This is a genomic window from Branchiibius sp. NY16-3462-2, assembly GCF_001594145.1.
Taxonomy (GTDB): domain Bacteria; phylum Actinomycetota; class Actinomycetes; order Actinomycetales; family Dermatophilaceae; genus Branchiibius.
Window position 1 is genome coordinate 57,672 of record NZ_LVCF01000038.1, and the last position, 57,671, is coordinate 115,342.

49 protein-coding genes (2 of these 49 cut by a window edge) are annotated in these 57,671 nt (G+C 66.8%); 31 read left to right on the forward strand and 18 right to left on the reverse strand.

What is annotated here, in order from left to right:
* The 3 genes in view from AZH51_RS12095 to AZH51_RS12105 are tightly spaced (at most 6 nt apart) and all read right to left on the reverse strand, a layout consistent with a single transcriptional unit that may run on beyond the window.
* On the reverse strand, positions 1 to 1,304 hold the 5' portion of the coding sequence (locus AZH51_RS12095; RefSeq protein ID WP_291524628.1) for a DUF3488 and transglutaminase-like domain-containing protein. The gene continues 1,000 nt to the left of window position 1, outside the view; 1,304 of the gene's 2,304 nt are visible here — the first part of the coding sequence; its start codon is at positions 1,302 to 1,304; its stop codon lies beyond the left edge, outside the window.
* Entirely contained in the window at positions 1,301 to 2,539 is a 1,239-nt protein-coding gene (locus AZH51_RS12100; protein ID WP_291524630.1) for a DUF58 domain-containing protein, read from the reverse strand. The genes AZH51_RS12095 and AZH51_RS12100 overlap by 4 nt, the downstream gene beginning before the upstream one ends.
* A gap of 6 nt (positions 2,540 to 2,545) precedes the next feature.
* Complete coding sequence (locus AZH51_RS12105) at positions 2,546 to 3,502, reverse strand: MoxR family ATPase (RefSeq protein WP_291524999.1); 957 nt, start codon at positions 3,500 to 3,502, stop codon at positions 2,546 to 2,548.
* A 392-nt stretch (positions 3,503 to 3,894) separates the two neighbouring features.
* On the opposite strand from AZH51_RS12105, the gene mraZ reads away from it, so the two are divergent.
* From mraZ to murC, 10 genes are all read left to right on the forward strand, one after another.
* Positions 3,895 to 4,329, forward strand: coding sequence for a division/cell wall cluster transcriptional repressor MraZ (gene mraZ / locus AZH51_RS12110; protein WP_291524632.1), 435 nt, complete (start codon positions 3,895 to 3,897; stop codon positions 4,327 to 4,329).
* 148 nt (positions 4,330 to 4,477) lie between these two features.
* A complete protein-coding gene (rsmH, locus tag AZH51_RS12115) occupies positions 4,478 to 5,452 on the forward strand; it encodes a 16S rRNA (cytosine(1402)-N(4))-methyltransferase RsmH (RefSeq protein WP_291524634.1) in 975 nt (324 codons plus the stop codon).
* Positions 5,449 to 6,144, forward strand: coding sequence for a hypothetical protein (locus AZH51_RS12120; RefSeq protein WP_291524636.1), 696 nt, complete (start codon positions 5,449 to 5,451; stop codon positions 6,142 to 6,144). Before rsmH ends, AZH51_RS12120 begins: the two co-directional genes overlap by 4 nt.
* A 47-nt stretch (positions 6,145 to 6,191) precedes the next feature.
* Entirely contained in the window at positions 6,192 to 8,144 is a 1,953-nt protein-coding gene (locus AZH51_RS12125) for a penicillin-binding protein 2 (RefSeq protein WP_291524638.1), read from the forward strand.
* Positions 8,145 to 8,157: 13 nt separating this feature from the next.
* The gene (gene murF / locus AZH51_RS12130) at positions 8,158 to 9,561 is read left to right on the forward strand and encodes a UDP-N-acetylmuramoyl-tripeptide--D-alanyl-D-alanine ligase (RefSeq protein ID WP_291524640.1); all 1,404 of its coding nucleotides are present in this window, start codon (positions 8,158 to 8,160) and stop codon (positions 9,559 to 9,561) included.
* Positions 9,558 to 10,643: a phospho-N-acetylmuramoyl-pentapeptide-transferase gene (gene mraY / locus AZH51_RS12135; protein ID WP_291524642.1), complete on the forward strand. Its 1,086-nt coding sequence runs from the start codon at positions 9,558 to 9,560 to the stop codon at positions 10,641 to 10,643. Before murF ends, mraY begins: the two co-directional genes overlap by 4 nt.
* Positions 10,633 to 12,153, forward strand: a complete 1,521-nt coding sequence (murD, locus tag AZH51_RS12140) for a UDP-N-acetylmuramoyl-L-alanine--D-glutamate ligase (RefSeq protein ID WP_291524644.1) — start codon at positions 10,633 to 10,635, stop codon at positions 12,151 to 12,153. The genes mraY and murD overlap by 11 nt, the downstream gene beginning before the upstream one ends.
* Positions 12,150 to 13,403, forward strand: a complete 1,254-nt coding sequence (gene ftsW / locus AZH51_RS12145; protein ID WP_291524646.1) for a putative lipid II flippase FtsW — start codon at positions 12,150 to 12,152, stop codon at positions 13,401 to 13,403. Before murD ends, ftsW begins: the two co-directional genes overlap by 4 nt.
* Positions 13,400 to 14,512, forward strand: coding sequence for a glycosyltransferase (locus AZH51_RS12150; RefSeq protein ID WP_291524648.1), 1,113 nt, complete (start codon positions 13,400 to 13,402; stop codon positions 14,510 to 14,512). The genes ftsW and AZH51_RS12150 overlap by 4 nt, the downstream gene beginning before the upstream one ends.
* Positions 14,499 to 15,971, forward strand: a complete 1,473-nt coding sequence (gene murC, locus AZH51_RS12155) for a UDP-N-acetylmuramate--L-alanine ligase (RefSeq protein ID WP_291524651.1) — start codon at positions 14,499 to 14,501, stop codon at positions 15,969 to 15,971. The genes AZH51_RS12150 and murC overlap by 14 nt, the downstream gene beginning before the upstream one ends.
* Before the next feature lie 8 nt (positions 15,972 to 15,979).
* On the opposite strand, the gene AZH51_RS12160 is transcribed toward murC, so the two are convergent.
* Complete coding sequence (locus AZH51_RS12160) at positions 15,980 to 16,660, reverse strand: hypothetical protein (protein ID WP_291524652.1); 681 nt, start codon at positions 16,658 to 16,660, stop codon at positions 15,980 to 15,982.
* A 52-nt stretch (positions 16,661 to 16,712) separates the two neighbouring features.
* On the opposite strand from AZH51_RS12160, the gene AZH51_RS12165 reads away from it, so the two are divergent.
* From AZH51_RS12165 to AZH51_RS12235, 15 genes are all read left to right on the forward strand, one after another.
* Positions 16,713 to 17,321, forward strand: a complete 609-nt coding sequence (locus AZH51_RS12165; RefSeq protein ID WP_291524654.1) for a hypothetical protein — start codon at positions 16,713 to 16,715, stop codon at positions 17,319 to 17,321.
* A 265-nt stretch (positions 17,322 to 17,586) separates the two neighbouring features.
* Positions 17,587 to 18,756 (forward strand): cell division protein FtsZ, encoded by a 1,170-nt coding sequence (ftsZ, locus tag AZH51_RS12170; protein WP_291524656.1) that lies wholly within the window; start codon positions 17,587 to 17,589, stop codon positions 18,754 to 18,756.
* A 27-nt stretch (positions 18,757 to 18,783) separates the two neighbouring features.
* Complete coding sequence (locus tag AZH51_RS12175) at positions 18,784 to 19,521, forward strand: polyphenol oxidase family protein (protein ID WP_291524657.1); 738 nt, start codon at positions 18,784 to 18,786, stop codon at positions 19,519 to 19,521.
* Positions 19,518 to 20,228, forward strand: a complete 711-nt coding sequence (locus tag AZH51_RS12180) for a YggS family pyridoxal phosphate-dependent enzyme (RefSeq protein ID WP_291524659.1) — start codon at positions 19,518 to 19,520, stop codon at positions 20,226 to 20,228. The genes AZH51_RS12175 and AZH51_RS12180 overlap by 4 nt, the downstream gene beginning before the upstream one ends.
* Positions 20,229 to 20,270: 42 nt before the next feature.
* Positions 20,271 to 20,789 carry a cell division protein SepF gene (locus tag AZH51_RS12185; RefSeq protein WP_291524661.1) on the forward strand — a complete coding sequence of 173 codons (519 nt, stop codon included), beginning with the start codon at positions 20,271 to 20,273 and terminating at the stop codon, positions 20,787 to 20,789.
* 49 nt (positions 20,790 to 20,838) lie between these two features.
* A complete protein-coding gene (locus tag AZH51_RS12190) occupies positions 20,839 to 21,117 on the forward strand; it encodes a YggT family protein (RefSeq protein WP_109684261.1) in 279 nt (92 codons plus the stop codon).
* 137 nt (positions 21,118 to 21,254) lie between these two features.
* Complete coding sequence (locus AZH51_RS12195; RefSeq protein WP_291524663.1) at positions 21,255 to 22,193, forward strand: DivIVA domain-containing protein; 939 nt, start codon at positions 21,255 to 21,257, stop codon at positions 22,191 to 22,193.
* Between the two features lie 151 nt (positions 22,194 to 22,344).
* Positions 22,345 to 23,220 carry a TraR/DksA C4-type zinc finger protein gene (locus AZH51_RS12200; RefSeq protein ID WP_291524665.1) on the forward strand — a complete coding sequence of 292 codons (876 nt, stop codon included), beginning with the start codon at positions 22,345 to 22,347 and terminating at the stop codon, positions 23,218 to 23,220.
* On the forward strand, positions 23,193 to 23,753 hold the full coding sequence (gene lspA / locus AZH51_RS12205; protein WP_291524667.1) for a signal peptidase II: 561 nt from the start codon (positions 23,193 to 23,195) through the stop codon (positions 23,751 to 23,753). Before AZH51_RS12200 ends, lspA begins: the two co-directional genes overlap by 28 nt.
* A complete protein-coding gene (locus AZH51_RS12210; protein ID WP_291524669.1) occupies positions 23,750 to 24,685 on the forward strand; it encodes an RluA family pseudouridine synthase in 936 nt (311 codons plus the stop codon). The genes lspA and AZH51_RS12210 overlap by 4 nt, the downstream gene beginning before the upstream one ends.
* A 107-nt stretch (positions 24,686 to 24,792) precedes the next feature.
* Positions 24,793 to 28,350, forward strand: a complete 3,558-nt coding sequence (gene dnaE / locus AZH51_RS12215) for a DNA polymerase III subunit alpha (protein ID WP_291524670.1) — start codon at positions 24,793 to 24,795, stop codon at positions 28,348 to 28,350.
* Positions 28,351 to 28,534: 184 nt separating this feature from the next.
* Positions 28,535 to 29,809 (forward strand): ABC transporter substrate-binding protein, encoded by a 1,275-nt coding sequence (locus AZH51_RS12220; protein WP_291524672.1) that lies wholly within the window; start codon positions 28,535 to 28,537, stop codon positions 29,807 to 29,809.
* A 10-nt stretch (positions 29,810 to 29,819) separates the two neighbouring features.
* On the forward strand, positions 29,820 to 30,785 hold the full coding sequence (locus AZH51_RS12225; RefSeq protein ID WP_291524674.1) for a carbohydrate ABC transporter permease: 966 nt from the start codon (positions 29,820 to 29,822) through the stop codon (positions 30,783 to 30,785).
* Complete coding sequence (locus tag AZH51_RS12230; protein WP_291524676.1) at positions 30,785 to 31,639, forward strand: carbohydrate ABC transporter permease; 855 nt, start codon at positions 30,785 to 30,787, stop codon at positions 31,637 to 31,639. The genes AZH51_RS12225 and AZH51_RS12230 overlap by 1 nt, the downstream gene beginning before the upstream one ends.
* Positions 31,640 to 31,654: 15 nt before the next feature.
* Positions 31,655 to 33,754 carry a S9 family peptidase gene (locus AZH51_RS12235; RefSeq protein WP_291524678.1) on the forward strand — a complete coding sequence of 700 codons (2,100 nt, stop codon included), beginning with the start codon at positions 31,655 to 31,657 and terminating at the stop codon, positions 33,752 to 33,754.
* 22 nt (positions 33,755 to 33,776) lie between these two features.
* Here AZH51_RS12235 and AZH51_RS12240 read toward each other — a convergent pair whose 3' ends face one another.
* The 3 genes from AZH51_RS12240 to AZH51_RS12250 are packed head-to-tail and all read right to left on the reverse strand — an operon-like array spanning position 33,777 to position 35,008.
* The gene (locus AZH51_RS12240; protein WP_291524680.1) at positions 33,777 to 34,115 is read right to left on the reverse strand and encodes a DUF2200 domain-containing protein; all 339 of its coding nucleotides are present in this window, start codon (positions 34,113 to 34,115) and stop codon (positions 33,777 to 33,779) included.
* Positions 34,116 to 34,124: 9 nt separating this feature from the next.
* Positions 34,125 to 34,604: an HIT family protein gene (locus AZH51_RS12245; RefSeq protein WP_367188051.1), complete on the reverse strand. Its 480-nt coding sequence runs from the start codon at positions 34,602 to 34,604 to the stop codon at positions 34,125 to 34,127.
* A complete protein-coding gene (locus AZH51_RS12250) occupies positions 34,538 to 35,008 on the reverse strand; it encodes an SRPBCC family protein (RefSeq protein WP_291524682.1) in 471 nt (156 codons plus the stop codon). Before AZH51_RS12250 ends, AZH51_RS12245 begins: the two co-directional genes overlap by 67 nt.
* Before the next feature lie 53 nt (positions 35,009 to 35,061).
* Between AZH51_RS12250 and AZH51_RS12255 the strand changes: the two genes are divergently transcribed.
* Positions 35,062 to 35,757: a lysoplasmalogenase gene (locus AZH51_RS12255; protein WP_291524684.1), complete on the forward strand. Its 696-nt coding sequence runs from the start codon at positions 35,062 to 35,064 to the stop codon at positions 35,755 to 35,757.
* Between the two features lie 9 nt (positions 35,758 to 35,766).
* Here AZH51_RS12255 and AZH51_RS12260 read toward each other — a convergent pair whose 3' ends face one another.
* Positions 35,767 to 36,216 carry an oxidoreductase gene (locus tag AZH51_RS12260; protein WP_291524686.1) on the reverse strand — a complete coding sequence of 150 codons (450 nt, stop codon included), beginning with the start codon at positions 36,214 to 36,216 and terminating at the stop codon, positions 35,767 to 35,769.
* A 4-nt stretch (positions 36,217 to 36,220) separates the two neighbouring features.
* Positions 36,221 to 37,702, reverse strand: coding sequence for an MFS transporter (locus AZH51_RS12265; protein WP_291524688.1), 1,482 nt, complete (start codon positions 37,700 to 37,702; stop codon positions 36,221 to 36,223).
* Positions 37,703 to 37,771: 69 nt separating this feature from the next.
* Here AZH51_RS12265 and AZH51_RS12270 point away from each other — a divergent pair, with 69 nt between their 5' ends.
* Complete coding sequence (locus AZH51_RS12270; RefSeq protein WP_291524690.1) at positions 37,772 to 39,196, forward strand: aminotransferase class V-fold PLP-dependent enzyme; 1,425 nt, start codon at positions 37,772 to 37,774, stop codon at positions 39,194 to 39,196.
* A gap of 136 nt (positions 39,197 to 39,332) precedes the next feature.
* Entirely contained in the window at positions 39,333 to 40,205 is an 873-nt protein-coding gene (locus AZH51_RS12275; protein ID WP_291524692.1) for a DeoR/GlpR family DNA-binding transcription regulator, read from the forward strand.
* A gap of 9 nt (positions 40,206 to 40,214) precedes the next feature.
* Here the strand turns inward: AZH51_RS12275 and AZH51_RS12280 are convergent, their stop codons facing one another.
* Together AZH51_RS12280 and AZH51_RS12285 are read right to left on the reverse strand one after the other, a co-directional pair.
* A complete protein-coding gene (locus AZH51_RS12280; RefSeq protein ID WP_291524694.1) occupies positions 40,215 to 40,805 on the reverse strand; it encodes a TetR/AcrR family transcriptional regulator in 591 nt (196 codons plus the stop codon).
* Positions 40,806 to 41,025: 220 nt separating this feature from the next.
* The gene (locus tag AZH51_RS12285; protein WP_291524696.1) at positions 41,026 to 42,456 is read right to left on the reverse strand and encodes an HNH endonuclease signature motif containing protein; all 1,431 of its coding nucleotides are present in this window, start codon (positions 42,454 to 42,456) and stop codon (positions 41,026 to 41,028) included.
* A gap of 195 nt (positions 42,457 to 42,651) precedes the next feature.
* Between AZH51_RS12285 and AZH51_RS12290 the strand changes: the two genes are divergently transcribed.
* A complete protein-coding gene (locus tag AZH51_RS12290; protein WP_291524698.1) occupies positions 42,652 to 43,335 on the forward strand; it encodes a HEAT repeat domain-containing protein in 684 nt (227 codons plus the stop codon).
* Here AZH51_RS12290 and AZH51_RS12295 read toward each other — a convergent pair whose 3' ends face one another.
* From AZH51_RS12295 to glnA, 6 genes are all read right to left on the reverse strand, one after another.
* Positions 43,336 to 44,283 carry an SDR family oxidoreductase gene (locus tag AZH51_RS12295; RefSeq protein ID WP_291524700.1) on the reverse strand — a complete coding sequence of 316 codons (948 nt, stop codon included), beginning with the start codon at positions 44,281 to 44,283 and terminating at the stop codon, positions 43,336 to 43,338.
* Between the two features lie 77 nt (positions 44,284 to 44,360).
* The gene (locus AZH51_RS12300) at positions 44,361 to 47,744 is read right to left on the reverse strand and encodes a DEAD/DEAH box helicase family protein (RefSeq protein ID WP_291524702.1); all 3,384 of its coding nucleotides are present in this window, start codon (positions 47,742 to 47,744) and stop codon (positions 44,361 to 44,363) included.
* Between the two features lie 208 nt (positions 47,745 to 47,952).
* Positions 47,953 to 49,104 carry a restriction endonuclease subunit S gene (locus AZH51_RS12305; protein ID WP_291524704.1) on the reverse strand — a complete coding sequence of 384 codons (1,152 nt, stop codon included), beginning with the start codon at positions 49,102 to 49,104 and terminating at the stop codon, positions 47,953 to 47,955.
* Positions 49,101 to 50,570, reverse strand: a complete 1,470-nt coding sequence (locus AZH51_RS12310) for a class I SAM-dependent DNA methyltransferase (RefSeq protein ID WP_291524706.1) — start codon at positions 50,568 to 50,570, stop codon at positions 49,101 to 49,103. The genes AZH51_RS12305 and AZH51_RS12310 overlap by 4 nt, the downstream gene beginning before the upstream one ends.
* A 270-nt stretch (positions 50,571 to 50,840) precedes the next feature.
* Positions 50,841 to 53,753: a hypothetical protein gene (locus tag AZH51_RS12315; RefSeq protein ID WP_291524708.1), complete on the reverse strand. Its 2,913-nt coding sequence runs from the start codon at positions 53,751 to 53,753 to the stop codon at positions 50,841 to 50,843.
* A 1,016-nt stretch (positions 53,754 to 54,769) separates the two neighbouring features.
* Positions 54,770 to 56,194 carry a type I glutamate--ammonia ligase gene (gene glnA, locus AZH51_RS12320; RefSeq protein ID WP_291524710.1) on the reverse strand — a complete coding sequence of 475 codons (1,425 nt, stop codon included), beginning with the start codon at positions 56,192 to 56,194 and terminating at the stop codon, positions 54,770 to 54,772.
* A 222-nt stretch (positions 56,195 to 56,416) separates the two neighbouring features.
* Between glnA and AZH51_RS12325 the strand changes: the two genes are divergently transcribed.
* Positions 56,417 to 56,878 (forward strand): RDD family protein, encoded by a 462-nt coding sequence (locus AZH51_RS12325; protein ID WP_291524712.1) that lies wholly within the window; start codon positions 56,417 to 56,419, stop codon positions 56,876 to 56,878.
* Between the two features lie 24 nt (positions 56,879 to 56,902).
* Complete coding sequence (locus tag AZH51_RS12330) at positions 56,903 to 57,376, forward strand: DUF6790 family protein (protein ID WP_291524714.1); 474 nt, start codon at positions 56,903 to 56,905, stop codon at positions 57,374 to 57,376.
* A gap of 12 nt (positions 57,377 to 57,388) precedes the next feature.
* Here the strand turns inward: AZH51_RS12330 and AZH51_RS12335 are convergent, their stop codons facing one another.
* Positions 57,389 to 57,671, reverse strand: partial view of a glucose PTS transporter subunit IIA gene (locus AZH51_RS12335; protein WP_291524716.1) — the 3' portion only. The gene runs 1,790 nt beyond the window's last position; 283 of the gene's 2,073 nt are visible here — the last part of the coding sequence; its start codon lies beyond the right edge, outside the window; its stop codon occupies positions 57,389 to 57,391.

Here is a 57,671-nt window from a genome sequence, read left to right on the forward strand (position 1 = left end):
TTCGCTGTCTGCCATTGCGTGTCAGCCCGCAACGGCGCCAGCGCCTCGCGGACCGCGGACTGCGACGCCGGGTCGACCGCCAGCGCGGGCGCGGCCACCTCCGCATCCAGGCGCTGCTCGCCGCTGGGTTCCTGGCCGTCCTTCAGGACGCGGTAGATCAAGGAATAGTTCTTGACCGAACCGGTCGGCTGGACGCTCCCGGTGCGTTCGTCGAACAGCCAGATGTCCCGGCCCAGGTCGGCGGACCGCAGCGGGTACGGCGCGGCGAGCAACCCCGAGGCCAGAACACTGCCCGTGACCTTCATCGACCCCGTGGTGAACCGGCCGACGATGTCAGGCGCGCCCGGGACAGGTAGGACCGTGTTGCTGTCACTCACCACTGCCGATGCCACCCCTTGGTCCGGGACCCAGTGACCGTCGCTGTACGTGGAGGTGACCGTCACGCGCAACGGTGGGGTCACCAGCGATGACGTCGTGTAGGTCAGCACGGGGGAGGGGTTGGTGCTGTTGAGGTCGGCGCTCAGGTCCAGGTCAGTGGCGAATCCGATGGTGACCGGACCGTCGCCGGACCCGCGCGCCAGGCCCTGGGCGAAGAAGTGGGCCGAAGCATGCGGGATCACCATCGGCAGCAGGGCGGCGGCGACGATGACCGGTACGGCGATCAACCGGGCCGCGTGGCCATGTCCTGACAGCGGGGACTCCAGTGAGCGCGGTCGCAGGGCACGGGTCCGCACGGTCACGTCCCGCTGCAGGTCCTGGGCATGCTGGGTCGCCACCATGGTCAGCCAGAGCACGGCGAGCACCACGAAGTAGACCGGGTTCAGACCGACAGCGGTATTGGCTGCGGAGATCAGGAACGCCCCCAGCAGCGGTACCCCGGCCAGCACCGGGGCACGCAGAGTCGCCGCGCAGATGTCGGTGATCAGTGCGAATCCGGTGATCGCGAGGGCGATCAGGAAGCGCAGGCCGATGGTCGCCGGTGCGGGGGGAGCAGCGACCTGGACTGTGTGGATGCCGTCGTCGATCAGCGCGCGTGCTGAGTCGATGAGGATGCTGGGTGACAGCGTGTGGGGTAGGTACACCAGGACGATCGCGATGAGGGCGAGCAGTAACTGCAGGAGCGGAATCAGCGCCGCTGGTGTGCGCACTGCGCGCAGCACGATTCCGAGGACTGCGACGGCGATCACGAAACCGGCGATCGGCCAGATCCATGGCCCCAGTTCGATCAGTGACGTCAGCGGCCATGCCGCGACCAGCGTTGCCGCAGCCGCCAGCAACGCCTGCGCGGTCGCCGTACGCCTCACAGCGCACCCACCCGGATCAGCGACCGGCGGCTGACCTCCTGCCACGCCTCCAGCACCGAGGTGTTGGAGCGCACGACGCAGACCCGCCACCCGGCACCGGCCAGCGCGGCCCGCAGCAGCTGGGCGCTCGCGCCCGGGGCCGCGTCGGGATTTACGAACGTGGTGGTGTCGAGAATGAACGCGAGACCGGAGGCACCAGGCTGGCGCATCGCGGCGATGTCGTCGACCCGGTCCTCGGCGTCGGTGAGGATCGCGACCACGATGGCGCCGGCCCGCACCGCCTCCCGGGCGCGTAGGCGCACCTTGCGGAACGTCTCCCCATCACAGGTCATTGCGGTGGCCAATCGGCGCAGTTGGTCGCCCGGATCTCCCGGGGCGTCGACACTGAGGTCGGCCAGGGTCTCAGCCGTGGCCAGGTGCACCGAATAGTGCAACTCGGCCAGCCGGACCACGACGGAGGCTGCGCAGCTGACCGCCCATTCGAAGGAATCCTGCGGCGTCGTACCCCGGTGACCGTCGATGCGGGCGTCGAGCAGGACGAGAGCAGATTTCCGGCTGGGCCGATCCTCCTGGCGCACCATCAGCTCACCCCGGTGAGCAGTGGTCTTCCAATGCACTTTGCGCAGATCGTCACCCTGGTGATACGCCCGGATGCTGACGTCCTCGTCACCGTGCAAGGCCACCATCTGGGGAGTGTCGCCCTCGCTGCCGATGCCCGCACCGGGGGGTTGCGTGGTGCCCAACGGGGTGACGGTCGGCAGCACGATCAGCTCATCGATGCGCTCATCGGTGCTTCGCCGTCGGGTTAGTCCGAAGGGATCCTCGATGACGCGCGAGGCAGGTCCCAACCGGTGCGCGCCGCGCACGTTGCCCTGCACGACGTACTGCAACTGCTCGGCGTCGTGCGGGCCGATGGCCGGCAACACGAACTCCTGGGACTGACCCAGCCGGCCATCCACCTGCTCGCGGACCCGCGACACACCGCTGCGGCGGGCTGAGGTGTTCGCCGCGGTCACGGTCACCGTGGCGCGTTGGCCGCGGCCGATCGAGGCAGGTTGCACGCTGCGGGTGATCCGCAGGTCGCCCGCAGCCCGCCGGGCCAGGACCGTGGTCACGCCGAGCAGCAGGAGCAGCAGCAGCCCCAACCGGGTGATGTCGGTGTAGCCGAGCAGGATCCCGGACCCGGTCAGCGCACTACCGACCCCCAGCAGGGTCCAGGCACGGGCGGTGAGCACGACCGGTCAGCTGCGCAGGTCGCCGGCGGGCACAGCCACGCGCCGGCTGATCTCGTGCAGCACATCGGAGGTGCCGCGGTGCAGGTGCTGGTTGTCGCTGGACAACATCACGCGGTGCGCGAGGACGGGGACGAACAGCGCCTGGACGTCCTCGGGGATGACGTACTCGCGACCGTCCAGCGCAGCATTGGCGCGGGCTGCGCGCAACAGGTGCAGCGAGCCGCGCGGCGAGGCACCCAGCCGCAGGGCCGGTGTGCTGCGCGTCGCGGTCACCAGATCGACGATGTACTGCCGCAGGGCGGGGCTGGCGTGCACCTGCGCCACCCGGTCGATCGCTCGGGCGACCGTGGCGCCGTCGGTGACCGGCTGCAGGTCACCCAGCGGGTCGTGCTCGCCGTGCATGTCGAGCATCGTGGCCTCCGCGGCCGCCGTGGGGTAGCCCATCGAGATCCGGGCCATGAACCGGTCCCGTTGCGCTTCCGGCAGCGGGAAGGTGCCTTCCATCTCGATGGGGTTCTGGGTCGCCAGCACCATGAACGGCCGTTGCAAGTGATAGGTGCGGCCATCCACCGTGACCTGTTCCTCCTCCATGCACTCCAGCAGCGCGGACTGCGTCTTGGGGGAGGCGCGGTTGATCTCATCGCCGACGACCACGTTGGCGAAGATCGCACCGGGACGGAACTCGAATTCGTGGCTGTCCTGGTTGAAGACGCTGACGCCGGTGACATCGCTGGGCAGCAGGTCGGGAGTGAACTGGATCCGGCGCATCGGGCAGTCAATGGCCTTGGCCAACGACTTGGCCAGCATCGTCTTGCCGACCCCGGGTACGTCCTCGACCAGGAGGTGGCCGCGCGCGAGCAGGACGATCAGCGCGGTGCGGATGGCCTCGGGTTTGCCTTCGATGACCTGGCTGATCGCGCCGTGCAACGTCTCGCTGAGGGTCTGCAGCTCTTGCAGCGACATCGTCGAGGAGGGGGCGTCGGGACCCGGGTAGGGGTCGGTGCTGATCGAGCCGTGCTGGGTGGGGCTGGCTGACATACCCGAATCCTGCCATTTTCCTTCGCCGCTCGGGCGCTCCACTGCGCTCCACCACCGCACCAGGGGTGGGTGGCAGGTGGGTGGATCCGCGCGTTGTCCGCTGTCGATCACCCGATGGGCGGCTGCGGGCTGCTCATTTCCTCCACTGCATGCCACCGGCTGTGACCAGCAGAAACGCGGAAATACAGGGGTGTTTTGCAGCGGTTGAGGCAGACAAGGAGGAGCAGAGTGGAGTAAAGTGGAGCAAGCGGGAGCGAGTTGGTGAATGGTGGGCTCGAAACGGGTCCTCCCAGGCGGAAGCAGGAGGTGGACCCACGATGTTTCTCGGCACCCACCACCCGCGTCTGGATGAGAAGGGCCGGCTGTTCCTCCCCGCCAAATTCCGCGACAAGCTCGCCGGTGGTCTGGTCATGACCCGCGGCCAGGAGCGGTGCATCTACATCTTCACGACGGACAAGTTCGTGGACTTCACCGCTGGCTTGCAGTCCAGCCCCATCACCAACGCCGAAGCCCGCTCCTTCCAGCGGGTCATGCTCTCCGGCGCGACGGACGACATCCCCGACAAGCAGGGCCGGGTCACGGTGCCAGCGCTGCTGCGCCAGTACGCCGGCCTGGACCGGGAGTGCACGGTCATCGGCGTGGGCGACCGCGTCGAACTGTGGGACACCCAGCGCTGGGAGCAGTTCGTCGCCGGTGCCGAAGAGGACTTCGCCGCCCGCTCGGAGGAGGTGATCCCCGGAGGCCTCTTCTGATCGATCGCGCTGACCGGTGGTCTTCAGCTGCCCAGCGCGTTCCGACATCACTTCCCCGATGCCGGAACGAGCGACCCGGCGGCTGGGGACCAGCGACCAGCGCGAAGCACATCCCGACCGACCACACCCCTTGAAAGGAGCAGACCCGATGAGCAAAGAGACCGCCGACCGGCACGTGCCGGTCATGCGCGACCGCATCGTCGACCTGCTCGCACCCGCACTCGAGCGCCCGGGCGCCGTGTTCGTCGACGGGACGCTGGGCATGGGTGGGCACACCGAGGCCATCCTGCAGCGGCTGCCGCATGTCACGGCGTACGGCGTGGACCGCGACCCGCAGGCGCTCGACCTGGCCGGCGCCCGGCTGGCGTCCTTCGGGGACCGGTTCATCGGCGTACATGCGGTCTATGACCAGACCTTCACGGCCCTCGCCGACCTGGGCGTCGACGAAGTGGACGGCGTGCTGTTCGACCTCGGGGTCTCCTCACTGCAACTGGACGAAGCCGATCGCGGGTTCGCCTACGCCCAGGACGCCCCGTTGGACATGCGGATGGACCAGACCACGGGGGTCACCGCCGCCGACGTGCTGAACACCTACAGCGGCGCCGACCTCGAACGCATCCTGCGCGAGTACGGCGAGGAGCGCTTCGCCCGCCGGGTCGCCGTGGCCATCGTCCGCGAGCGCGAGAACGCTCCCTTCACGACCTCCGCCCGCCTCGTCGAGGTGCTGCGGGCGGCGATCCCGGCGGCATCGCAACGCACCGGCGGCCACCCCGGCAAGCGGACGTTCCAGGCGCTGCGTATCGAGGTCAACTCCGAACTGGACGTGTGGCGGGCCGCGCTGCCTGCGGCCATCGATCACCTGCGGGTCGAGGGCCGGATCGCGGTGCTGTCCTACCACTCCCTCGAGGACCGCATCACCAAACAGGCGCTCGCCGCCGGCGCCAGGAGCACCGCCCCTCCCGGCATCCCGATCGAACTGCCCGAGCAGGCGCCGTACCTGAAGTTGCTGACCCGGGGCGCCGAGACCCCGGGCGAGACCGAGATCGCACACAACCCGCGGGCCGCCTCGGCCCGGCTGCGCGCCGCAGCGCGTATCCGCACCACCGAAAGGACGTCCGCATGAGCCAGTTGAGCCTCGCCCCCACCCCTGCCCGCCGCCCGGCGAAATCCGCACGTACGGCGCTGCCGGCCGCTCGGCGTACCCCCAGTGGCACCCGTCCCGGCTCCGCGCCCGCTGCCAAGGGCGCTCGCCGCACCTCGGCGGTCGTGGCTCCGCCGCAGACCCGCGGTGTCGGCATCGGGTTCGTGATGATCTGCCTGCTGGCCATGGTCGGGGGTCTGGTGGCGTTGCTGCTGCTCAACACCCAGCGTGCGGAGCAGTCGTTCGCGCTCGACCGGTTGCAGGCGAAGTCGGCGTCGTTGGCGGCGACCCAGGAGTCGCTGGACGGACAGCTGGACGCGGTGTCCGCGCCGCAGCAACTGGCGCTGCAGGCACAGGCGCAGGGGATGGTTCCGGCCACCTCGATCCGGTTCGTCGACAGCAATGGCAAGACCGTCGGCGTGGCGAAGGGAAGCGCATCTGCGAACCGCTTTACGGTGGGAACGCTCCCGAGCACCCCGGCATCGACGGTGGCCGCCCTGGCCGCCAGCGCTGCCAGCGCGGGAGTGCAACTGCCGGCGCCGGCCCCCAAGCTGGCCGTGGTTCCGCCAGCACTGTCGAGCACGCCGTCCGCCACCCCGAAAGCCACCCAGCAACCCACCGCCAAGTCCACCCCGAGCGCCGCTCCCAAAGCCACGGCCACACCGACCAAGTGAGAAGGCGTGGCCAGCCACGCAACGTGCTTCCCAGCAGAAGGTGATCCGTGACTCCGTCGTCCCAGCCGCCGCGTAGTAAGACCCGCCCTGCGGGCGCTACGGTCAGGACCCCGCGTGCGGCGTCCGGTGCTGCGAAGGGCAACCCCCGGCCGCGTCGTGCGGCGGCCGCCCCGCCGCAGCAACCCGGGCGTACCAAGCCGGTCCGGCTGGGGATGGGCCACCCGCGGCGGCGGGCGCGCTTCCTGATGGTGGCGGTGCTGTTCGTGTTCAGTCTGCTGGCCGCACAGATGTTCCGGATCCAGGGGATCGACGCCGCCACCGTCTCCCAACAGGCATATGAGTCCCGGGTGGCGCGAGTGACCACCCCGGCAGCGCGGGGCAGCATCGTCAGCGACGACGGCACCCCCCTCGCGGTGACCGTCGAGCGGCGCAACGTCACAGCGGACGCGACAGCGACGGCGCAGTACGGCAACGACAACGGCAAGCGCACCGATGCCGCCCTGCAGCAGGCAGCCCAGAAGATCGCACCGATCGTCCAGGCCGACCCCAGCGCCCTCTTCGCGACTCTGGCCAAGGCGAATGCCGCCAACAATCAGTTCGTCTACCTGGTCAAGGACATCTCCCCGGCGCAGTGGAAGCAGATCAATGCGCTCGGCATTCCCGGGATCTACTCCGAGACCGTCATGAAACGCGAGTATCCCCAGGGCACCAGCGTGGCGCCGCTGGTGGGCTGGGTGAACGCCGACGGTGTCGGATCCGGCGGTGTGGAGGCGATGGAGAACTCGCAGCTGAACGGCACCCCCGGCGTGCACATCTTCGAGCGCGACGCCTTCGGTCAGCCGATCGCGACCGGGGAGTCCAAGGACACGCCCGCCAAGGCCGGCGAGTCGGTGAAGCTCACGATCGACAACGACCTGCAGTGGTACGCCTCCAATGCGATCGCCGCCGAAGTGAAGAAGTACAACGCGGACGACGGTTCGGTGGTCGTGCTCGACCTGAACGGCCACATCAAGGCGGCGGCGTCCTACCCGAGCTTCGATAACAACAACATCGGATCGGCCAAGGGCAACCTCAACTCACTGCCGTTCACCCTCGCCTACGAACCCGGCTCCACCAGCAAACTGGTGACCTTCTCCGCGCTGCTCCAGGAGGGCAAGACAACCCCGGCATCCCAGTTCACGGTTCCCAACCGGCTGCAACGGGCGGGCAAGACCCTGAAGGACTCACACGACCACGCCACGTTGTCCCTGACCTCCGCCGGGGTCATCGCCGAGTCCTCCAACATCGGGACAGTGCTCGCGGGCGAGCAGATGGACCCGGCCACGTTGTACTCCTATATGCAGAAGTTCGGCTACGGCACGAGCACCGGCGTGGGCTTCCCCGGGGAGAGCGGCGGTCTGCTGAAGAACTACGCCCAGTGGGACGACGCGCAGCGCTACACCGTCCTCTACGGCCAGGGGTTGTCGACCACCCTGCTGCAGCAGGCGTCGGTGGCCCAGACCATCGCTAACAAGGGGATGCGGACGCCGCTGTCGTTGATCGCGGGTACGAGCACCGACGGGCAGACCTGGACGGCTCCGCAGGATTCGCGTACACCCACCCGCGTCATTTCGGACCAGGTCGCACAGCAGATGACCACGATGATGGAAGGCGTGGTCGACGACAAGAACGGCACCGCGCCCGGGGCCAAGGTGGCCGGCTACAACGTTGCGGGAAAGACCGGCACGGCCGACCGCTACAGCGTGGTGGCACACGGCTACTCGGGCCACATCGCCTCGTTCATCGGTTTCGCACCCGCCGACAACCCCCAGTACATCGTCGCGGTCATGGTCGACAACCCCAAGTCCGGGTCGATCTTCGGTGGTGACATCGCGGCGCCGGTCTTCTCCCAGATCATTGGGTACGCGCTGCACCGTGGGGGCACTCCGTTGGACACCACCAAGCCGACCCTCTTCCCGACCACGTGGGATCACAAGACCGAGAACGACTCGGCCAACTGAACCGGTCCCCCCGATGATTCCCCTGTCCCTAGCCCAGATCGCGCACGCCATCGACGCCGAGCTCGTCGGACCCGGTGCCGGCGACGTGGTTGTCGACGGTCCGGTGGTGATCGACTCCCGGCTGGCTGCGCCTGGGTCGCTGTACGTCGCGCGCATCGGAGAGCACGCCGACGGCCACCAGTTCGCCCCCGCTGCGGCCGCTGCCGGTGCGGTCGCGGTGCTCGGTCTGCGGCCGATCGACGGCGTTCCCACGCTCGTGGTCGCCGACGTGCAGGACGCCTTCGCCCGGTTGGCCCGGTTCGTGATCGACCAACTCCCGGACCTGCGGATCATCGGGATCACCGGCAGTTCCGGCAAGACCTCGACCAAGGACCTCCTGGCCCAGGTGCTGGCGACCCAGGGCCCGACGGTGGCGCCGGTCGGGTCGTTCAACTCCGAGGTCGGCGTACCCCTCACGGTGTGCCGGGTAACTCCCGACACCAGGTATCTGGTCGCCGAGATGGGCGCCGACGGCGTCGGTCACATCGCCTACCTGACCAGGATCGCTCCTCCGAGCATCGGCATCGTGCTCAACGTCGGCACCGCGCACCTGGCCGGCTTCGGCAGCGTCGAGGCGATCGCCTCCACCAAGTCGGAGTTGGTCGCTGCCCTCCCAGCGGGCGGTCTGGCCATCCTCAACGCCGACGACGAGCGGGTGCGGGCGATGCAGTCGGTCACCGACGCCCGGGTTCTGCTCGTCGGCACCAGCGCCGACGCCGAGCTGCGCGCCAGCGATATCACCCTCGACGAGGCGGGCCGCCCGCACTTCCTCCTCCATGGATTCGCCGACGGTCCTGTGCCGATCGCCCTGAGCCTGGCCGGCGGGCACCAGGTGGGTAATGCACTGGCCGTCCTGGGTGCCGCCCGTGAGCTCGGCGTGCCGGCTGAGCAGGCGCTGGCCGCGGTGCAGCAGGCCGGACCGGTGAGCCGGTGGCGGATGGAGATCTTCGATCTGCCGGGCCGGAGGCGGGTGGTCAACGACGCTTACAACGCCAACCCCGACTCGATGGCTGCCGCTCTGCGTGCGGTGGCCGCCATGGCTGCGGGGTCGCAACGCCGCACGATTGCCGTCCTCGGTCAGATGCTGGAACTGGGCGATAGCTCACAGGCCGCCCACGAGCAGGTCGGGCGGTTGGCCGGCCAGGTGGGGATCGACGTACTGGTCGCGGTCGGTCCTGGTGCCGAGCCGATCGGTGCCGCGGCGCAGGACGCCGGAGTTTCGGTGCGTTTCGTTCCGGATGTCGATGCCGCGCACGACCTGGTGAGCGCCATGGTGGAAGATGGCGACGTCGTTCTGTTCAAATCGAGTAGGGATTCCGGCTTGCGTTATCTCGGGGATCGCATCATCACCGAAGCCGGAGGAGTGGTGCCGCAGTGAAGGCCGTCCTCATCGGTTCGCTGACCGCATTGCTGATCGGCCTCTTCGGTACCCGGGCCTTCATCGGTTTCCTGGTGAAGAAGGGCTACGGGCAGTTCATCCGCGATGACGGTCCGACCAGTCACCACACCAAGCGCGGAACCCCGACCATGGGCGGCGCGGTCATCATCGGCGCGACCCTCGTCGGGTACGCCGTGGCGCACCTGGCGACCCTCAGCGAGCCCAGTGTGTCCGGGCTCCTGGTCCTGGGTCTGATGGTCGGTCTGGGCGGCGTCGGCTTCGCCGATGACTGGACGAAGATCAGCAGGCACCGCTCGTTGGGTCTGAACACCTACCAGAAACTGGCCTGTCAGGTCGTCATCGCCACCGTGTTCGCCATCCTGGCGGTGAACTTCCCCGACGACGGCGGGCGTACCCCGGCCAGTTGGCACATCTCCTTCGTGCGCGACACCTGGGTCAACCTTGCCTTCGCGGGCACCGCCGTCGGTCTGATTCTGTTCATCATCTGGGCCAACCTGCTGGTGGCGGGTACCTCCAACGGGGTCAACCTCACCGACGGGTTGGACGGATTGGCAACGGGTGCCTGCGTCATGGTCTTCGGTGCCTACCTGCTGATCTGCATCTGGCAGTTCAACCAGAACTGCGAGTACGTCGAGACCACCAAGTGCTACAACGTCCGCGATCCCTACGACCTGGCCGTCATCGCCGGGTGCATCACGGCGGCGTGCTTCGGATTCCTGTGGTGGAACGCCGCTCCGGCCAAGATCTTCATGGGCGACACCGGTTCACTCGCGCTCGGCGGTGCTCTGGCCGGGTTGGCCATCACCACCCGCACCGAACTGCTGCTGGTGATCATCGCCGGCCTCTTCGTCATGGAGGCCCTCTCGGTGATCCTGCAGGTCGGCTCGTTCAAACTGCGCGGAGGGAAACGGGTCTTCCGGATGGCACCGATCCATCACCACTTCGAGTTACTCGGGTGGGCCGAGATCACGGTGACAGTCCGGTTCTGGATCATCGCCGGCCTGTGCGTCTCTGTCGGACTGGGGTTGTTCTACGCGGAGTGGGTCGTCGGTGCTGCCTGAGTCCGGTGAGCTGTGGCCGGTCGACCCGGCGTACGAGCCGTTGCAGGGTGCCCTCGGCCTGACCCATCGCGACGCCGACTGGTCGGGGTTGTCGGTGGCGGTGATGGGGCTGGGCGTCAGCGGTTTCGCGGCGGCCGACGCCCTGCTTGAGCGCGGCGCGGCCGTCACCGTGCTGTCCAGTTCCCGCACGCCACGCGAGGCCGAGCGCGCCCAGATCCTCGAAGTCCTCGGCGCCACCGTGCTGTTCGGCGCGGAGCACCAGCAGAGCCCGCCCCCGGGCACCAACCTGGTGGTCACCTCACCGGTCGTGCCGCCGACCCACCCGCTGATGGTCGCCGCCGACACGGCCGGGATTCCGATCTGGGGTGAGGTCGAACTCGCCTGGCGGATGCGCGCCCGCGAAGGCGCGGCGCCCTGGCTGACCGTGACCGGCACCAACGGCAAGACCACGACCGTGACGATGTTGGAGTCGATCCTGCGGGCGGCGGGTCTGCGCGCGGTAGCTGCCGGCAACGTGGGGCTGCCGATCCTCGAAGCGGTCCTGCACCCCGACCCCTACGACGTGATCGCAGTCGAACTGTCCAGCTTCCAGTTGTACTGGTCGCGATCCATCTCGCCCGTGGCGTCCGTGTGCCTGAATGTCGCGCCCGATCACATCGACTGGCACGGCTCGTTCGAGGAGTACGCCCGCTGCAAGGGCCGGGTCTACGAGCGCACCCAGGTGGCGTGCCTCTACAACGAGCAGGATCCGCTGACCCGCCAGCTGGTCGAGCAGGCCGAGGTCGTCGAAGGCGCCCGCGCGATCGGCTTCACGCTGGGCATCCCTGCCGTTTCGATGCTGGGGATCGTCGACGATGCCCTGGCCGATCGCGCCTTCGTCGAGGACCGCCGGCGCAACGCTGCCGAACTGGCCCGGTTCGCAGACCTTTCCGTGGCCGGGGAGGATCCTGCCCCGCACTACATCGCCAACGCCCTGGCCGCAGCGGGGCTGGCCCGGGCGTACGGCGTGGCGCCCGTGGCCGTGCGCGACGGCTTGCGCGACTACCGCCCCCAACCGCATCGCACCACGCACGTCGTGACCCACGACGGCGTCCGCTACATCGACGACTCCAAGGCCACCAACCCACAGGCCGCAGGCGCCGCTCTCGCGGCCTACGACCCGATCGTCTGGATCGCCGGCGGCCAATTGAAGGGCGCTGAGATCGACGACCTGGTGCGAGAGTCGGCGTCCCGGCTGCGCGCGGCGATCGTCCTGGGGATGGACCGGGAGCTGATCGTGGCCGCGTTGCAGCGACACGCACCGGATGTCCCACGGCTGGTCATCGATGACACCGACACTGGTGCCATGGATCAGGCGGTGACGATGGCCATCGAGGCCGCCCAACCGGGGGACACGGTGCTGTTGTCCCCGGCGGCCGCATCACTGGACATGTTCGAGAACTACGGCGCGCGCGGTGACGCGTTCGCCGCCGCGGTCCGCCGGGCACTGGGACTGGACGGCGACGCGTGACCGCTTCGACCGGCGCAGACCGCGCTGCACCGGCCGGGGGGTTTCGCAGGGCCGTCCGTGCTGCCTGGGAACGCCTTGAGTCGCCGGTCGCGCCCTACTACCTGATCCTGGGCGCCACGGTTCTCCTGACGGTCTTCGGCCTGGTGATGGTGTTGTCCGCATCAAGTGTGGAACTGCTCACCAGGGGCGGCTCGCCGTACTCGGCGTTCGTCAACCAAGCCGTCTTCGCCGCAGTGGGTGCTATCGGTGCGGTGGTGGCCAGTCAACTTCCGGTGGTCTGGTGGAAACGTCTGGCGTTCCCCATCTACGCGGTGGCTATCGTCCTGCTGGCTGCGGTCATGCAGTTCGGTGTGACCATCGGCGGCAACAAGAACTGGCTGAGTTTCGCCGGGATCACCCTGCAGCCATCGGAGTTGGCCAAGTTGGCCCTTGTCCTGGTCGGCGGCGCGGTCCTGACCCGGAAACGCCCGCTGATCGCGCAGGCCCGGCACGCCCTCATCCCGTATGTGTTTCCGTTGGCGTTGATCGCGATCGGCCTGGTCATGGCCGGTCAGGACCTCGGTACCACGCTGGTTCTGGGCCTGATCGTGGGCACGGCGCTGTTCGTCGCCGGGATGCGGCTGCGGGTCTTCGGTATCTTCGCCGCCATCGTCGCCACGCTCGCGGTGGTCGGTGTCGCCACCCGCGGCAGCCGGATGAGCCGGATCAACGCCTGGATGGGTAGTTGCAGCGACGTGCACGCGGACGGCTGTTGGCAAAAGGTGCACGGTCTCTACGCGATGGCCGACGGCGGTTGGTGGGGCGTGGGCCTGGGGGCATCACGGGAGAAGTGGTCCTGGCTACCCGAGGCACACAATGACTTCATCTTCGCGATCGTCGGCGAGGAACTCGGCCTGCCCGGCACGCTGGTCCTGCTGGCGCTGTACGTCGCGCTCGCCTTCGGCTGCTACCGCCTGATCGTGTTGTCCCGGGACAACTTCGTGCGGATCACGACCGCCGCGACGATGGTGTGGATCATCGGGCAGGCGGCCATCAACATCGGCTCGGTGACCGGCCTGCTGCCGATCATCGGGATCCCGCTGCCGCTGCTGTCCTCCGGAGGCTCCGCGCTGATCACCACGCTGATCGCTCTCGGAATGCTGCTGTCGTTCGCCCGCAACGAGCCACAGTGCAAACGGATGCTCGGGTCCCGGCCGAGCCTGCTGCGCAGCGCGATGGCCGTCCTGCCCGCGCGGGGGAACCGTTCGTGAATCACACCCCATCGGTCGTCCTCGCCGGCGGCGGGACGGCCGGGCACATCTCGCCGTTGCTCGCCACTGCCGAGGCGTTGCTGATCGCCCATCCCGATGCCCGCATTACCGTGCTGGGCAGTCACGGCGGGCTGGAGGAGCGCATCGTGCCCGCCGCCGGGTTCGACCTGCGGCTGATCCCCAAAGCGGCGTTCCCACGTCGACCCGACCTGGACGCCCTCAGGTTCCCCGTGCGCCTGCGCAGCGCCGTACGCACCACCCGTCAGCTGCTGCGTGAGGTGGACGCGGACGCGGTCGTCGGCTTCGGCGGCTTCGTCAGCCCGCCGGCGTTACTGGCGGCCCGCCGCGCGGGGGTGCCGATCGTCGTACACGAGGGCAACGCAATGCCCGGGATGGCCACCAAACTGGGCGCCCGGCTGACCGACCACGTCGCCACGACCTTCCGCGCGACGGATCTGCCGCACGCGACCCGCACCGGGATGCCGCTACGTCAACAGATCACCTCGGTGGATCGTGCCGCGTTGCGGCCCGAAGCGCTGGCCCATTACGGGCTCGACGGTGACCGCCCGACCGTGCTGGTGACCGGGGGATCGCTGGGCGCGAAGTCGATCAACGACGCTTTCGCCGGCGCGGTCGGTGACCTGCGCGCGGCCGGCATCCAGGTGCTGCACATCACCGGCCGGGGCAAGGAGTTCGACCCCGGGCCGGGTGCACCGGGCGACCCGGCCTATGTCGTCGTCCCGTACGCCGATCGCATGGAACTCGCGTACGCCGTGGCTGACCTGGTGGTCACCCGAGCAGGTGGCAACATGGTCTGCGAGGTCGGATCCCTCGGACTACCAGCGGTTTTCGTGCCACTGCCGCATGGCAACGGTGAGCAACGACTGAACGCCGCGGACGCTGTTGAGGCCGGCGCCGCCGTGCTCGTGCCGGACGATGAGTTCACAGCGCAGTGGATCGCAGCGAACCTGCCCGACCTGGTTCGCGACACCGACAGACTCGCGGCCATGTCGGAGGCAGCGGCCGGTCAGGGCCACCAACACGCGGCCGCCGCGCTGGTGGCCATCATCGACGATGCGATCGGAGAGCGCGCCCATGGTGTTCGGTAGGAACGACCGGTTCGACTTCACGGTTCCGTTGCCGCACCTGGCCGACGCCACCCACGTGCACTTCATCGCCATCGGTGGTTCCGGGATGGTCGGTATCGCGAAACTGTTCCTCGCCTACCGCCGCCCCGACGGTTCCTCGATCACGGTCACCGGGTCGGATCGCTCCGAATCCGAACGGGTTTCGGATGTTCGCGACCACGGCGCGACGGTCACCATCGGCCAGAGCGCGCAGACCGCACGAGACCTGCCGGGCGGTGCGTGGGTGGTGGTGTCGACAGCGATCCGGGAGGACAACCCCGAGTTGCAGGTGGCCCGCGAGCGCGGGCTGCTGGTCCTGCATCGCAGCCAGGCGATCGTCGTGGCGATGGACGGTCGTGACGCGGTCGCTGTGACCGGCACCAACGGCAAGACCACGACCAGTTCGATGGCCACCGTGGCGATGCGGGCATGCGGCCTTGACCCGTCGTTCATCACCGGCGCCGCGATCGGTGGCATCGGCGCGAGTTCGGGTGCAGGACAAGGCGATTGCTATGTCGCTGAGGTGGATGAGTCCGACGGTTCGTTCGTCGTCTACGACCCCAAGGTCGCCATCGTCACCAGCATCCGCGAGGACCACCTGGACTTCTGGGGCGACCTGGAGACGATGTTCGCCGGGTACGTCTCGTTCGCCGACACGATCCAGGACGGTGGACTGCTGGTTGCCTGTGCCGATGAGGTCGGCTCGGCCCGCCTGGCGCAGGTCGCCAGGGAGCGCGGCATCCGCACTGCGACGTACGGCCACGGGCCTGAAGCCGACCTTCAACTCACCGACGAGTCGCTGGGGCCGGAGGAGTGGGCGGCGACCGTGCGCTTCACCGACACGGGCGAGGAGCACCGGATGCGCGTGCAGATCCCCGGAGCCGTGAACCTGATGAACGCCGCGTCAGTGGTGCTCGCGCTGTCCGAGGGTCTCGGTGTCGCCCGCGACAAGGCCGTCTGGGCGGTCGGTGAATTCACCAGTGTCAAAAGACGTTTCGAGCTTCGGGGCACGCCGCGAGGTATCCGGGTCATCGACGACTACGCCCACAACGCCGACAAGGTCGCTGCGCTGGTGCAGACCGGCGTCGCAACCAGAGGCGACGGCAAGGTCATCGCCGTGTTCCAGCCGCACCTTTTCACGCGCACACAGCGGTTTGCCCAGGAGTTCGCCGACGCGATGGCACCCGCCGACGTGGCGATCGTGATGGACGTCGCGCCCTCCCGCGAGGACCCCATCCCAGGGGTGACCGGCGCCCTGATCGCCGACCGCATCACCGGCACGACCGTGGTCTATGCACCGACCGACGATGCGACCATCGAAGCCATCCTCGAGCACGCCGAGCCCGGGGATCTGGTGCTGCTTGCCGGATCCGGGTACGTCACCACGATCGTCCCGCGCATCGTCGCGTCCCTGGAGAGCCAGCGACTCGCGCCAGCCTGAGCACCGCGCTACCAGCGGGCCTGACGCCGCCAGTCGTCATCAGCGACGAGATAGCCGTCGGCGATCAGCGCAGCGGCCAACTCCTCACGGCTGCGCACCGGGATGCCGTTCTCGCGGTATTTGCGCCGGGTGGCAGCGATGTGCGCCTTGACGGTCGAGGGGGCCAGCCCCAGCGAGCGACCGATCGCTGTCGGAGTCAGGCCGCGTCGCGAAGCGTGCAGACCGGCCAGTTGGAGTTCGCGGTCGGTCAGCGCGGTTCCGGGCCGCGGCGTGACCGGACGGCCGTGCGGACGCACAGCGGTGACGGCGCAGATGTCGGTAACGATGTCCGGGAGGGGCTGGGCGGGCTCCAGCCAGGTGACGGCTCCTTCTGCGAGAGCACGGTCTCGCAGAGCGGGGGAGTACATCGTGCCCAGCACGATGACTCCGGAACGTACGCGCACGAGGCTGCGCACCTTCAGAGCCAGCGGAACGTGATCGTCGAGGTAGGCGTCGACGATCACCCACGAGGCGGCGAAGTCCCAGGTGCGCGCGAAGTCGGTCCACGAATACTTCGTGTCGATGGCCACGGCCGGGTCGAGGGCGCGCACGCCGTGGCGTAGTGCTTCGGCGACGATCGGGCTGCTGTGCAGGATGACCATCCGCCGGGTGCCTGACGCAGGTGGTGTCACCAACTCCTGCCCGCTCACATCGACCGAGAATAGTCGGCGTATCGTGTGGTGGGATGGGCCTGTGCCAGCGGTGCCCCGTCCAGGTGATGAGACGACTGCGGTCGCGATCGCTAGTCAGATCCCGATGCACTGCGATGTCCTACGCGATGCCCTGCAGCCGCTCCCGACGCAGGTCGTACGCCCGTCGGAGACAACGCGGGCGGCCGGGCAGGTCGTCGTCATCGACCGGCTGACCGACAGCTTCGAGGCGTACCTGGCTGCAGCGCTGGCCGACCGCCTGCCCGTTGTCGTCTGGGGTGGGTACCTGCACCCGACCGGTGTGCAGGAGTTGGTACGCCGCGGGGCAGGCGCCTACGTATCGGTGATCGGGTCGCGGGACCAGTTGGTCGACGCGGTCAGTGCAGTTCGGACCGGGATGAGCTGGTTGCCGGCCCTGCCGCACGAGACGTCGGAGGGCCTGACCGCGGGGGAGGCGCGGGCCCTGCGGGCCTACCTCGTGGACTATCCAGCGCAGAGTCGTCAGGAGGTAGCGCAGCGCTTGGGGATCAGCGAGTCGACGCTGAAGGCGCACCTGGCCAACGTCCGGGGGCGGCTGGATGAGTCCTGCGGATCACGCCTCAGCCTGCGCAGGGCGATGGTGGCCCGTGGCTGGCTGGATCTGCCGAACCATCTACCTTGACCTCGACTCGAGGCTTACTGTCGCGGCACCGAGCGTGCGCCTCGTAGGATCGGATGAACCACCCGGTTCCCGCCAGGATTCGCGGCTGCGGTGTGTCGTCCCGGCAAGGTCACCCTCGACCTCGCATGATGGTCGCGACATCCGGTAGCCCCGAACTCTGGGGTTCCACCGGATGCTCAGCCTCACCTCGTGCGTGATAAACCTGCACCACGCGTACGACTGCTTGTTTCGCACCACTGACGCCCCACCGAAAGGCACCCCGGCCGTGGCCAATCCGCAGAATTACCTCGCCGTCATCAAGGTCGTTGGCATTGGCGGCGGTGGTGTCAACGCGATCAACCGGATGATCGAAGTCGGCCTCAAGGGCGTGGAGTTCATCGCCATCAACACCGACGCCCAGGCGTTGCTGATGTGCGATGCCGACGTGAAGTTGGAAGTGGGTCGGGAGTTGACCCGTGGTCTGGGCGCCGGCGCCGATCCCGAGGTGGGCAAGAAGGCTGCGGAGGACCACGCCGAGGACATCGAGGACGTGCTGAAGGGCGCCGACATGGTGTTCGTGACCGCCGGCGAAGGTGGTGGCACCGGGACCGGTGGCGCGCCCGTCGTCGCGCGCATCGCGCGCGGGCTGGGCGCTCTGACGATCGGTGTCGTCACCCGCCCCTTCACCTTCGAAGGCCGCCGTCGCGCCAACCAGGCCGACACCGGTATCAGCGCGCTGCGCGAAGAGGTCGACACGCTCATCGTGATCCCCAACGACCGGCTGCTGTCGATCAGCGACCGCAACATCTCGATGCTCGACGCCTTCCACAGCGCCGACCAGGTGCTGCTGTCCGGTGTGCAGGGCATCACCGACCTGATCACCACCCCCGGCCTGATCAACCTCGACTTCGCCGACGTCAAGTCGGTCATGCAGGGCGCTGGATCGGCCCTGATGGGTATCGGGTCCGCCCGGGGCGACGACCGCGCGATCAAGGCCGCCGAGTTGGCGATCTCCTCGCCGCTGCTCGAAGCCAGCATCGATGGCGCGCAGGGCGTGCTGCTGTCCGTCCAGGGTGGTAGTGACCTGGGGTTGTTCGAGATCAACGAGGCGGCCCGGCTCGTGCAGGAAGCCGCCCACCCCGAGGCCAACATCATCTTCGGTGCGGTCATCGACGACGCCCTGGGCGACGAGGTGCGCGTCACCGTCATCGCGGCCGGGTTCGACGGTGGTGCGCCGCAGCGGCGCGCCGACGACCGGGCGCTCGGCCAGATCCAGAGCGCGTCGCGACCCCAGGAGCAGCCGACTGCCGCGCCGCAGGCCCCGGCCGCACCGGTCGAGCCCGGTAGCCAGGACAGCGCCCCGCCGAGCAGCGCCCCGGCTTCTGCCGTCGTGCCCCCGAACGAGGTCACCTTCGATGACCGGCCGGACCTGGACGTTCCCGACTTCCTGAAGTGACCGCGGCGCCCACCCCGGGCTGACAGCATGTTCTTCTGGTCCGAACAGTTCACCGGCCCGCAGGGTGTGGTCATCGACTGCTATTTCACCGATCGCGAGGGCGGCGTCAGCGACGGCGAGCTCGGCTCCTTGAATCTCAGCGGCGCCGTCGGCGACGACCCGGCCAACGTCGAGGTCAATCGCAGCCGGTTGGCTACTGCCGTGGGGGTCGACCGGTCGCGGTTGTTGTTGATGAGCAGTCGGCACAGCACGACCGTTGTGCCGGTCACCGATCGATCGCCGCAGGTGCCTGCGGACGGCATGGTCACGGCCAACCCGGGGTCGGCGCTGGTCGCCCTGGCTGCGGACTGTGTGCCGATCCTGTTGTTCGACGCCACCGCCGGCGTCGTCGCAGCGGTGCACGCGGGTCGGGTCGGGATGGCCGACGGGATCGTGGCCGAGGCGGTTGCAGCCCTTCGGCGCACCGGCGCCCGACAGATCGAGGCGGTGGTCGGTCCGGCCATCTGCGGGCGCTGCTACGAGGTCCCGCCCGACCTGCAGGAGTCCGTCGCGGGACGCTGGCCGGTCACCCGGTCGGTGACGTGGTGGGGGAGCGCGGCGATCGACGTACCCGCAGGTGTCGTCTGGCAGTTGGCACAGGAGGGCGTGCGCGTCCGATGGGTGCCCGGCTGCACCAAGGAGGACCCGAACCTGTTCTCCCATCGCCGCGCCCGTCCGGCGGGACGGGGCGCGGGCGTCATCGTGTTGCGGGAGAAGGCGGCATGAGCGACGCGCGTACCCAGCAACTGGCCGATCGTCTCGCGGCGGTCCGCGAACGGATCGGCGCTGCCTGCGCAGCGGCGCAGCGACCGGTCGATGACGTGCGTCTGGTGGTCGTGACCAAGTACTTCCCGGCAGCCGACGTGCAGCGACTGGCCGGGCTGGGCGTGGTCGACATCGGGGAGAGCCGCGACCAGGAAGCCGCGGCCAAACTGGCCGACCTTCCGGGCTCGGTGCGCGAGCACCTGCGGGTGCACTTCATCGGTCAGATCCAGTCCAACAAGGCCAGGCACATCGCGGCGTACGCCGATCTGGTCCAATCCGTGGACCGCACCAAGGTGCTGGCCCCGCTTGCGCGCGGCGCACTCGAACGGGGGCGGGTCCTGCCGGTGTTCCTGCAGGTCGATCTGGCGGGCGACGACGAGGGTCGCGGCGGCGTCCTACCGGCCCAGTTGCCCGCGCTGGCCGACGCCGCGGCGACGACCGAGGGCCTGGACCTGGTCGGTCTCATGGCGGTCGCGCCGTTGCACGCTGATCCCGCCGCCGCCTTTGAGCGCCTGGCCACCCTCTCGCAGCAGGTGCACGAGGACCACCCCGGTGCCACCTTGATTTCGGCCGGGATGAGCGGCGATCTGGAACAAGCGGTGGCGGCCGGAGCGACACACCTGCGTGTCGGGAGCGCAATCCTCGGGGATCGACCCGCGCGGCGGTAGCGTCCTACCCGAGAACGGCCGGGTCGAACGAGGGAGCAGTCAGTGAGCGGCGCTTTGCACAAGACGATGGTCTACCTGGGGTTGGCCGAGGCCGACACCCGCTACGACCCGGGTCATGAGACCGGCGGCGATTCGTACGCCGACGGTGGCTACGGTACGTACGACGACTACAGTGACACCGGTTACGCCGACGAGCACGCTGCGCCCGCGCCGGCCGCCGTCACGCCGATCACCAAGAACACCGCTGTCGCCACCCAAGCCAGGTTCGAGGCCAACGCAATGAGCCGCATCAACACGATCCACCCCCGCACGTACAACGAAGCCAAGGACATCGGCGAGTCGTTCCGCGCGGGCGTCCCGGTGATCATGAACCTCTCCGACATGGACGACACCGACGCCAAGCGTCTGGTGGACTTCGCCGCCGGTCTGGTGTTCGGTCTGCACGGCACGATCGAGCGGGTGACCGCCAAGGTCTTCTTGTTGTCGCCGGCTGGTGTCGAGGTCAGTTCCTCCCAGGCCGACGCCGCGGCAGCGGGCCGTGGCCTGTTCAACCAGAGCTGACTCCTGCCCGATGCCGTAACCGTGCGTCCCATGGCGCACAATGACTGCCATGACGACCGTCATCTCGGTGATCGCCCTCCTGCTCTACCTGTTCTTCATCGTGCTGCTCGGCCGCCTCGTTCTGGACTGGGTGCAGGTTTTCGCGCGTGACTGGCGCCCGCGGGGGCCTGTTCTGGTCGTCGCCGAGGGCATTTACACCATCACTGACCCGCCGCTGAAGTTCCTGCGCCGGCTGATCCCGCCGCTGCGGCTGGGCAATGTCCGCCTTGACCTAGCGTTCCTGGTGCTCGTTCTGGCCGTTTCGCTCCTGCTGTCGGTGTTGCGCTGAGCGCCGGTGGATCTTGTACCCGAGTGTGTGTACCCGGTTCGATCTTCTATGGTGTGCAGTGGACGACTCGCAAACTGTTGTTCGCACGGCCGGTTCAGGTCGTGACCCGGACAACCTGAGAGCACTGAGGTGAGCACATGGCGCTGACGCCTGAAGACGTGGTTAAGAAGGAGTTCACCAAGCCACGTGGATTCGGCGGTGGCAAGGGCTACGACGAGATCCAGGTCGACGATTTCCTCGATGAGATCGTGGTGGAACTACGGCGGCTGAACAGTGAGAACGAGCAGCTGAGCACCCAGCTCGAGGACTGCCGTCGCTCAAAGGGTCTGGCCGCACCGGTCGCAGCTCAGCAATCGCCGGCAGATGCCGATGTCACCGCTGAGGTACCCGTCGCTGCTGCGGCTACCACCGCAGATGCGGACCCGGCGATCGCCAAGAAGGCCAACGAGTACGAACAGCAGCTCAAGAAGCTGCAGGACGAGTTGGCCGGCGCCAAGGACGAGTTGGCCAAGACCCAGGCCCGCAAGCAGGAACTCGACCAGCAGATCGCGTCCTCGCAACAGGACCTGCACGCCGCCCAGCAGGAGGTCGAGCGCACCAAGCGCGCGGCGACCGAGCACGAGGCCGAGAGCGCGAAGCAGGCAGTCGCGTCGTCCTCCGTGGCTCCCGAGGCCGGCGCAGCCACGGTGATCGCCCTGGCGCAGAAGCTGCATGATCAGCACGTCGCCGAAGGCCAGGCGGCCCGCGACCAGCTGTTCAAGGAGGGCGAGGACAAGCACGCTTCGTTGCTCGCCGAGGGCACCCAGAAGCGGGACGAGTTGGTCAGCCAGGGTGAAGCGACCCGGGACCAGTTGGTCCGGGAGGCGACCGAGAAGTCGGATGCACTCGTGCAGGACGCCCAGCAGAAGAAGTCGGCGATTCTGACCGAACTGGAAAACGAGAAGGCCCGGTTGAGTGGGGACATCGAGGAGCTGAAGTCCTTCGAGAGCAACTACCGCAAGCAGTTGAAGGACTACATCACCGGCCAACTCGAGCAGCTGGAGAACACCGGAGTCGAGCAGCAACCGGCTTCCTGACGTCTTTGACCATTTGACGCCGATCACCCCCAGGGGTGATCGGCGTCAATTGTGTGCGCGTTTGTCCCGGTCCTGCGCCGGGTCTGCATTACTCTCTGTGCCAATTGCGCGCCCGATCTGCAGCGCGTCCTTCGAGATGAGGATCCTGGCAGTGAAGAAACCAGCAACGGCGACGACGGCGAGCACCGCTGGCCGATCCGCCACCCGTGGGCCCGCAACGGCCACCGCGAACGCGAAGAAGGCAACGACCGCTACCAAGACCGCCACCAAGACCGCCGGGAAGAAGGCCGCTGCACAGAAGGCGCCCAAGGCGTCAGCCACCAAAGCGTCAGCCACCAAGGCGCCAGCCACCAAGGCGCCAGCGCGCAAGGCCCCGGCAAAGCCGGCCGCGAAGTCCAGCACCGCCAAGACCGCAGCGGCCAAGAGCGTGGCCACCAAAAAGTCGGCTCCGGCGAAGTCAGCGGCCAAGAAGACGTCGGTCAGCACCGCGAAGACCGCGGCACCACCAGCGAAAGCGAACTCCAAGAAGGCGTCCACCAAGACGGCCCCTGCGAAGGCACCGGTCAAGAAGGGCGCAGCCAAGAAGGTGCCCGCCAAGACCTCTGCTGCCCACCAGGCAGCTCGTGAGGCTGCCGCCGCATTACTTGTCGGCGAGGACGAGTCGCCCTGGACACCGAGCGAGCTGGCCGGTGTGGCCGCCGAACTGCGGGCTGACGTCGAACGGCTCGAGGGTGAGGTCGCGCACTTCGAGCACGACTTCACGGATCTGATCCGGGGCGGCGGTGACGGTGCCGGCGATGACCAGGCGGACGTCGGCACGATGAACGTCGAGCGCGACCACGAGTTGTCCCTCGCCGACAACTCCCGGGCCATGCTCGAACAGTCCCGCCATGCCCTGGAACGGATCGCCGACGGGACTTACGGGATCTGTGAGAGTTGCGGTAAGGCCGTCGGCAAACTTCGACTACAGGCCTTCCCACGTGCGACCCTATGCATGGCATGCAAACAGAAGCAGGAACGCCGATAGGCGCACACGAGACCGAATCCACCCCTGCCCGGCGGCGCACCCTCGCGCTGCTGGTTCTGGTCGCCGTCGTCGGCTACGCCCTCGACCAGCTGACCAAGGCCTGGGCTCTACGCGCGCTGGAACCCGGCGAGCCCAAACAGGTTGTCGGGAATCTGCTGCAACTGGATCTGGTCCGCAACCCGGGAGCGGCGTTCTCGTTCGCGACCAACGCGACCTGGGTGCTGACGATCATCGCCATCGTGGTGATCGGGGTGGTCTGCTTCATCGCCCGACGGTTGCGCAGCTGGCCCTGGGCACTGGCGCTGGGGCTGTTGCTGGCCGGAGCGTTCGGTAATCTGACCGACCGGTTCGTGCGGCCACCCGGCGGCGGACAGGGACACGTCATCGACTTCCTGCGCCTGCCGCACTGGCCCGTCTTCAACGTGGCCGACATGTGCGTGGTCACCGCTGCGTGCCTGATCGCCCTCCTGGCCTTCCGCGGAGTCGGCATCGACGGCCAGCGGCAGCACGACGTACCTGACAATGCATCGTGAGTGAACTCAAGGCACTGCCCATCCCCGAGGGTCTGGAAGGGGAGCGGGTGGACGCCGCGATCGCCCGCCTGCTGGGCTTCTCCCGGACCCGTGCCGCCGAGCTCGCCGCGGGCGGCGCGGTCACTCTGGATCAACGGGCGGTCGGCAAGTCCGACCGGGTCAGCGCCGGCCAGTGGCTCGAGGTGAACATGCCGCAGGACTTCGGTCCGCGCAAGGCGACGGTGCGCCCGCAACTCATCGAGAACCTCGGCATCGTCTACGACGACAGCGAGATCGTCGTGGTGGACAAACCGGTCGGGGTGGCCGCTCACCCCAGTGTGGGCTGGGACGGCCCGGACGTCGTCAGCGGTCTGGCCGCCGCCGGCTACCGGATCTCCACCTCGGGCGCTCCGGAGCGCCAGGGCATCGTGCAGCGGCTCGACGTGGGCACCAGCGGGCTGATGGTCGTGGCCAAGAGCGAGCGGGCCTACACGGTCCTGAAGCAGGCGTTCCGGGACCGCACCGTCGACAAGACCTACCACGCGCTCGTGCAGGGCCTTCCGGACCCGGTCGAGGGCACGATCGAGGCGCCGATCGGTCGCCACCCCAACCACGACTACAAGTTCGCGGTCATGAACTCCGGGCGTCCGAGCACCACGCATTACGAGTTGCTGGAGGCATTTCCGGCCACGTCACTGCTCACGGTCCACCTGGAGACGGGGCGCACCCACCAGATCCGGGTCCACTTCAGCGCGCTGCACCGGCCCCTGGTCGGTGATCCGCTGTACGGCGCGGACCCGGGCCTGGCCAAGAAGCTGGGTCTGGAGCGGCAATGGCTGCACGCCGTCGAACTCGGGTTGACCCATCCCGGGTCGGGGGAGTGGATGACCTTCACCAGCCCCTACCCGGACGACCTGCAGCACGCCCTGGACATCCTGCGCGCCACCGACTGAGCGACTCAGCCTGAGCGACACTCCGACGAGGGCTACGACCTGCAGGGACGTACGCCGATCGCCGGCCCTGGCATCGACTGTCGGCGACCGGATCTAGAATCGTCCCGATGTCTTCAGATCCGGGTTTCGTCCACCTCCACGTCCACACCGAGTACTCCATGCTCGATGGCGCTGCGAAGGTGAAACCCCTTCTGGCAGAAGCAGAAAAGCTCGGGATGCCGGCGATCGCGATGTCCGATCACGGCAACATGTTCGGTGCCTATGACCTCTACACCGCGGCCAAAGGTGGGCCCGTCAAACCGATCCTGGGCATCGAGGCCTATCTGGCACCCAGCACCCGGCACTCGCGCAAACAGGAGTTCTGGGCGCGCGACGGCGCGCGCGGCGACGACGCGAGCGCCGAGGGCGGCAAGGACGTCTCCGGCGGTGGCCGCTACACGCACATGACGATGTGGGCCAAGGACAGCCAGGGCCTACGAAACCTGTTCCGGCTGAGCTCGCTGGCCAGCTACGAGGGCTACTACATGAAGCCCCGGATGGACCGGGAGCTGCTGTCGCAGTACGGCCAGGGCATCATCGCCACCACCGGCTGTCCCTCCGGTGAGGTGCAGACCCGGTTGCGACTGGGTCAGTTCGACGCGGCGCTGCAGGCGGCCGCTGACTATCAGGACATCTTCGGCAAGGAGAACTTCTTCCTGGAGCTGATGGACCACGGCCTGGACATCGAGCGTTCGGTGCGCTCCGGCCTGCTGGACATCGCGAAGCGGCTGGACCTGCCGCTGCTGGCCACCAACGACAGCCACTACATCACCAAGGACCAGGCCGACAGCCACGACGACCTGCTGTGCGTCGGGGTGGGCCGCAACAAGGACGACCCGCGCCGGTTCAAGTTCAACGGCGACGGTTACTACATCAAGACCGCCGCCGAGATGCGCGAGGTGTTCCGCGAGCTGCCCGAGGCGTGCGACAACACGCTGCGCGTCGCGGAGATGGTCGGCGACTACGACGAGGTCTTCACCTACGTCGACCGGATGCCGCAGTTCCCCGACGTGCCGGAGGGCCAGACCCAGGCGGCCTACCTGCGCGAGCAGATCGCGCTCGGCGTCAAGGACCGGTTCGGTGACGATGCGCCACCCGAGGTCTGGGACCGCATCGAGACCGAGATGGCCGTCATCGAGCCGATGGGCTTCAGCTCCTACTTCCTCGTGGTCGCCGACATCTGCAAGTACGCCCGCGACAACGGGGTGCCCCTGGGTCCGGGTCGTGGTTCGGCCGCCGGCTCGCTGGTGGCCTACCTGACCCGGATCATCGAGCTGGATCCGTTGGAGCACGGGCTGCTCTTCGAGCGGTTCCTCAACCCCGAACGCATCTCACCGCCGGACGTCGACCTCGACTTCGACGACCGGCAACGCGACAAGATGGTGCGCTACGTCACCGAGAAGTACGGCGCTGAATACACCGCCCAGGTCAACACGTTCAGCACCATCAAGGCCAAGGCCGCCGTCAAGGACGCGAACCGGATCCTCGGCTTCCCGTTCGCGCTCGGCGACAAGATCACCAAGGCCATGCCGCCGGACGTGCAGGGCAAGGGCGTCCCGCTGAAGGAGCTCTTCAACGCGGAGCATTCGCGGTACGCGGAGGGTGGTGACTTCCGGGCGCTGTATGCCGCCGAGCCGGAGGTCAAGAAGGTCGTCGACACCGCCATGGGTCTGGAGGGTCTGACCCGGGGGACCGGCGTGCACGCCGCCGCGGTCATCCTGTCCGCCGAACCGCTGCTGAACCTCATCCCGCTGCACCGCCGTGACAAGGACGGCACCATCATCACCGGCTTCTCCTACCCCCAGTGCGAGGAGATGGGCCTGGTCAAGATGGACTTCCTGGGGTTGCGCAACCTGGGCATCATCGACCAGGCGCTCAAGAACATCGAGGCCAACCGCGGCGAGCAGCTGACCACCGACAGCATTCCGCTGGATGACCCCACCACCTACCAACTGCTCGGCCGCGGCGACACCCTCGGGGTCTTCCAGCTGGACGGTGGCGGCATGCGCACGCTGCTCAAACAGATGGCGCCGACGGGTTTCGCGGACATCACCGCTGTGCTCGCGCTCTACCGACCCGGCCCGATGGCGGCCAACGCGCACACCGACTACGCCGACCGCAAGAACGGCCGCAAACCGATCCAGCCGATCCACCCGGAGCTCAAGGAGGCCCTGGATCCGATCCTCGGTGAGACCTACCACCTGCTGATCTACCAGGAGCAGATCATGGCGATCGCCCGCGAGCTCGCGGGTTACACGCTGGGTGGTGCGGACCTGCTGCGCCGGGCGATGGGTAAGAAGAAGCCGGAGATCCTGGCCAAGGAGTTCGACAACTTCTCCTCGGGGATGGCCGCGAACGGCTATTCGCCCAAGGCCACGCAGGCGCTGTGGGACGTCATGCTGCCGTTCGCCGGCTATGCGTTCAACAAATCGCACGCAGCCGGCTACGCGCTGGTGTCCTGCTGGACGGCCTACCTCAAGGCCAACTACCCGGCCGAGTACGCCGCTGCCCTGCTGACCTCCGTCCAGGACGACAAAACCAAGATGGCCACCTACCTGGCCGACACCCGCCAGCTGGGCATCAAGGTGCTCCCGCCGGACGTCAACGAGTCGATGGCCGACTTCGCGGCCGTTGGCGCGGACATCCGCTTCGGGTTGGCGGCGGTGCGCAACGTGGGCTCCTCGGTGGTGGAAGGGATCGTCGCCGCGCGCGAGGAGAAGGGCAAGTTCACCTCGTTCGAGGACTTCCTGCGCAAGGTGCCGGCCCAGGTCTGCAACAAGCGAACCGTCGAATCCCTCATCAAGGCAGGTGCGTTCGACGATCTGGGCCACCTGCGCCAGGGCCTGGTCCACGTCCACGAGACGTACGTCGATTCCCTGGTCGAGGAGAAACGTCACGAAGCCGTCGGGCAGGACTCGCTCTTCGGCGGGTTCGGCGACGACGAAGGCGTCCAGCTCGCAGCGCTGCCGCCGGTGCCGGAGATCGAGTGGGACAAGCAGACCCTGCTCGCCTTCGAGCGGGACATGCTGGGGCTGTACGTCTCCGACCACCCGCTCTTCGGTATCGAACGCATCCTGGCCAGCCATGCGGACGTCTCCATCGCCAAGCTGCACGGGGACGAAGCGCCCGACGACGGATCGATGGTGACGATCGCCGGGCTGATCACGGCGGTGCAGCTCAAGCGCAACAAACAGGGTGAGACCTGGGCGATCGCGACCGTTGAGGACCTCGAGGGTTCGATCGACGTGATGTTCTTCGCCAAGTCGTACATGACGGTGCAGACCATGCTGACCCCGGACACCGTGTGTGTCATCAAGGGCCGCCTGCGGTTCCGCGACGAAGAAGTGTCCGTGCACGCCCAGGACCTGAAGCTGCCCGAATTACGCACCGACGCCCGCGGTCCGGTCACCCTGGTGATGCCGCTGTCCCTGGCCAACGAGGGCACCGTGCAGCGGCTGCGATCCGTGCTGGGTGGTCATCCCGGTGCGACCGAGGTGCACCTGCGGCTGGTCCAACCGGGGCGGACCGTCACGATGAAACTGGACGACGAGTGGCGGGGGGCGACTTCGCCCGCGCTCTTCGGAGACCTGAAGGCGCTGCTGGGACCCAGTTGCGTCGCCGGCTGACGGGCGCGGGCGACAGGGGGGGTTCCTGCGCGTCTGCCGTGACGACACGCGGTGATGGTGGCAGGCTGGCCGGTGACCACCGCGTATCCACGGTGCGTTATGTTTTGCACAACATTTTGTTATCGACGTTTGCGTAGAGTCGCCGCGTGCTGGCGGTACGGAAGGTGGCGTAATGGTGTCCCCGATGGATTCTCGGCCGACCCGTAGGACGGTGCTGGGTGCGGCGGGAGCCGGGCTTGCCGGTCTGGCGTTGGCCGCCTGCGGTGGGAACACCGGCCGGCCGGCTGACAGCGGCTCGTCCGCCGGCGGAAAACCGACCCTGGCCCAGTGGTACCACCAGTACGGCGAGGATGGCACCGAGGCGGCCGCCAAACGATTCGCCGCCGCCTACCCGAATGCGACCGTGAACGTCACCTGGGTTCCGGGTGACTACGACAAGAAGGTCGCGGCCTCGCTGCTGACCAACGCCGGTCCCGACGTCTTCGAGGCGGGCAACGGGCCCAGCATCGACATGATCCTGGGCAACCAGGTGGTCGACCTCAGCGGCCTGCTGGGCGACGCGCGGTCGGACTACGCGCCGTGGTTGTTGGACCGGATGACCTACAAGGACAAGCTGTACGGCATCCCGCAGGACATCGACATGCAGTTGTTGGTCTACCGCAAGTCGATGCTCTCCAAAGCGGGGGTCGAACCCCCGAAGACGCTGGATGAATTAGTCACTGCCGCAGGCAAACTCACCACGGGCAAGGTGAAGGGCCTGTTCCTGGGCAACGACGGTGGTGCCGGTGTCGTCGGTGGCCCGGTGTTGTGGTCCAGCGGCCACGACTACCTGACCAGGGACAACAAGCCCGACTTCAACAACGCCGACGTCCAGTCCGCGCTGAGCACGCTGCACACTCTGTTCACCTCCGGTCACCTGCTGCTGGGCGCACCCTCGGACTGGTCGGAGCCCAACGCCATTGCGCAGGGTCTGACCGCGATGCAGTGGACCGGTCTGTGGACCCTGCCGGAGTTGACCAAGTCCCTCGGGGACGACTTCGGAGTCCTGCCGTTCCCCGCCGTTGGAGCCTCCGGCAAACAGTCGGTGCCCGTCGGTGCCTACGCCTCGGCGGTCAACGCCAAGTCCGCCCACGGCAGCGCGGCCAAGGACTTCGTGAAGTGGCTGTGGGTCGACCAGACCGACAAGCAGTTGGAATGGGCCCAGTCCTACGGCTTCCACATCCCCGCCCGGATCAGCCTGCAGGCCAAGGCGGACAAGCTCAAGACCGGCCCGGCGGCCGACGCCGTACGCTTCGCCACCGACTACGGCCACGTGCAGACGCCGCTGTTGTGGACACCCACCAGCGCGGCCGCGTTCAGCGACGCCATCGACAAGATCATCCGCTCGGGGGCCAACCCGGCCAGCACGCTCGCGGGTGTGGAGAGCACCGTCAACACCGAGTTGAAGCGTTTCGCTTGATCGCCGTGCGATGAGTACGACGCCCGCAGACGCAGCGGGTACCGCGGGGCTGCCACCCGCCGTACCCGCTCGTCGTCGCTTGTCCAGCAGTCCGCACCTGTGGTTCTGGATCTTCACCGGCCCGTTCATCGCCGGGTTGCTGATCTTCACCATCATCCCGATCATCTGGTCGATCTATCTGTCGTTCTTCGAGGCGCGCAACACGGTGACACCCAGTCACTTCGTGGGGTTGGAGAACTACACCCGGATGCTGTCCGATCCGGCGTTCCGCTCCAGCCTGCTGACCTTCGTGGTGTTCGCGGCGTTCATCGTGCCGACCACCTTCGCGCTGTCGCTGGGACTCGCGGTCCTGGTCAACAGCGTGCGGTTCGCGCAGGCGTTCTTCCGGTCGGTCTTCTTCCTGCCGATCGCTTGTTCCTACGTCGCGGCCGCGCTGATCTGGCGCAACTCGCTGTTCTCCGGGGTCAGTTCCGGTCTGGTCAACAGCATCCTGGGGCTCTTCGGCAAGGACCCCATCGCCTGGTTGTCGGTGGTGCAACCGCCCTGGTACTGGCTGGTCATCACGACCGTCCGGCTCTGGTTGCAGGTCGGTTTCTACATGGTGCTCTTTTTGGCCGCGTTGCAACGGATCCCGCGCAGCCAGTACGAAGCCGCCGCTCTCGATGGTGCCGTGGGCTGGAAGGCGTTCCGCTACATCACCTTCCCGCAGTTGCGCGCGACGTCCACGGCGGTTCTGATGCTGTTGCTGGTCAATGCGTTCCAGGCGTTCGATGAGTTCTACAACCTCATGGTCAACAGCTCGGGCACTTACCCGCCGTATGCCCGCCCACCGTTGGTCTACCTGTACAACATCGCCCTGGGCAGTGTGCAGGACTTCGGCAACGGCAGCGCCGGCGCGGTCATCCTGACGTTGATCATCGCGATCTTCGCCCTGGTCCAGGGCCGGCTCACCGGCCTGGGCCGGAGGGCGGACTGATGGCCGCGGTCGAAGGGGAGCGCAGCTCATCGCGCGCCGGGGTCACCGTGCGCTATTTCGTGCTGGTGGCGCTCGCACTGGTCTTCTTGGTGCCGTTCTACCTGATGGTGCGCAACGCGTTGTCCACCGATGCGCAGATCACCAACCCCGAGGGCTGGACCTGGTTCCCCAGCAATCCGCAATGGTCCAACCTGCGGGAGGTCTTCTCCGACTCCTCGGTGCCGCTGGGGCACAGCCTGCTGAACTCCGCGATCATCGCCGTCACCCAGACCGTGGTCGTTCTGGTCATCTCGGCCATGGCGGGATACGGATTGGCACGGGCCAAGGTCCGCTACGCCAACGCGGTGTTCTACCTCGTCCTGGGCACGCTGCTGATCCCCGCAGCGGTCACCTTCGTGCCGACCTTCGTCATGGTGTCCACGCTGGGCTGGGTCTCCACCTTGCGCGGCCTGATCGTGCCGGGCCTCTTCCAAGCCCTGGCGACCTTCCTCTTCCGGCAGCACTTCCTCGGCTTCCCCAAGGAGTTGGAGGAGGCCGCGATGATCGACGGCGCGGGACCATGGCGGACGTTCTGGCGGATCGTGATGCCGACCTCTGGCGGGATGCTCGCCGCGGTCGGCACCATCACCTTCATCGGCAGCTGGAACGCGTTCCTGTGGCCGCTGGTGATCGGTCAGGACCAGAACTCCTGGACCGTGCAGTTGTCGCTGTCGACCTATGTGACCGCACAGAGCGTGAACCTGCACGGCATGTTCATGGCCGCTCTGGTCTCGATGGTGCCGTTGCTGCTGATGTTCCTGTTCCTGCAGCGCTGGATCGTGGCAGGGGTGGAGCAGACCGGCATCAACGAGTAGACGTAAATTTGCCGGGTGAGCTACCCCGTTCTGCCGCCCTTTGCCGCTCGTCGTGACCGCATCCGCGAACACCACGGTGACCGGTTCGTCGACCCGTGGGCGTGGTTCGACCAGCGCGATGATCCTGAGGTCCTGGCGCACATCGACGCCGAGAACCAGTACACCGCAGCCCGCACCGCCCACCTGGCGTCCGCGCAGGAGACCCTGTTCGCCGAACTGAAATCCCATATCCGGGAGACCGACGTCAGCGTCCCGGTCCGTGCCGACAACTACTGGTATTACTCGCGCACCCGGCAAGGTGAGCAGTACGAGATCCACTGCCGATCGCCGTACGTCGAGGGGTCGGGTCGCCCGGACCCCGAAGGTGAGGTGCCCGGCGAGCAGGTGCTGCTCGACGTCAACGCCGAAGCCGCCGCGCACGACTTCTACGAGGTGGGCGGGTTGGAGGTCAGCGCCGATGAGCAGGTGCTGGCTATCCTCGCCGACACGACCGGGGACGAGCGCTACGACCTGCAGGTCCGGCGGATCAGCGACGGCACGGTGCTGGACGACTCAGTGCGCGGCGCGGTCTACGGACTGGCCTGGTCACGCGATGGCCGTTACCTGTTCTACACCCGGTGCGATGAGGCCTGGCGCACCCATCAGGTGTGGCGCCACGAAATCGGAAAGCCCACGGACACAGACCAATTGGTGCTGCAGGAGGACGATAAGGCGTTCGACCTGGGGATCGAGACCAGCCGGGACGAGCAGTGGCTGCTGATCGGCGCGGGCTCGAAAACCACGACCGAGTTCCGGCTGCTCGACCTGAACTCGCCGCTCGCGGAGCCGACGCTGATCGAGCCGCGGTCCCAAGGCGTGGAGTACGTCCCGGAGGTCGACGATGACCGGGTGCTGATCGTGCACAACCTCGACCGCGCGGACTTCGACCTCGCGGTGGCGCCGCTGGCCGAGCCGGGACGCGACAACTGGCAACCGGTCCTGCGTGGCACTGGCACGGAGCGGATCGCCGCCGCGCACGCCTTCGCCTCCGTCGTCGCGGTGTCGATGCGCCGCGACGGGCTGCCCGCGGTGCGCGTGCTGCCCAAGGTGGGCGACGGGTTCGGCGCCCCCATTGATCTCCCTGTCGACAGCGAACTGACCAGTGTGAGGGTGGGTTCCAACCCGATGTATGACGCGGGCGCCCTGCAGGTCAGTGCCACCTCGTTCCTACAGCCGCGCACGATCAGCGACTTCGACCCGGCGACGGGAGCGTTGGAGATCCTGCGGCAGCGGCCGGTGCCCCATTTCGACTCATCGCAGTACGCCGAGCAGCGGCTCTGGGTGACCGCGCGCGACGGAGCGTCGGTGCCGGTGTCGATCCTGCACCGCCGCGATCTGCGCCCGGACGGCAGCAATCCCGGCTATCTCTACGGTTACGGCGCCTACGAGCACCCGACGGATCCGGCGGTGCGGGTGTCCTGGTTGCCACTGCTGGAACGTGGGGTCGTCGTGGCCGTCGCCCACGTCCGCGGTGGCGGTGAACTCGGTCGCGCCTGGTACGAAGGCGGCCGGTTGCTGGCCAAGAAGAACAGCTTCACCGACTTCGTCGACGCCGGGCACGCGCTGATCGACCAGGGCTGGGTGGCTCCGGATCGCCTTGTGGCCGAGGGAGGTTCGGCGGGCGGTCTGCTCATCGGGGCCGCTGTCAACGAGGACCCGGCGCTGTTCCGGGCGGTCATCGCGGCCGTCCCGTTCGTCGATGCGCTGACCACCATCCTGGATCCCAGCATGCCGTTGACGACGGGGGAGTGGGAGGAATGGGGCAACCCGCTGGCCGACCCCGAGGTCTACGCGTACATGAAGTCCTACACGCCGTACGAGAACATCACGGCCACGACGTACCCCTCGATCCTGGCCACCACCAGCCTGCACGACACCCGGGTCTTCTTCACCGAGCCGGCCAAGTGGGTCCAGCAACTGCGCGCCACCGTGACCAGTGATTCGCAGACCCGGCCGGTGCTGCTCAAGACGGAGACGGCCGCCGGCCATGGCGGGCAGTCCGGACGCTACGACGCGCTGCGGGATGTGGCCTTCGAGCTGGCGTTCCTGCTGGATCAACTCGGGCTCGTCGACTGACCGTCGACTGAACCGGCCGGCGTCAGCGCAGGATCCGGTCCATCGCCCTGCCCTTGGCGAGTTCGTCGATCAGCTTGTCCAAGTAGCGGATTCGCTGCATCAGCGGATCCTGCACCTCCTGGACCTTCACCCCACACACCGACCCGGTGATCAACTCGGCCCGCGGATTGAGCCGTGCCTCGGCGAAGAAGTCCGTGAAACTGGTGCCCGCATCCAGATGCTGCTGCAACGCTTCCTTGTCGAAGCCGGTCAGCCACTCGATGATCTGGTCCACCTCGTCCTGGCTACGGCCCTTGCGCTGGGCTTTGGCGACGTACAGCGGGTAGACCGATGCGACGGGTGAGTCGAAGATGCGGCTCATGGCGCCAGGCTACGCCGGCCCGAGGGCGGCGGCGATCCGGTCGGCGTACTCCTGCGCCTCGCCGCCGGTGTACTTGGTGCGCGGCCAGAAGAAGCCGCGCAGTCCGTCGCCCTTGGTGCGCGGCACCACGTGGGTGTGCAGGTGGGGGACCGACTGGCTGACGATGTTGTTCTCGGCCACCCAGGTGCCCTGAGCGCCGAGTGCCACGGGGAGAGCAACCGAGATCCGTTGCACCGCAGCAAAATACGGCGCCAAGAGGTCGGTCGGCAGATCGCCAAGGGTGACGAGATGCTGGCGCGGCACGACGAGCACATGCCCCTTGAACACCGGTCGCACATCCAGAAAGGCGACCGTGTGCTCGTCGGACGCGACGATGAACGCCGGTGTCTCACGGGCGACGATGGAGCAGAAGACGCAACCGCTCAGGAGGCTTCGACCTCGGTCTTGATCCGCTGCAGCGTCTTGTTCATATCCGTTTGCAGCACCGATTCGAACTTGCTGTTACCGCCGAAGAACTTGTCGATGAGGAAGTGCGAGATACCGGAGGTGCCGCCGGACACGTCGCGCGTCTCGACGATCTTGGTGCGGCTTCCACCGTCCAGCGGCTCGAGGTCGTAGCTCCACCGGGCCTTGTTCTCACGGACCTTGAACATCAACCGCGTGTTGGGCTCGAAGTCCTTGATCATCGAGGTGGTCGGCCAGATCCGCCAGCCCGCCTTGTTGATGTTGATCATCTTGGCGCCCTTTCCCGAACCGCGCAGGAAGGTCTTGAAGGTCTGCGGGCTCCACCGGGCCATGGCCGGCAGGTCGGAAACCAGTGCCCAGACCTTCTCCGGTGGCGCGTCCACCTCGATCTCGGCCTGCAGGTTGTTCGGGGTGGGCTTGTCGGCCATGGATCCTCCAACTCGATTTACAGGTGTAGTGACCTAGATTACATACTGGCCTCATGCCGACGTGGTCCCGCCTTCGATCCACCGTCCGCACTCAGGTGCGACGCCGTCCCGCACTGGTCGTCTACGTCCCGTTGGCGGTGACGACCGCCACGGCCGGGGCGCTGGACCGGCGGCCTGTGCTCATAGCCACCAAGTCGGCGCTGGTGCCGACCCTGCAGGTGAGCGCCTGGCTGCGAGGCGGTCTCCAGCCGTTGCTGTGCGGCGCGACGACCGCCGGCTGGATCGGTGATCTGATCCTGCTGCCCCGGGCCCGGGAGCAGTCCGACGCGTCGCAGCGACGTCAATTACGTTCTGGCGCAATTGCTTTCGGTATCCAGCAGGTCGGTTACGTGACGCTGATGGCCCGCGGCGGGATCCGACCGAAGGCGAGCCGGGTGGCCGCGGTGGTGCCCTGGCTGGGCGGCCTCTCGGCGCTGGACACGCTGGCCGGTGAGAGTTCCGCGCCCGACCCGATCATCACGGCGTACGGTGTGCTGCTGGGTGGCATGACGACCATGGCCTGGTCGTCGCCGACCCGGGCGATGCAGATCGGGGGAGTGCTCTTCCTGGCCTCGGACTCCATGATTCTGATTCGGGAGGTGCTGCTGAAGCGCCGGTTGCCGCGCGCTGCCGCCGAAGCATTCGTCCTGGGTACGTACGCCGCCGCCCAGGCGCTGCTGGTGGACGAGTTGGGGCGCCTGCGCCAGTAGAACGCGGGTTCAGGGGACGACGCGCCCCTCAAGACTCCATCGGGTCAACGGCAGGCCGTCGGGCACGTCGTCGGCGCTGCGGTGGTAGGTGTACATCGGACCGAGGGTGCACCAGGCCCAGTAGTCATGCAGTGCGGTGCGCAGCGGGCCGTCGGGGATCCCCACGTCGGTCATCGCCTGGTCGAAACACGCGATGGCCCGCGCGTTCATCTCGTCGTGTTCACCGTTGCCGGAATGCATTCGTACGACATCGGATTCGGACCCGTACGTCGTGGTGAAGCTCTCGGATCCGCCCCACGCCTGCGTCCAGTAGGCGGCTAGTCGTTCGGTGTGATCAGGGCGGAAACCGTGCGCGAACGCGTGAGCGACGACCGGGTCGGCGACCGCCCGCCCGTGCCAGGCGGCCGCGAGCGCGAGGATCGCCTCGGACCCGCCGATCTCGTCGTACAGCGTGGGCACAGATCTAGGATGGCACGCTGTCTGCGGTGCGGCCGGGTTCGTGGCGGCCGTGCGGGTGCGCCCGGTTGCGCAGGTCGATCAGCGATGCGACCAGGGCGACCAGCACCAGCAGTGCTGTGACCCGGATGGCGGCCGAGGCGCCGTCGTGACCGCCGGGTCCGCCGGTTCCACTCGAGAAGAACACCGAGCCGACCAGTGCGATGCCGGCGGCGGTCCCTATCCGTTGACCGGTCTGCAGCATTCCGCCCGCGGTGCCCGCTCGGCGTACGGGAACATCATTCAGCGTGAGGGTCACGTTGGGGGAGATGACGAATCCGCTGCCCAGGCCGGCCACCAGCAGCGGTAGGAACAGCGCCCACCCGGTCCTGGAGCCGTGCACATTCACCAGGACGACGTCGACCGCGATCAGGCCGATCAGGACCAGGAGGAGTCCGCCGGTGATCAGCGCCCGGCCGAACCGGGCGACCAGCCGGCCCGATAGGGCCGAGGTGACGGCGGACCCGGCGGCGAACGGGGTGACCGCGAGGCCGGCCAGCAACGGTGAATAGCCCAGGGACTCCTGGAAATGGATGGTGAGCACGAAGAAGATGCCGGTGAAGCCGGCGAAGTACACGGTGCCGATCACCGCACCGGGGGTGTAGCCGGGCACCGAGAACAAACTCAGGTCGACCAGTGGATCGCCGCCCTGGGCGCGGTACCGACGCTCCCACCACACGAATCCGGCTCCGCACACGACGCCGATGACGGCCAACCACCAGGGCAGGGCCTGGCTGCCGCGCTGTCCGTTCTGCACCAGCGGCAGGAGCAGCAGGACGACGGTGGCGCCGAGCAGCAGGACGCCGACCGGGTCCAGATCGGCGGTCAGTTCGCGCAGTTTCTGTTTGGCCGGTGGCAACCACAGCCGGGCGAGGATGACGGCGGCGATCACGATCGGGATGTTCACCAGGAAGATCCATCGCCACCCCGCGTCGTCGCCGAGCCAGGACAGGATCGCACCACCGGTGATGGGTCCGACAGCGGTCGAGATCCCGATGGTCGCGCCGAGCAGGCCGAACGCGCGTCCGCGCTCGGCTCCGGAGAACATCTCCTGGATCAGCCCGCTCACCTGCGGGTTGAGGATGCCGCCGCCGACGCCCTGCACCAGCCGCGCGATGACCAGAACGGTGGGATTCGGTGCCAGGCCACACGCCAGACTGGACACCCCGAACACCAGCACGCCGATGATGAACATCGTGCGGCGGCCCAGCACATCTCCGAGCCGGCCGGATGGCACCAGGACCAGCCCGAAGGTGAGCGCATAGCCCGACACGATCCACTGCAGATCACTGGAACTGGCGTGGATGCCCTTGGCGATCGCGGGCAGCGCGACGTTGACGATGGAAACATCCAGCAGCGTCATGAAGCCGGCGACCAGGCATACCGCCAGGGCACGCCACCGGTCCTCATTCGTCGCCGATGCCGCGTCGTCGGTCTGTTGGCTCGTCACGCGCGCCATTGTCGCCCGGTCGGTCCGAATGGCATGCCCCGCCCGGAGGGTGCGCACACAATAGGGGCGATGGCCACTGATCCCCGCGGGTTGCGACGCGATGCGCCCCTACTCGATGCGTGGCTGCGTTTCCAGGAACAGCCGCCCACGCCGTTCACGATTCCCGGTCACAAACAGCGCCGCGATCTGGTGGGTGACGTGGTCGCGGGCGACGTACCGCTCTACGCCGGTCTCGACACCATGAAACTATCCGCGGGGGTTCTGGCCGAGGCCGAGTCGCGCGCCGCCCGGCTGTGGGGTGCGGACTTCTGCCGGTTCTCCACCGACGGCGCCACGCATGCGAACCAGTCGGTGGCACTGGCGTTCGGCGGTGATGGGGGCCGCGTCGTGGTCAGCCGGTCGTTGCATCGCTCGATGTTGCTGGGTCTGGTCATCGCGGGCCTGGAGCCGGTGTGGGTGCGTCCGGAGGTTGACCCGGCGACCGGGCTGCCCTCGGGAGTGCGACCCGACGAGGTACGTCGTGTGCTCGCCGAGAACGCTGACGTCCGTGCGGTGTTCGTCGGTGATCCGTCGTACGTCGGCACGGTCGGAGACGTACAGGGCCTCGCCGCCGCCGCGCACGAGCACGACGTGCCGCTGGTGGTGGATGCGGCGTGGGCGGCGCACTTCGGGTTCCACCCGGACCTGCCCCAGCACGCGATCGCTCTGGGTGCCGATGTCGTGGTGACCAGTGCCCACAAGACCCTGCCGGCGTGGAGCCAGGCGGCCCTGATCCTGGCCCGGTCCGGGCGGATCGACCTGGACCGCCTCGATGCCGCGGTGGAAGCAACCGCGACCACGAGTCCGGCGGGGGCGATCCTGGCCAGCACTGACGCCGCACGGGCCTTGCTGGAGCGCGAGGAGGGTCGGGCGCTCCTGGGACAGGCCATCGGGGCGGTCGCGGATGCGCGGCAACACCTGCAGGATGTCGACGGCCTGCTCGTTCTCACCGGAACGCACGTCGATCCGCTCAAACTCACCGTGCTGCTGCCGGGGACCGGCGCCGACGGTATCGCCATCGAACGAGACCTGATCGACCGCGGTCTGCCCGTGGAGTCCGCCGATCGAGACGTCCTGATCGCGGTCGCATCCCTGGCCGACACCCCGGCCAGCCTCGGGGCCTACACCGAGGCACTGGTCGCAGCCATCGACCGCCACCGCGGGCCAGCGCGCGAGGTGGTTGACGCGGGGATCTACCGGGTCGAGCCCGAGATGGCTATGACACCCCGGCGAGCGTATTTCGCTGCGGCACAACCTGTTTCATTGCATGAAGCGGTTGGGCAGGTGAGCGCGGAGTTGGTGGCGCCGTACCCTCCGGGTATCCCGGTGCTGGCTCCCGGGGAACGGATCACGACACGGAGTCTGGCGACGCTGGAGGCTGCGGCCCGAGCCGGCGTGCGCATCGCCTACGCCGCCGATCCGAGCCTGCGGACGTTACGTGTCGTTCGCATCTGAGCGAAATACCCACGAAGAACCGCGCAATCCTGGTAACTTCATCACATCACAAACGGAACGGACCGTATCGAATAGTGATTGGACATGGATGTCCGGGGGCGTTCGTTCGGTGTGAGAGCTTCTGGAAGGTTGTGACATGTTGGCTCATCAACGGCAGGACTTCATCCTGCGTCGGGTCGTGCAAAACGGCGGCATCCGGGTTTCGCGCATTGTCGGTGAGCTCGGAGTCAGCGATATGACGATCCGTCGGGATATCGACGCACTGGTCGCCAAGGGGCTGGTGACCAAGGTCCACGGAGGTGCGATACCGGTGAGGCAGGCCTCGGCGGTGCCGCAGGAGGCCGAGCCGGCCACAGGATCTTCCTACTCAGTGCTTGGTCGGGCGGCAGCAAGCCTCGTCGAGGACGGGTCGACGGTTTCGGTATCGGCGGGAGCAGCGGCCCACGCAGTCGCTGTCGAACTGCGGGACAAGTCGGGGCTGAGCGTGGTGACCAACTCACCCTCCGTCGAGGAAGCTTTGCACGATCCGACGCGGGATGACCGGGTGGTGGTGCTCACCGGTGGTGCTCGCAGCGCCAGCGGCGGCCTGGTAGGACCCGTCGCGATCGACATGCTGGCGCGGACGCATGTGGACGTGGCGATCATCGGAGCAGAAGCGATCGATATGGACGCCGGCGTGACCACCGCGAATCTCCAGGAGGCGCACGTCGAGCGGGCCATGATTCATGCCGCCCGGCTCGTCGTGGTCGTCGCCGATCGCGCCGCTTGGGGCGCTGCCCTCCTCACAACGGTGAGCGATCTCGCGCGAGTGGATGTGCTCGTGACCGATGCAGAGCTGTCCGAGGCCGCCCGTCGGGAACTGGGTCGTCGTAAGGTCCGCGTCTTCGCAGTGAGTGCTGGCGCAGTAAGTCTCGGCGCAGTGAATCCCGGCGCGGCGAGTCCCGGGGCGGTGAGTCCCGGCGCGGCGAGTCCCGTTGGGGTGGCGCCGGAAGCCGCGGTAGCGATGTGACCCGGGCGGTCAGCTGCCGGGGCTGACTCGTGGCGGATTGGCAACCAGGGTCTGCACCAGCCACCGGTACTGCTCGGTCTTGACGCCGATGCCGCGCACAGTCGATCGGTAGAACGTGATCGACGCAAGAGTGTCCAGGAGTAGGTCGGGGTCGGTGTCCGGCGCGATCTGGCCACGCTCGACGGCACGCTCGATGACACGGAAGCCATTCTCCCGCCGGAGTCTGAAGAACCGGTCCCACAGCACGGGAAATACCGCAGGGTCCAGCGCCGCCGCAATCGCGTTGGTGCTGCCGTCCCTCAAGCGGGTCAGGTTCTGGTTCTCGACGTTGATCCGCGTGTGCTGCAGCAGGTCCTCGACGACGTCACCGGTGTCTGGGATGTCACCCAGGTGCATGATCGACATGGCCGCCGCGACGACGAGTTCTCCCTTATCGGGAAAGCGGCGGTAGATGGCGGTCTTGCCGCACCCGACCCGCTTGGCTACATGCTCGATCCTCAACTGGTCATAGCCCACTTCGAAAACGATGTCGACCGTCGTCCGGAGGATGCGGGCGGTCAACTCCTCGTCCGGCGGCCGCCCGGCATTGGTTGCAGTCACCCGGCAACCATACGGAATGGCCAGCGACGACGACCGAGCGCTGCCGTCCGTCGTTGCTTCGTTGCGCTGTCGGCCCACGAAGCCGGTGCTGTGCTCACCCCGACCTGCGACGTCGGCAGACCGCGCGACCATTACAGATCTCATCGCCACCAGATCCCACCGCCACCGGGTCTCACCAGGTCTGACCGTCTCCAGGTCTCACCGTCAGTAGATTTCACTGTCAGCAGACCAGCGGGGACTGGATCGCTCTGGCGGGTGGACCCCGGAATCGTTCGTGCACCCGCCACTCGCTCTGCGCGGGATGTCGGAACTCGACGTACCCATCGGCGCCGACCCGCACCTGATAACCAATCTCGTCGATCAGGTGGTGATGGCGCGAGCACAACAGCACACCGTGTTTGATCGACGTCTTGCCACCGCGCGCCCACGGCGTGATGTGGTGCACCTCGGTCCACGACGGCGGCCGGTCGCAGCCGGGGAATGCGCAGCCCCGGTCGCGGTGGGCCAGCGCCCGGCGTTGTGCCCGGTTGAAGAGTCGCTGCTCCCGGCCCAGGTCCAGCGGCAGCGGTTCGCCGTTGAAGACCATGGGCAGGACTCCGACACGGCACGCCTCGTGCCGCACCGCCGCGGCGGACATCTTGACGTCGGTCCCGACGATCGTGCCGGCCCGGGCGACCGCGCCGGTCAGCGCTTCAAGGTCAATGTTCACCGTGATCAGGGCGCCCGTGCCACCGTGCTGCGGCAGCCCGTCCGTCGGTAGCCGCAGTAGCAGGTCCGCGAAGGCCGCGCCGTTGCGATGCGCACTGCCCGGGGCGGTGCTGAAGGTTGCTGTGCTCGCCGGCGCACGGCTCAACGACGGCTCCATCACCGCTGCGGCACCCTGGCCCGGAGGCTGCCCCGGGGAGAGCCCACCTGAATCGCTCTGTGCGCCAGCATGATCCGACAGATGCTGGCGCCGTGGCGCGGTCATCGCCTGCAACGCAGCCCGGAGCGCGGCCGCTTCAACGTCGGGCACCGTGAACTTCCCGGCGTGGGTGCCGTCGTGGTTGTCCCACATCAAGAATTTCGACTTTGCCCGCGCCGCCAATTCCCGCCGGCGCAGGCGTTGATCCTCGGTGGCGTCGGCGTCGCCATCCCCGTGAGCCGCGGTGAACTCATCGACCAACCGCTCTCCACGACGCCGTAGCTGTGGCAGCTGCAGGCGACCGGCCTCATCCATCAGGGTGCGCTCCGCACCCTTCCGCTGCTGCGGCGTGATGCCGCCGGGCAACCCGTTGAGCGCGTCGGTGATCACCTCCACCTGCCGCAGCGACAGTTGTGCGTCAGCCAGAGCGTCCTCGGTGGCGCCTGCACCGGCTTGCGCCAACCCCTGCGCCGTGCGGACCAACCGCTCGTGCGCGCGCCGATCCCCGTCGGTCACCGTGGCCAGCAGGGCGCCGGTCGAGGTGGCACCCGCCGCTCGGGCTGCACCCAGAGTCTCCAATCGGCGTACGGCGATCAGTTTCATCGCGGCCACCTGCGCCTCCACGCGGCACAGGTCCCGGTATGCCTGCTGGGTTCCGGCACTGTCCACCGAGCCCCATGCCGACGACGACACGGATGCCAGGACGGTGCGCGCGGAAGCGATGGCGGTGCTGACCACGTCCCCCATCGGTGCCTCCCCAGACCCCGCCAAGCGCACCCGCAAGTAGCCCTGCAGCCGTGACGCTTGTCCGAATACTTCCGACCCTACGACCGGGCACCGACAGCCCGCAGAGCGAATCCGGTTTGTGTGGATAACGCTGATATGCCTGTGGAAACCATGCCAATCGCGGGGGTGCGCAGGCGCTGGGAGGAGAGTTGACCCGTGACGACATCGACGTACCCCGACGAACTGGCGACCCTGGATCCGTCGTCCTGGAACGACTACCTGCGTCAGCATTCGCATCTGCCCGGGCCGCGCGCCAACCTCAGCCTGGTGGATGCGTTCGTCCACCAGGCTGGATCGGCGCAGATCGAGAGCGCACTTGCTACTGACGAGGAGTTCCTCGTGCTGTGCGGCGTAGCTGCGCTATCCGACACCCAGCGGTTGCGGGGATACGCCAGCGATGCGCGGTGGCGAGTTCGTGAGGGCGTTGCATTGTCGCTGCAGCACTTGGGCGATCGCGACCCGGGCGCTCTGCACGATCTGGTGCTCACCTGGGCGAGCGACGCCGACCCGTTGGTGCAACGGGCCGCGGTTGCGGCGATTTGCGAACCGCGGCTGCTGACCTCGTCGCCCGCGGCTGCGGTTGCTCGTTCGGTCTGCCACATCGCAACGTCCGCCTTGGTGGCCCGTCCATCGAGCACGCGCCGCGAGCCTGATGTCCGGGTGTTGCGCCAAGCGCTCGGCTACGGCTGGAGTGTGGCCATCGCTGCGGATCCGGAGCCAGGGCTGGCTGCCTTCACCACCTTGCAATCCTCGGGCGACCCCGACGTCGCGTGGGTCGTGCGCGAGAATCTGAAGAAGGCGCGACTAAAGCGCCTCCTACCGGCGAGCGATAGGCAGTAGCTACTTGTCCTGGTCGCCGAATCGAACCCCGGTCAGCTGCTGGGACACCTCCCACAGGCGGGTCGCGGCGGCCTCGTCGGCCAGCGGTTTGAAGAGCTTCTGCTCGCCCGGTGCACCGCCCAGTCGGCCGAGCCCGGTGGGGCCGTACAGCCTTCCGCCACAGGCGTTTTCGCTTGCGACAGCCATGAGCGCCGGTAGGGCAGCGGTCTCCGGGGTTCCGACGAGGAGACCGTGGCGGGACAGCAGACGCACGACGCGCCCGCCGGGGGTGTCACGGTCGCGGCCGATCTCCGGGCGCGCGGTCAACAGGCTGGTCAAGGCGACGCCGGGGTGCGCGACGTTGCTCGTGATATCCCACCCGGCACTCTGGGACCGGCGGTCGAGTTCGAGGCCGAACAGACCGACGGCGATTTTGGACTGGCTGTAGGCAGCGTTGCTGCGGTACTGCTTCTCCCACTGCAGGTCGTCCCAGTTGATGCCACCGCGCGCTGCCGCGATGCTCGTCTGGCTGGTCACGTGGGCCCGGCCGTCCCGCAACAGCGGCAGCAGCCGCGCAGTCAGCGCGAAGTGCCCCAGATGGTTGGTGCCGAACTGCAACTCGAAACCGTCGGTAGTCGTCAGCCGCTGCGGTGGGGTCATCACACCCGCGTTGTTGACAAGGATGCCGATCGGAACTGCCTCTGCGAGAAGGGTTTCCGCGCAATCGGCCACGGAGTCCAACGACGACAGGTCCAGTACCCGCGTCGACACCTCAGCATCGGGTACCTGATCGCGGATCGTCGCCACCGCGGCAGCACCCTTGTCCTGGTTGCGGACCGGCAGCACCAGTTCCGCACCCTGCTGGGTCAGCCGCGTCGCGATCCGCAGACCGATCCCGTCACTGCCTCCGGTCACCACCGCCCGGACGCCATGCAGGTCCCGCAACGTCACGTCGTACGTCTTCGCCATGACTCCATCGTGCTCTCCAGCTTGCGTCGGTGTCCTGAGGTGCTCACCCGAGAGGCCAGCACTGCCCTGGGCCGTCTCTAGGCCACGTCCTCGGGTAGGGCAGTCCGCTTGATGTGGTGCAGTGTCTCCACGATCGTTTCGACGTCCGCATCGGGGAAGTAGAGATCAGGGCCGGTGGGCGCGTAGTCGGTGTACGGGGACTCGAAGAGGCGTCCGGGTTCGACCACGCCGTTCTTGGTCAGCTCGTCGATGATGAGGTTGATAAACCTGATCTGGTTGACGTCGAACCTGCTGTCTTCCAGGAATTGGGCGAAGGCTGCCTGAGCAGCGTCCCGTTCAAGGCCGACTAATCCGCGAACGAAGATGCCGAGCCCACCTGCTCGCTCGGAGACCCACCCAACGTCGGCCTTGGGGCCGGCGCCTGACGCGACGAGCATGTCCTCCAGGGCGACAATGTCGTGCGGTGTGAGTTGCCGATTTCGTCGCAACCGCTCTAGGGCGACGTTGTCGAGATGGGCTCGCAGGTAGGCCTCGGCCTTGGACCGAAAGCGTTCGAGGTCGACACCCGATTGGACGCCGGGCACGGCCACCTCGTCGGGCGGGCTCACCGTGTCCTCGAAGTCGGTGTAGACGGGGACGGTGTGCGTCTTGTCGAGGAACTGGACCAGCCCGCGGACGCGGAGGCGGAGCAGCTCCAGCATTTCCAAGGAGACGTCGATCCACCACTCGTCGCTCGCGGCCGACTCCAGCAGTACCTTCTGCGCCGCGACGGCCGGAATGGCCAGCTTGGACAATAGGCCGCCAGCGATGAGTTGCACCTTGGCACGCAGACTTTCGGCGGCAGCCTGGTCACCGTCGAGATCGGCCACCATGCGCCGCAGCACAAGCAGATCGAAGGATTTGGCCTCTGGCCCATCCAAAGGCGTTGTCGTTGACGGCAACCCGGACAACGAGCGAGCATCCTCGAAGGTCTCCGGGCGGAGAGGTTCATTCCAGGCGGGCCAAGAGGAGAGCGCATCGACGGCTCTGCGGTGTGGGCGGACTTGGAAGTTGTCCATGGTCATCCCGGCGACAGTCTCGTGCAGGTTGTGCGCAGTGGCCGTCCGCAGGCTGTCGTCGCCGTCGACCGACGAGCGTCCGAGCCCGTCACGGTCCAGGCCGGACAGCAGATCGAGGCGCGTCTCAAAGATGCGCTGAGACAAAGACTTCTGAGTCGAGCCGTCCACGACGGGCGGGTTCTGGCTGAAGAATTCGAAGTTGCCGCAGAAGTCGAAGACGAAGAAATCTTGCTTGTCCTCGCCCGGGCCGAACACGTCAGGGCACAGCCGGGTGCCGCGCCCGATCATCTGCCAGAACTTGGTCTTGGAGTGAATGGTTTTGAGGAAGACGAGGTTGAGGACTTCGGGGACGTCGATGCCGGTGTCGAGCATGTCGACGCTGATCGCAATATGCGGCGGCTTGTCCTTGACCGAGAAATCGTCGATTAGAGACTGCGCGTAAGTCTCCTGGAAGGTGATCGTGCGCGCGAAGTTCCCAGCGTACTGCGGGTAGGCGGTGTTGAACTGGTCCTCGATGAAGTCGGCATGCTTCTGGTTCTTGGCGAAGATGATTGTCTTGCCGAGCCGCTCACCACCAGCGACCTTGTAGCCCAGCGTCATAAGGGTTTCCAGGACCTTGTCGACGGTGTCCTCATTGAACAGGAACCGGTTCAGCGCCTCTGCGTCCACTTCGGTGGGCGGTCCGTCGTCGCCCCAGTCCAGGGCGTCCCACTCGTCCTTCTCCGCATCGCTCAGATCGTCGTACCTGATGCCTTCGCGCAAGAACTTGGTCCCGACTCGCACCGCCCGCGGGGGCGCGAGGTAGCCATCGAACACCGCCTCCTCCAGGCTGTAGGAGTCGGTCGGCACACCGTCTTCCAGGTGGAACAGCCGGTAGGTGTTGCGGTCGACCTCGTCCTTCGGCGTCGCGGTGAGCCCGACGAGCAGGGCGTCGAAGTACTCGAAGATCGCGCCGTACTTGGCGTACACCGAGCGGTGTGCCTCGTCGATCACGATCAGGTCGAAGTACCCCGGCCCGAATCGGCGCCCCGCGTCGTCTACTTCGTCGATGAGTCCAATCATGGTCTGGTAGGTCGAGACGTAGACCCGCCCGTCGACTCTCCTCTCCTCGGCGAGGTTGACGGTTGTTGTGTGTGGCAGGTGACTGCGGAAGGCCCGCGCGGCCTGGCCGGCGAGGGCGACCCGGTCGGCGAGGAAGAGCACCCGCTTGACCCAGTTGGCCTTCGTGAGTTGGTCGATCAGTGCAATCACCACGCGGGTCTTGCCCGATCCCGTCGCCATCACCAGCAGCGCGTCACGCTGGCGCTCGTCGAGGGTCGCATCGACCGCCTGGATAGCGCGCATCTGGTAGGGGCGCCCGGCGATCGCGGCGTTGACAGGCTGCCCGGTGAGGGGTTGCCTGGTTGTGCGGCGCTGGATCATCAACTCCAGTTCGTCGCGGGTGTAGAAACCGGCCACCGCGCGCGGTGGGTAGCCGGCCGCGTCGTCCCAGAGGAAATGCTCGTATCCATTGGTATAGAAGATGATTGGCCGGCGTCCGAACTCCGCCTCCAGGCAGTCGGCGTAGAGCTTGGCCTGCTGCTGGCCGACTTTCGCGTCTCTCATCGTCCGCTTGGCCTCGACCACAGCAAGGGGGAGACCGTCGGCGCCCCACAACACGTAGTCAACGAATCCCTTGCCGCCGCCAGGCATGCCGGTGACTGGGTACTCCCGATCTTTGGCCTCATCCAGCGGCCAGCCGGCTTCGCCGAGCAGGACGTCGATGAACGAGTCCCGGGTCTGGGCCTCGGTGTAGTCGCGTTCGTCAGGCAGCGCCGACTTCTGCGCTGCTTTGATCTGCGCTTGGAGTACGGCGATCTGGGCCTCGTGGGCCTTCAGGAGTTCGTCTTTGTCCGCCAATGCCTTCGCGTGCGCTTCGTCCTGGGCCTTGAACCGGGCCGCGAGTTTGACGACCTCATCGCGCGACAACGGTGCCGCCTGGGCGGCCAGTTTCGGGTCAAACGGCGCCGACATCGGCACCGCTTGCGGGTCGGGCGAGTGGTGGAACGCGGTCCAGGCGACGACGTGGTGCAGATCGCGCAGAACTTGCAGGGCCACCTGCTTCGAGACGGGCGTCGACTCGTGAACGGCGCTGTTGCCGACTTTGCGGATCAACGTCAGTTTGGCGGTGATCCCTTGTCCCACAGTGTTCTTGAAACCTGGTGCGGCGATTCGGGCAGCCAGGTCGGACTTGTACGGCTCGGGCAGGTCTGCGACGTCGTAGAGGTAGTCGACCAGCAGCTCAACGACCCGGCGCGCGTAGACGCATGCGGCGCGTGGGTCGGAAGCGAGGTAGGACTCAGCGCGGCCGCAGTCTTCGTAGAGGGACGGCAGCGTCTGGCGAACGAAGTAGAAGTTGGTCATGTCGCACTACGACTCACACCGGGACCGCTTTGCGAAGGACACGATCGCGGAACTCACCGCGCCACGAGTCGGCGGCAATCACGTCGAAGCGCGCGGAGGGGACTCCCACTACCGCTTCAGCAGGTAACCCCGGGTGAACGTCCACGGCGTCAGGCTATCCAAGAGTCGTCTGGCGGGAAACGAGTTCCTGCGGCTGGCCAAAGGCACATCAGAGGTTCCCCCGGAATGCGCCGGCTTGTAGGGACGCGAACAGCTCGTCGTCAGCAGCCGCTGCGCGTTGTGCTGCCGTTCGGCTGGCCCTGACCTTGTTGGCTCTCCGCGCGAACTCGCGTTGTCTGCTTGGGTCGGCGCGCGGGATTGGGATGGATTCCAAAATGGTTGAGTCCAGCTTCTTCGTTCCGTGTGCCGCCGTCGAGACCCGAGCCAGTATCCATTCGGATCGTGCGCGGATTGCTGCGGCCAAGAAGTCGACGTCAACCTCCACAAGAGGCAACAGCGCCTTGAGATCCTGATTGATCGTTGCCGGCACTCGAAGTGTGGTGACCGGGACTGTGTGGGCGAGGATCATCCCTCGGACCCCGATGGCAACTGTTCCGGGTGGTAACAGCTTGAGTGGCGTTTGCTGCGTTACCTGCCGCGCAAGGTGGTCCGTCGAATCCCACAAGTCTGGCGCCTTGAGGTCTTTGGAGCTGAACCAGGGAAGGTCGCCCTCCCAGTATTCTTTGCGTGCCTTCGACGGAGTCGCGCCGCTATAGAACGAGACAACGGCTCCAAGCGATGTCTGTTCGGCATCGGCTCCGAACATGTCGCGGAAGATTGCTTGGGGGAGGGCGCCGAGGTGGGCCAGGACGTGGCGGCGTTTGGCGCGGAGGGTGTCGACCTGGTCGAGAATCGCTGCGATCCGCCGCTGCTCGGCGAGCGGTGGCAGTGGGATCTGGAGAGACCGTAAGAACTCGGCCGGTACTCGTCGTTGACCGGCGCTTCCGGTCATCCTCAGCTCACCAAGATCGCGAATATGGGACTGCCGCAGGAAGTGGAGCAAGTACCGATCGTCGAGTTCTGAGCCCGGCCTGAGAACGTGGAACTCGGTGGAGCCAACGCCAATGGCGTGATCCAGGGCGGCTTGGCCGATCTTGCCATTTTCCCAACAGGGCGTGATTTTCGCGGCGAGAACATCGCCGTTGCGGAAGACGGTATAGCCCTTCGAGACGTCGCCGTAGTAGCGCGTATCCAGTGTGACGGCAGTGGCCGTCGTCGCGTTCAGCTCAGCCATCCCGACGAAGGAAACAGGCACGTTCGCGGCGATCGAGCTTGGCCGGGGATTGATCTCCGCCACTTTCGAGAGCGCTGCTGTCTTCACGAGAGCATTGCCTTGAGTTCGGTCAAGCCTTTGACAATCTCGTCTTCAAGGGTTTCGATGTCGGCGATGATGTCCAGGGGCGCGCGGTGCTCGACCTCGTCGTACTCAATCTCCTTGTACCGGTTGAGCGAGAGGTCATATCCCTGAGCGACGATCTCAGCCTTGGGCACGAAGAATGACTGCTCGGTGCGGGCCCGATCTGCCTCAGCCCCAAGGTTTTTCCAGCGGGCGCGAACGTCCGGCAGGTCGTTCGCTTCGACCGGGTTGCGTTTGTCATCGAGCGAGAAGCCGTCGGCGCGCACGTCGTAGAACCACACGTTCTCGGTTCCGCCGGAGTTGGTCTTGGTGAAGAAGAGAATGGCGGTCGACACCCCGGCGTAGGGGCGGAACACACCGGACGGCAGCTTCACCACGGCCTGAAGCCGTTGCTCCTCAACGAGAGTTTTGCGCAGACTCTTGTGCGCCGTACTCGATCCGAACAACACACCATCCGGGACGATCACGGCCGCCCGGCCAGCTGGCTTGAGCACCCGTAGGAAGAGCGCAAGGAAGAGCAGCTCGGTCTTCTTCGTTTTCACTACTCGCTGTAGGTCTTTGGCGGTCGACGCGTAGTCCAGCGATCCGGCGAACGGCGGGTTGGCCAGGATCAGCGTGAACTCGTCGGCGACGTCGCTGGCGTCCTGCGACAGCGAGTCTCGGTACTGGATGTCGGGGGACTCGATCCCGTGCATCAACATGTTCATCGACCCGATCCGCAGCATCGTGGAGTCGAAGTCGTACCCGTGAAACATGCTGCGGTGAAAGTGGTTTCGCTGCCTTGCGTCGAGCAGAGCGTCCGGGTGGGTTTCCCGGATGTACTCGCTGGCGGCAACCAGGAAGCCGGCGGTCCCGCAGGCTGGGTCACAGATTTCGTCCGAGGGCTTCGGCGCGGTCATCGCCACCATCAGGTTGATGATGTGCCGCGGCGTACGGAACTGGCCGTTCACGCCGGCGGAAGCGAGCTTGGACAGCAGGTACTCGTAGAGGTCGCCGTTGGTGTCGCGGTCGGCCATCGGGATGTCGTCGAGCATGTCGACAACCCGGGACAGCAGCATCGGGGTGGGGATGGTGAACCGCGCGTCCTTCATGTGCTCGCTGTAGGTCGAGCCGTCACCACCGACCCGGGTGCCCAGGTCTCGCAGGAACGGGAAGACGTCATCGGCGATCGTCGAGTACATGACCTCGGGGGAGTCGTTCTTGAACTGACTCCACCGCAGGTGCTCCTGGCCGGGCAGGAAGACGGGGTCTTGGATCGGTCCGCCGGTGGCGCGGGCCTTCTTCTCCGCAAGGGTCTGCAGATCGTCCAACCGGCGGATGAACAGCAAGTAGGTGATCTGCTCGATGACCTGCAGCGGGTTGCTGATGCCGCCGGACCAGAACGCATCCCAGACGCGGTCGATCTTGGACTTGAGCTCACCGGTGATCACAGAGGCACTCTAGTGACGGACGGGTGGCTGAGGCCGCTCCCAGGCAAGAAGCGCCACGGTTGACGCGGAAAGGTAGGTGCGAAGTAGTCGGCGGTGACGGTTGAACCGAGCGTCGCTTAGAAGGCCACGCCGGAGCCCTGGGGGCCGATACTGCCGGGAAGCTGCGGTGGCTGCGGGATGTGCTGGGTTGGCCCGATGAACCGGGTGTAGCGATCGCTGTCACAGGGATGTTCAAGATGGGATGGTGTCTCATCAGACAGGTGGTTGACCTCATCGGTCTGCCTTAGCTGCTGCTCGGACGCTGAAGCATGGATCCTCTTGTAGAACGGTGAGGATCGCGGTGCGAGCGTCACGGCGCCTCGCGGCCTCTGGCGCGCCGGTCTGCGATACGACCAACGTGCCCGCCTTCTCGCTGGCTTGGCTCTTGATGAGATGCACTGCCAGAGCTCTACGGACGCGGACGTCCGCGTCGGCGGCGAGCCGGTAACCGACGGGGTCCGGCTGGGTTGTCTCGGCCCACAGGATGGCACTCAATGATCGCAATGCCCAGTTCTGGCCACTAAGGAATCCGACGTCGGGAGCCATGGTGTCGCCCAGGCGCTGTAAGGCTCGGGTTACCCAGACCTCGGAGGCTGCTTCGTCTCCTATCAATCCAAGCGCAGCGTTCCGTACGCGTTCCTGGTCCTTGCGGGTTCTGGCCAAGGTCGCTGCGAGATGGGCAGCCTCACCGCGGGTGTCCCACCGTCGGTTCATTCGCACTGCACCTAAGGGGTGCTGGAAAGGCACATCGATCGCGTCCGCGACAGACTCAGGTGGCGCAATTGCTAGCGTCAGTGCTCGCTCAAAGAACTCGGTCCGGCGTGCTTTCCCGGTTGGTGGGCGCAGGTTTGAGGCAGCGATCAGGTAGCTGGCGCGGTCTGTCGCCGAGACGCAAGGGTCTGCGGCCCGATCCAGGAGCTGCTGCAACGAGGCTTCTTGACGGCGCACCGGTAGCGTTCGTACCAGGACCGAGTCAGGAATAGAGCTAGAGCCAGCACCGATTTCGAACACACCAGACGTGTGGACGAGGGGCTCCTCGAGCCGAGCGCGTGCTTTCTCGACCTTGGCGGTGGACACCTCCTCGGGATTTTCCGAGTCAAGCACCTCCTGAGCCCAGGCCCGGCCTGCTTCCGCCAGCTCTTCGAGGTGGGGCCGAGCCTGCACAATGCGGTCCGTGACAGCCTCGTAGGTGGTGGTATTTCGGGAAACGTCGGACCTATCTAGTAGGTCGACCAAGTGCTTCAGGCCACGCTCGGCGAGTGTGGCGTGGGTGGCGAGGACGCCGGCGACGATCTTTGCCTCATCCTCGTCGTGATAGCGATACTGATTTGGTTCGACTGGGGACTGAGCCTCGAAGTAGGTCAGTACCTCATCCGCCTGTTCGTTGCTGAGACGTTCCGAGATACCAGCAAGGGCAGCGATCGCACCAAGGTAGCGCGAGCCGCGGAAGCCTGATAGGTCGATCAGAGTGTTCTTTCTGGCGCTCCTAAGCTCGGACAGCGCGTGGTCGCCGACGGCGGGGACCATGTCGTCGGGGATGAGGTCGGCCTGCGCGGTGATGAGCCGGTAGGCGGCACCTACGATCCACCATGGTTTGGCGTCGAGGTGCGGTGTTACGTCGAGGAACGGAGTTGCCTGGTCTGCTCCGAGTCGCTCAAGAGCCTTGGTCTCGCCTGCGAGTACTAGGTGGTTCGCAGCCATCAGGAGTTCTCCGGATGTTACGAGGACGTCGGCGAGGAGCCGTCGCGCTCGCCGTTCTCCTTCCCAGTCGCTCAAAGTGGCAGTGTCCCGAAGGGCACGTTGTGCGGAGATGGCGGCTGATCGAAGTTGGTCGTCAGCCAGTCGGCCGTAGGCGTACTCGAGCGCATCCTCGTCCCGTGTTAGCACAGTCGGGTCGGGCCCGTGTGCCGACAGCGCTGTCTGTACGGGAAGCAGATCATCAGCGGTGAAGGGTTGCCATCGTATTCGGAAAGCGCGACGGCTAAGGGTCCATCTCGAGGCGTCAGTCCAGCGTTCTGCCAGGCACGCGTCGCCTGCTGCTTCATCCCACGAGGCATCTGCCTCGGCGAACTTCTGGTTGAGTGCAAGATGGCGTGCGTATCGCGCTTTGACCAGGCCGCCGAGATCGTAGCCAAGTCTAATAGCGCGGGCATCGCCGAGGATTGGTGCCCATTTGCCGGAGCCCTCGGCGGCGAGGATCCGTAGGCGCACCCGCAGCTTGGTGTTCTCGTCCGTGGTGGGGACAGCTGCTGCGATATTGCGTAAGCGGGTGGCGTTCTTCTTAAGCCACTCGTAGTCACCACCTGCCAATGCGGTCTCGGCTGCAAGGGCTCCTAGGCGAGCGCGGTCAAGGACGTCTCCCACAAGCAAGTCGGCGAGGTTGGGAACGGATGCAAGGGGGTTGACGTACAGATTGATTGCGCGCTCGGCGACTGCCTTGTGGTCGCGCACCGACTTGTTATGGACTTGTTTGGCAACGCTGCTGATTTCGCGGCTCGCTGTGCTCGCTGCGGTCGTGTGTCCATGATCGAGGGCGATCCATAGTTTGTTGAGCCACCTTCTGGCGGCTTCGGTGCCTCGCCCAGCAGTAACTAGGAGCGTAGCGCGGAGAACCTCGTGCTGTGCTGCGTGGCCAGCGAACCCGGCGTCGGTTAGTCCCTCTTGTGCTTCTTCGACCAACTTTAAAGCGGCCGCAGGATCGGATACCGACTGTGCTTGTGCTCGGGCAATCTTCTCTCCAGCACCAGTGGTCACCTCAGGAGTGCGGGCGATAGCCTCACGTACGACAACCACGTCGCGTCTGGGCACGGTACGGGACCCGATGGTGAACTGGGAACAGAAGATCTCGGCAATGTCTTTCCCGAAGTACTCGATGACGATATGGGGGGCACCCTTGAGCTTGTATGAAAGCTCACGCATGTCCCACAGTTCGAGCTGAATTGGTTGGAGTTCCTTCTCCAGCTCTCTAAATCGGTCGAGAGCCTGGGTGCTTCGAATCTCGCGGGCGACTCCAATGATGAAGCGAGATACATTGAAAGGACGCTCGGTCTTGCGAAACGCATCGACGGCGGCGCTGATCTTTACGGGTCCAAACTGCTTTACGCGTTTGCTCTGCAATGCTACACCCGAACCGTCTGCTGCCACGGCGATAAGATCGAGCCCCCTTTGGGCCTGGCCTGGCTCGCCGTAAAACTGAGCGTGCCGTAGGCCCTCGACATCCCGAAGAACCCGCCACTGCAGGCTCTCGAAATCGGCCCAGGTCAAGGCATTGAATGGAAGCACTTCCATTTGGCCGCCGTGATGCGCTACTGCGGGAATAGTGCTTGCACCACGTTCGAGGTTCGAATCGACTCCCACCGGCCGCCAGGCCGAGATGCCTCTTGCCACAACAAACTCCTACTCTGCCTCCGGTGCTGGAGGTTCTCTATTCGATTGGTCCATCGTCATTCGATTGGTCCATCGTCGCGCTTGCCGTGCGCGTGGCAGTTGGGCGGGGCGGTAGTGGTCGGTGACGATGCGCCGACACGCTCACCGAGGGTAGTCCCAGCGGAACTTGGTTTGCAGCGCGTCTGAGCGGCGGGGGAACCACATCTGTCTCGTTGCGGTGGCCAGGCGCTGGCCGCCGGCAACTGGTAACGGCCGAACACGGAGCGACGGCCTAGCCACACCGCGTCGCGGTCTTGCGGAGTGGACGGACGGCCGACATGGGCGTGGGAAGATCCGCGCTCCACGGCGCAACATCATGAACTGCTTCGGCTCAAAGCCGAGAAGTAGGGATTGCTGCGGAAGCTCCCTCGGTGGAGTCCAGGAACAGTCTTGTAGTCCTGCGCGCCATTGCCCTGCTTTACCGGCCGACGCGTTTGCAGCCTGGCGACACAAAAAGAAACGGCGACTGACGCTGGAAGACGTCCAAAGGACGTCTCGCAGGCCAGTCGCCGGTTCCGGCAACTACTGACAGGGGATCGAGACCCTCAGTGAGGCAGTCGTAATTACCGACGACTGCTTTGCGGGGCCCGGCTTCGGCCGCCGGTTCGGCTAGCGCCTCACCGACAACCTCCGCCTCACTCCTCAGCAGTCGTACCTTTGACGACGCTGACTTCGTGCTCGCGCTTCGGCGCCGACTCCGCTTCGCTCCGTCGACACCTTCGCGCTCACCCTCGTCAGCAGTCGTAGTACATCTCGAATTCGTGCGGGTGCGGACGGAACCGGATCGGGTCGACCTCGGTGGTGCGCTTCAGGTCGATCCACGTGTCGATCAGGTCGGGGGTGAACACATCGCCCTCGGTGAGGAACTCGTGGTCGGCCTCCAACGCGTCCAGGACCGCGGGCAGCGAACCGGGGACCTGCGCGATGTTCGCGTGCTCCTCCGGCGGCAACTCGTACAGGTCCTTGTCCACCGGCTCCGGCGGCTCAATGCGGTTCTTGATGCCATCAATACCGGCCATCAGCTGCGCCGCGAAGCACAGGTAGGGGTTCGCCGACGGGTCGGGGATGCGGAACTCGATGCGCTTGGCCTTGGGGGAGGTACCCGCGATCGGGATACGCACACACGCTGAGCGGTTACGCGCCGAGTAGACCAGGTTGACCGGAGCCTCGTAGCCCGGGACCAGGCGGTGGTAGGAGTTCACCGTCGGGTTGGTGAAGGCCAGCAACGACGGCGCGTGCTTGAGCAGACCGCCGATGTACCAGCGCGCCAGGTCCGAAAGACCGCCATAGCCCTTCTCGTCGTAGAACAGCGGCTCGCCGTCCTTCCACAACGACTGGTGGGTGTGCATCCCCGAACCGTTGTCGCCGAAGATCGGCTTCGGCATGAAGGTCACGGTCTTACCAGCGGCCCAGGCGACGTTCTTGATGACGTACTTGAACTTCTGGATGTCGTCACCGGAGTGCTGCAGCGTCGTGAACTTGTAGTTGATCTCCTGCTGACCGGCGGTACCCACCTCGTGGTGCGCGCGCTCGACCTCCAGGCCGACCTGGCCCAGGACCGCGACCATCTCATCGCGCAGGTCCACCATCTGGTCGGACGGGGGCACCGGGAAGTAACCACCCTTGTACCGGGTCTTGTAACCGCGGTTACCGCCCTCCTCTGCGCGACCGGTGTTCCAGGCGCCCTCGACGGAGTCGATGTAGTAGTACGCGGAACGCTGGTTGGTCTCGAAGCGCACATCATCGAAGATGTAGAACTCCGCCTCGGGGGCGAAGAACGCGGTGTCGGCGATGCCGGTCGAGCCCAGGTACGCCTCCGCCTTCGCGGCCACGTTGCGCGGGTCGCGGCTGTAGGCCTCGTCGGTGAACGGGTCGACGACCGAGAAGTTCATCACGAGCGTCTTGCGCTCGCGGAACGGGTCGATGAACGCCGTCGCGGGGTCCGGGAGAAGCTTCATGTCCGACTCGTTGATGGCCTGGAAGCCGCGCACCGACGATCCGTCGAACATGTTGCCGACCGTGAAAGCGTCCTCGGTGAACGCCTCGGCCGGCACGTTGAAGTGCTGCATCTGACCAGGCAGGTCACAGAAGCGGATGTCGACGAACTCGACATCTTCGTCCTTCAGGTACTTCAGGACCTCATCGCCTGATTTGAACATGGAACCTCCATTGGCTGGATGTGGCACGAACGAGTCCATCCGCACCTTGCCCCGACCCTACGTGGGGGCGATTTCTCGTCAATCACTCGCACGTTTCACCCGTGTTACGTCCCGCTGGGCGAGCGGTGAACCTGGCGAATGGGCAGGTCACAGGCACCTTCGGTGGCGTACGGCGAGTGGAACGTCCGCGCCTATCCTGCCCCCACGACGTACGCTCATGTGGTGGTCGACCGCAAAGATCTCGGATCGTGGCTGGGTGGCACGGTTCCCGACGCCGAGCGCCCCGACTGGCCCGGGCAGCGCCTCGGTCTGCCGCGCGAAGGCGCGGGCTCCATGGCGCCGCTCGGTCGCCGGATCGGTGCCCTCTTCATCGACTGGGTGGTGTGCTCCCTGATCGCCGCCGCGTTCCTGGGCTACCGCTGGGGTGGGCACTCCGGCTCGTTCAGTCCACTCCTGGTGTTCGTGCTCGAGAACGTCGTGCTGGTGAGCCTGTTGGGTACGACGATCGGGCACCGCCTGCTCGGACTGCACGTGCAGCGGATGGACGGCTCCGTGCCCGGTCCGGCCGGTGGCACCATCCGCAGCCTGCTGCTGGCGCTGGTGATCCCGGCAGTCATCTGGGACAGCGACGGTCGCGGTATGCACGACAAAGCGGCTGGCACGATCATCGTCCGAAGCCGCTGACGCTCTGGCCGAGGAGCCGCACTGATGGGTCACTTCATCGTGGTCATCGCCCAGACCATCGTGCTGCCACTGGTGAGCGGGACCATCCAGTTAGCAACCGCCGGCGGGGACGCGGTCCTTGTCTACGGGAAGTGGTGGGTCTTCTGGGGCGTCGGCACCCGGCTGTTGCTGGCCGGCCTGGCGCAGGTGTCCGGGAAGGGCCCGACCGCCGACATCCTGGGTTCCGACCAGGCCAGCGTCCAGGAGATGCAACTGACGCGCGAACTCGGCACCGCCAACATCGGGATGGGGGTCGCGGGCTGTCTGGCCCTGCACTCCGACTGGGCGGTGCCGGCCGGGCTCGCCGGTGGGGTGTTCCTGTTGCTGGCCGGTCTGATGCACCTGCCGAAGAAGGGCAAGAACGCCCAGGAGCAGGTGGCGACGTGGACCGACCTCATCGTCGGCGCAGCGGTTCTCGTGCTGGCCGTTTACGTGCTGGTGCAACACCTCAGCAGTTGACGCGGTAGGTGCCTACGCGGGGACGGGATCCTTCTCCTGGACGGCGATCACCGGCGTACCCACCCGGATCCGGCCGGTGACCAAGGGATCGATCGGACCGAACTTCTTGGCGTTCGTCACGATCACCGGGGTGATCATGTCGTAACCCGCCTTTTCGATCACGGACCGGTCGAAGGTGACCAGCGGCGTACCTTCCTGCACGACGTCGCCGCGGGCCACATGCACGTCGAACCCTTCACCGCCGAGGTTCACGGTGTCCAGTCCGACGTGGATGAGGATCTCCACCCCGCTGTCC

Bases quoted from the DNA above. Each gene is read 5' to 3' on its own strand.
- AZH51_RS12105 (WP_291524999.1), bottom strand. From the start codon at position 3,502: ATGTCGCTGCAAGAGCTGCAGACCCTCAGCGAGACGTTGCACGGCGCG.
- mraZ (WP_291524632.1), top strand. From the start codon at position 3,895: ATGTTTCTCGGCACCCACCACCCGCGTCTGGATGAGAAGGGCCGGCTG.
- rsmH (WP_291524634.1), top strand. From the start codon at position 4,478: ATGAGCAAAGAGACCGCCGACCGGCACGTGCCGGTCATGCGCGACCGC.
- AZH51_RS12120 (WP_291524636.1), top strand. From the start codon at position 5,449: ATGAGCCAGTTGAGCCTCGCCCCCACCCCTGCCCGCCGCCCGGCGAAA.
- murF (WP_291524640.1), top strand. From the start codon at position 8,158: ATGATTCCCCTGTCCCTAGCCCAGATCGCGCACGCCATCGACGCCGAG.
- murC (WP_291524651.1), top strand. From the start codon at position 14,499: ATGGTGTTCGGTAGGAACGACCGGTTCGACTTCACGGTTCCGTTGCCG.
- AZH51_RS12175 (WP_291524657.1), top strand. From the start codon at position 18,784: ATGTTCTTCTGGTCCGAACAGTTCACCGGCCCGCAGGGTGTGGTCATC.
- AZH51_RS12180 (WP_291524659.1), top strand. From the start codon at position 19,518: ATGAGCGACGCGCGTACCCAGCAACTGGCCGATCGTCTCGCGGCGGTC.
- AZH51_RS12190 (WP_109684261.1), top strand. From the start codon at position 20,839: ATGACGACCGTCATCTCGGTGATCGCCCTCCTGCTCTACCTGTTCTTC.
- AZH51_RS12195 (WP_291524663.1), top strand. From the start codon at position 21,255: ATGGCGCTGACGCCTGAAGACGTGGTTAAGAAGGAGTTCACCAAGCCA.
- lspA (WP_291524667.1), top strand. From the start codon at position 23,193: ATGCAAACAGAAGCAGGAACGCCGATAGGCGCACACGAGACCGAATCC.
- dnaE (WP_291524670.1), top strand. From the start codon at position 24,793: ATGTCTTCAGATCCGGGTTTCGTCCACCTCCACGTCCACACCGAGTAC.
- AZH51_RS12220 (WP_291524672.1), top strand. From the start codon at position 28,535: ATGGATTCTCGGCCGACCCGTAGGACGGTGCTGGGTGCGGCGGGAGCC.
- AZH51_RS12225 (WP_291524674.1), top strand. From the start codon at position 29,820: ATGAGTACGACGCCCGCAGACGCAGCGGGTACCGCGGGGCTGCCACCC.
- AZH51_RS12230 (WP_291524676.1), top strand. From the start codon at position 30,785: ATGGCCGCGGTCGAAGGGGAGCGCAGCTCATCGCGCGCCGGGGTCACC.
- AZH51_RS12240 (WP_291524680.1), bottom strand. From the start codon at position 34,115: ATGAGCCGCATCTTCGACTCACCCGTCGCATCGGTCTACCCGCTGTAC.
- AZH51_RS12250 (WP_291524682.1), bottom strand. From the start codon at position 35,008: ATGGCCGACAAGCCCACCCCGAACAACCTGCAGGCCGAGATCGAGGTG.
- AZH51_RS12255 (WP_291524684.1), top strand. From the start codon at position 35,062: ATGCCGACGTGGTCCCGCCTTCGATCCACCGTCCGCACTCAGGTGCGA.
- AZH51_RS12270 (WP_291524690.1), top strand. From the start codon at position 37,772: ATGGCCACTGATCCCCGCGGGTTGCGACGCGATGCGCCCCTACTCGAT.
- AZH51_RS12275 (WP_291524692.1), top strand. From the start codon at position 39,333: ATGTTGGCTCATCAACGGCAGGACTTCATCCTGCGTCGGGTCGTGCAA.
- AZH51_RS12285 (WP_291524696.1), bottom strand. From the start codon at position 42,456: ATGGGGGACGTGGTCAGCACCGCCATCGCTTCCGCGCGCACCGTCCTG.
- AZH51_RS12295 (WP_291524700.1), bottom strand. From the start codon at position 44,283: ATGGCGAAGACGTACGACGTGACGTTGCGGGACCTGCATGGCGTCCGG.
- AZH51_RS12300 (WP_291524702.1), bottom strand. From the start codon at position 47,744: ATGACCAACTTCTACTTCGTTCGCCAGACGCTGCCGTCCCTCTACGAA.
- glnA (WP_291524710.1), bottom strand. From the start codon at position 56,194: ATGTTCAAATCAGGCGATGAGGTCCTGAAGTACCTGAAGGACGAAGAT.
- AZH51_RS12330 (WP_291524714.1), top strand. From the start codon at position 56,903: ATGGGTCACTTCATCGTGGTCATCGCCCAGACCATCGTGCTGCCACTG.